This window comes from Galbibacter sp. L-19, from assembly GCF_056857615.1.
Window position 1 is genome coordinate 1 of sequence record NZ_JBSXNL010000028.1, and the last position, 57,671, is coordinate 57,671.

A 57,671-nucleotide genomic window follows, 5' to 3' on the forward strand; every position below is an offset into this window, starting at 1 on the left:
CACACAGAATAGATATTAAAGGAGAATCTATGCGTAAAAAAATGAAAAATAAAGACTAAATTTAACCACAAATGAATCGATTTTGAGCACTTACTTTGCTATGCTCACTTTCATCCGCTGTAGGTGGTTCACTTTGCCCGCCCTATCCACTTTGGCTAGCCTCCAAGAGTTCTTTAAAATTAGTTCGTAATTGATTTTCTCCTATAATAGAAATAAAATTATCAGAAGTGAATTCATATCCACCAACTACAACGTCATTATCAATATACAACCAAGTTCCTTGTATCCATTTTGGGGTGTTAAGAAAGTTACTGTTATTGTTGTTACTATCGTCTGATGAACTACAAGAGTATAATATTATTAGTAAAATAGATAATAGTATTTTTTTTTCATGTTAGGTTAGTTTTGTCTAGTAAAATCTGTGAACTCATATTTAATTGAACTGTCATGAGAGATATGGATTTTAATCCTCATTACTTCGTTGTTTTCTTTGAAAGTTATTATAGGTCGACTGTCGTTAAAAGAATCATATGGATCAATATCTTTCCAATAAAATGAGATTTGCCCATCTTCAAACTCTATCCAATTTCGGTCATTATTTGAATTATATAAAGTACATTGGTTGCTATCATTAGCTTTATAATAGTCTATAATAAGAGTGCCATCTTTGTTGATGTTCCAAATTTCAGTACAGTCAGGATTATAGTATTTTGTAATTTCTTCTTCTCCATCCGTATATATTTTTCCCTTTTTAGAAACTTTCCATGTCCCTGTCATTATATCTGATGTTTTAATAGAAGCTAGGTCTTCAGAATCTGATGAACATGAAAGTATAAATGTTAGAATAAAGAATAGTAATAGATGTTTTTTCATTGAATAGTATGGTTTTGTAGTTGGTAAAAGTATTGGGTCTGGATTGTACTTCCTTACGGATTTCCTCAATCTAAACACTTATATAAAGCAATAATAGTAAATTTCAATCAAATACCCCTTTAATGTGTCCGATTGTTTTTTTTGATTAACCTCACTTTTAACCTGTGTTTAATGAAGAAGAAATACAGGTTCTTAAAAAGGTTGGGGAAAATATAAGGCTTCTCCGAATAGAGAGAGATTTGTCTCAATTTGACCTAGCTAGCGAAGCGGGAATTCCAAAAAATCAAATAGGAAGGATCGAGAGAGCAGAAATCAACACAACTATACTAACACTTCATAAAATTGCTAATGCTTTAAAAGTAGATACAACATTATTATTAGGTATAAATTCGCTTAATAATGAAAGCTTATGAAGTCAAATGGAACATTCTTCTATTCAATAGTTTAATACTATAAAAATTAACAAATTTTATAATGTGTATTCTTATAAAGAATGACAAGGGCTAATTAGATAAAGCTATAGAGGTGTTTTACCTCACACCCCAATCCTCAAATACTGATTATTGATTTTAAATTTCACTCTCATATAAAATTATTCTTTACTTTATTGAAAATAAGCTACATACATACTTTCAATCTATAAAGAATACATATAATACGATATACTAATTTACGAAAGTTGTTAATAGTATGAACATAACAAAAATTAGTTAAAAAATATTTAATCATACTAAAATCGTACATATTTAAAAACAAAAAACTTATAATCACTTCATAGTAAAGCAATTACAGGTTTCGTTTGTGGAGCATATCGGAGTCGAACCGATGACCTCTACACTGCCAGTGTAGCGCTCTAGCCAGCTGAGCTAATGCCCCTATCTACAATAGGTTTTAAGAAAATTTATTTCTTAACACTTAATATTAAAAGTGGAATACTGCATCTAAATTCACGCTTCAAAATTATATTTTTTTCCCATAACTTGGTAAAAAATCCACGCTTTCTTCTAAATACAATTAAGATATCTGGATTATGCTCTTGAAAATGTTCCAACACGCCTTCAAAAGTAGTAGTGTTTTCTGAGGTTTGTACCTCTTCACTTAACGACTTTAACTTGTCGTCAATCTCTAAATCTTCAGTAACATAATTCGGTGTTTTTACTAAAAGAAGATTTAAATTCAGCTTAAATCGTTCTTTAAATGCAACTAAAGGATCTAAAATTGTGGGATGTTTTACAATTCCCGATTTAAAAGCTACCAAACCAGTATTATAATCTTTAAATGTATTACCCTCTGGAACTATTAAAGTAGGAATATTGGTTTGCTTAACAATTTTTCCGGTTGTTTTACCCAGAAAAACTTCTTCGCGTATATCCGTACTTCTGGGTTCCATAATAAGTAAATCAATTCCATACTGCTGGTCAACCGCCTTTATCCCATCTAATACCTCCCCATTATATGCAGTAATTGTAACAGAAACCCCTTTTTTATCTACTTTATTGAGCACTTCTTCTAATTGTTCTGTAGTATTTTTAGCAACAACATCCTCCACATTTGCAATAGAACCTGCTTTATTTATAAAAGTAAAGGCCTGCATTAAATATATTTTGCTGTCGAAAAATTTAGCAAAATCTATGGCATATTGTAATGTGTTTATTGTATTTGAAGATGTTCCAATTGGAACCAAAATGTTTTTCATAAGGTATCTTATTTAAGGTATGATTGATAAATGCTTTATTACTTTTGCACTTAAATTTACACAAAATTATTTTTCTGCTAGTTTTTCTTTTAAAAATTGGTAAATCATTTACCTCAGGAGCAAGCTCACAAGGTATTCAAAAGGAAAATAATTTAATCCATTTCGACGTAGAGCCCTTCGATAAACTCAGGACAGGCTCTAGGGAATAAAAACCTCAATGAGGGATTCGGTACAATGAAAGAAGCTAAAATTAACTTTAAAGAGATCAATCAATTGGCAATTCCTGCTATTATTGCGGGAATTGCAGAACCACTTATTTCTCTTACCGATATAGCAATTATTGGTAATGTAGATAAAAATCCTGTTGAAGCATTGGCTGCTGCTGGAATTGTAGGTTCTTTTCTTTCTGCTATTATTTGGATTGTAGCGCAAACAAAAACTGCTATTTCTGCAATTGTTTCACAACACTTTGGAGCAAACAGATTACACGCAGTAAAAACATTAGTTCCACAAGCCTTAGCCTTTAATTTCTTGTTTAGTTTACTAATTTACTTCGGAACCGCTTGGGTAGCAGAAAATATTTTTAGTTTGTATAATGCTGAAGGACTTATTTTACAATATACGGCCGATTATTATCAAATTAGAGCCATTGGCTATCCGCTTACGCTAGTTACTTTCGGAATTTTTGGGGTTTTTAGAGGGATGCAAAATACGCTTTGGGCAATGAAATGCAGTTTAACTGGTGCCGCCGTAAATATTGTTTTGGATTATATTTTAGTATATGGAATTGATGGAATTATTCCTGCCATGCATCTTAAAGGGGCGGGTTATGCAAGTGTTATTGCCCAGTTAGTAATGTTACTCATGGCAACTTATTTTTACGTTAAAAAAACACCTTTCAATTTTAAATTGAGCTTTAATATTAATCCGCAAATGAAAAAGCTCTTATTAATGAGCGCCAATTTATTTGTACGTACTGCCGCTTTAAACTTTGCCATTTACCTTGCAAATGCATATGCTACAGATTATGGAAAAAATTATATTGCTGCACAGAGTATTTTAATGAATATTTGGTTGTTTTTTTCCTTTTTTATTGATGGGTATGCCAATGCTGGAAATGCAATTTCAGGAAGGTTATTAGGAGCTAAAGACTACAACCGTTTGTGGTTTTTAAGTATTGATATCTGTAAATATGCTATCATCATTTCGTTTATTTTAATGGCTGTTTGTGGCTTATTTTATAATGAAATTGGAATTCTATTCAATAAAGAAGAAACTGTTCTAGCTCTTTTTTCATCCGTATTTTGGATTGTATTAATTATGCAACCAGTTAATGCGGTTGCTTTTATGTTTGATGGTATTTTTAAAGGTTTAGGAGAAGCAAGTTACCTTAGAAATGTATTATTAGCAGCTACTTTTTTAGGATTTGCTCCTACCTTATTTTTATTCAATTTCTTCGGATTTAAATTGTATGCTATTTGGATTGCATTCTTTGTTTGGATGTTAATACGCTCCCTCGCATTAGTTATTAAATTCAGACGGAAATACGTTAATGAAGTTTAGTTTCCTTAATTTTGAAGAACAACATTTTAAGATATTCACATGGGCACAGATAGAATCAACGGGAGTTTATTTACCAATATTGAAAATAAAATAGCAACTGTAGAGTTTGGCCATCCAGCTAGTAATTCATTTCCCTCTATATTGTTAAAACGACTTTCTTCTGAAATAAATGCACTTTCGATTAATAAAGAAGTTCAGCTTATTATATTGAAAAGTGAAGGTGAAAAAGCGTTTTGTGCTGGGGCTTCTTTTGATGAGCTCGTAGCAATTACAAATCAAGAAGAAGGAGAAGCTTTTTTTAGTGGCTTTGGAAATGTAATAAATGCGATGCGGAAATGTAATAAACTTATTATTGGTCGTGTACAAGGAAAAACTGTAGGAGGTGGAGTAGGACTTATTGCAGCCTGCGATTATGCTATTGCAACAGAAGCAGCAGCTATTAAATTATCTGAGTTAACAATTGGGATTGGTCCTTTTGTAATTGCCCCAGCTGTAGAGCGTAAAATGGGTGTAGCTGCCTTAGCAGAACTTACACTTGCTGCCACCGAATGGAAAAATGCGTATTGGGCAAAAGAAAAAGGGTTATATGCCAAAGTTTTTGAAACTATTACCGAAGTGGATAATGAAATCGAGACCCTAACGAACAAATTAGCAGCATATAACCCTGAAGCTTTAAGTACTTTGAAAAAAGCTTTATGGGAAAACACCAATCACTGGGATTTGCTACTTATAGATAGAGCAAAAACATCTGGTAAATTGGTGCTTTCCGATTTTACTAAAAAAGCTTTAGAAAAGTTTAAAAAGTAATTTCATTACTAGATAATGCTCTAGTTACATTAGCTTCTATTGTTGGGAAGCTACTAAAAAACTTACGTCCATCTTTTCTTTGTAGCACAGCTATTTGCTCTCCACTTTCATTAGCCTCTACTTTTTTAACAATAACTTCATTGTTAAAAACAGATTTATAATTTGGTACACCACCTCTTTTTATAATGATATTTTTTCTAGGAAGATCAATATGCTGATAGGTACTTTCAGAAGTACTGTTAATTGTTAAAACATCTCCAACTTTAACCTCTTTATCTTGCGCTTGTGATACAAAAGCAAAAAATGAGAATACTGCAATAAATAGCCTTTTTTTCATAGTCAAACAATTTAATTGTTAATATATACTCGTTATATTAACAAATATACAAAATATGACCATTATTTTTAATTCGGAAATTCTTAAATATTTACTAAATATTGGGCATTATTCAACCCTATTTAAAGGCTTGTTCTCCTGTGATATCCGCCCCTGTAATGAGAAGGTGAATATCATGGGTTCCCTCATAGGTAATAACGCTCTCTAAGTTCATCATATGGCGCATAATGCTATACTCTCCTGTAATCCCCATAGCTCCTAATACTTGTCGAGCTTCTCTAGCTATATTTAGTGCCATGGCTACATTATTACGTTTTGCCATAGAAATTTGTGCAGTACTTGCTTTTCCTTCATTTTTTAGCTGTCCTAAACGGAGCGCTAACAACTGAGCTTTGGTAATTTCGGTAACCATTTCTGCTAATTTTTTTTGCTGAAGTTGAGTTGCAGCAATAGGTTTTCCAAATTGAATACGCTCTTTTGCATAACGCAATGCGGTGTCATAACAATCCATTGCTGCTCCAATTGCACCCCATGCAATTCCGTAGCGAGCAGAATCTAAACACCCTAGAGGAGCGCCGAGTCCGCTTTTTTCTGGCAGAAGATTTTCTTTGGGGACTTTTACATTATCAAAAATTAATTCCCCAGTAGCCGATGCCCTTAAAGACCATTTATTATGGGTTTCTGGCGTAGAAAACCCTTCCATACCTCGTTCTACAATGAGACCGTGGATTCTCCCTTCTTCGTTCTTTGCCCATACCACAGCAAGATCTGCAAATGGAGCATTAGAAATCCAGAGTTTGGCACCATTTAAAAGATAATAATCTCCTGCATCTTTAAATTTGGTTTCCATTCCTCCCGGATTAGACCCATGGTTAGGCTCTGTAAGTCCAAAGCATCCTATAAACTCTCCTGAAGCTAATTTAGGGAGGTATTTTTTCCGTTGAGCTTCTGTTCCATACTTCCAAATAGGATACATTACTAAAGAGGATTGTACAGAGGCTGTGGAGCGTACACCACTATCTCCTCTTTCAATTTCTTGCATAATTAAACCGTAGCTAATTTGGTCGAGACCAGCGCCTCCATATTCTTCTGGAATATAAGGACCAAAAGCCCCTATTTCTGCCAAACCATTAATAATTTGTTTTGGAAACTCAGCTTTTTGTGCAAAGTCTTCAATAATAGGAGAAACTTCCTTTTTAACCCAACTTCGGGCAGCATCTCTAACTAATTTATGTTCTTCAGAAAGTAAATCGTCTAAATTATAATAATCGGGAGCTTCAAAAAGGTCTGGTTTCATGGTTTATTTTATAAGAATTGTTTCTCTCAAATATAACCAAAGAAATATAACATATGAACGATGTATTGTTATATTTTATAGTTCTTTACATATGGAGTTAAATTAATCTTTACTCGAAAATCGAGATTTATACGTCCTAGCGCTTGCTTAGTACTATTATAGTGATGCTTATAACATTGTTAATAGTTAGTTATATGCTCTATAGCGGGTTGCTTTCCTATTTTCTGAAGATAAAAAATAATGACTTAGGATAACATAGGTAGTTAGGAAAAAGAGACTTCTAGAAGTTTAATACGTTTGCCCATTTTAATATAAATATAACAAAAAGAGTTCCAGCAGTACTTGTTATTATTGAGCTTTGCCAAAAATATAGCCTACCTCCCCATGTTTTCCACATTTTTTTCCCGCCTACTTTCTTAGCATAACCATTAAGAACTATATAATGAACAAAATTAATTATTATAAAAATTAAAGTTGTAATAACTGCTATCCACATATTCTTTTATTTATAGTTTTAATGTAAAAACTAACCAATTTAGCTCTTGTTTAACTAAATATAATAAAAATTATTAATACTGAAGGAATGGCAACATTTCTACCTTTTAAAACTTTATATAAAGTTTACATACTAAAAAAGAGCATCTAAAATTAATTAAATGCTCTATTCATTATTTTAAAACTAATTTACTAGGTGTTATACTTCGTAATTATCCCAAGTAGCAATTTCGTTTCTTTCTTCAGGTTTGATACAAATATCTAAAGTACGCTGGTCGTATTTTAAGTTGTATTGCGCCAACACATCATCTGGAACACCATCCCAAACATTAGGCGTATTTCCTACGTATCCAAGATATTTTATTCCTTCTTCACTTGTAAAATACCCAGTAGAAACCAAGTCTCTTAAACGAGAGAAAAAGCGTTCTCCTTGAATAAATTGTGGTTTTACATCATCTGGATATGCAATATCTTCAACAATTTCTATTTGCTGCTCCTTAGAAGCATCTTTAAAGACTTTATTAAAGCGCTTATTACTTTCGTGGTCTATCCACATTAATCCACCGCGCAATGGCAATTGGTGGTGCGGCATATCAAAAACTATATATGCAATAAAATCTACAACCCCAACTTCACTAGCGGCACTATATTCTCCTTCAGCAGGAATAATAATATCTGCTAAAACAGTAAGGGTAGCCAATTCATGGTCATTAAAATAAACCCCTTTTGCACGTAATTCTTCTTCGTAAGCAAGTTCTTCTTTTGTACGAGTGGTATCGTAATTATTATCGCTATCGCTTGGTGCGTCGGTTTTTGCTATCGTTGGTTCTTCGGTGTCTGTTAAACACGACGAAAACATAAATCCGGAAGTTACCGTACCAGCCACCATGGCTTTTAAACTTTTTCTTCTATCCATGATTTTTATGTTTTAAATATTCATTTTTTTCATTTCCTGAGTCAGATAATCCGATGCTCTCCAAGCAAGGGCAAGAATTGTCCATGTTGGGTTTTTATCGGCTTGAGATACAAAAGCTCCTCCATCTACTACAAATAAGTTTGGCACATCGTGCGACTGACTATACTTGTTCAAAACAGAAGTTTTAGGATCGTTCCCCATACGAGTTGTTCCCACCTCATGAATTATTCTACCAGGTGCTTCCAAGCCGTAATTATCTTCTTTCCCTGGTTTATCGCCTAATGGAATAGCTCCCATATTATGATACAATTCTTCAAAAGTATCTTGCATATGTTTTGCCTGTTTAACCTCATCGTCTGTCCAATTATAGTTAAAACGCAATACAGGGATTCCAAATTTATCAACTACATTCGGATCGATTTCACAATAATTATCTTTTTGTGGAATACTTTCTCCTCTTCCTGCCATTCCTACGGTTGCACCATAAAATTTATGAACATCTTCTTTTAGACCTACACCATAACCTCCAGCTTTTTTCTTCTCTCCAAATCTTCCATTAAGATTTTCCATTCCCATTCCAGCTCCATAGGATGGCATTCCCATTCCACCCCAATATTCTATATGGTATCCTCTAGAAAATCCAAGATCTTTTTTATCGTTTAACCACCATGGTACATATAAATGCATTCCACCAACACCATCTTCGTTATAACGTTTACGCTCCATTAATTCTGGTATGATAGCCGAACGACCAGCACCAGTAGAATCGTGTAAGTATTTTCCAACTACGCCACTAGAATTTGCCAATCCGTTAGGGAATCTTTCCGATTTTGAATTTAATAGAATTCTAGCAGAACCACAAGCACTAGCCGCCAATATTACAACTTTTGCTTTTACGGTATATTCTTGATTATCATATTTATTTACGTAGGATACTCCTGTTGCTTTTCCGCTTTCGTCTGTTAAAACTTCTCTAACCATTGCATTTACATACAAGTCTACGTTATCATATTCTAATGCAGGTTTTACTAATACAGAAGAAGAAGAAAAATCTCCATAAATACTACAAGAACGAGAACACTGACTACAATAAAAACAAGCCCCACGGCGATCATCAACTCTTTTAGTAAGGATTGATAACCTTGAAGGAATTACAGGAATATTAGATTTTGCTCCTGCTTTTTTCAAATATAGTTCATGCAAACGAGGTTTTGGAGGTGGTAAGAAGAAGCCATCTGGCTCATTATGGATATTCTCTTTACTTCCAAACACTCCAATTAACTTATCAACTTTGTCATAATAAGGTTTTACATCATCATAACCAATAGGCCAATTATCTCCTTTACCATCAAAGTCTTTTCTTTTAAAATCTAAAGGACCAAAACGAAGGGAAATACGTCCCCAGTGATTTGTTCTACCTCCAACCATTCTTGAACGAAACCAATCAAATTTAGTTCCGTTTTTATGTGTGTAAGGTTCCCCATCTAGTTCCCATCCTCCATAGGCCATATCAAAATCTCCAAAAGGACGTTTTGTACCAGCACCACGACGCGGGGATTCATAAGGCCATTTAAATTGTGTTTGTTGCTCGGGGTTTGCAGGATCAAAATTTGGACCCGCTTCTAGCAATGCTATTTTAAAGCCAGCCTCAGATAGAATTTTGGTAGCCATTCCTCCTCCGGCTCCAGAGCCTACAACTAATATGTCGTATACTTTAGAAGCTTCTTTAATTTGAAAAGACATTTTGAGTTTGTGTTTAGTTAATATTAATTACGTTTCTTTTGAAAATCTCGTAGGCAAACTACAAGGTAGTTTATTTTAGTTATTTATAAAGAGTTTTGTTGGGGCTATTACTCATGTGAAAGTTTAGCTCTCCCCCTTTTTCAATATCACTATGTTTTATAAATGGTTGTTTTAACTCTTTTCCATTTAATAAAACTTTGTCTACAAAGACATTTTCTTCGGATTGATTTTCAACAATCACTTTAAATTTATTTCCGTTCTCAAGATTTAAGGTAGCACTTTTCATTGCAGGACTTCCTAATGCATATACATCTGAGCCTGGAGCAACAGGGTAAAACCCTAAAGTACTAAAAATATACCAAGCACTCATTTGTCCGAAGTCGTCATTCCCACCTAAACCATCTGCTTTTGGCTGGTACATTGCTTTTAAAATCATTCTAATTTTATCTTGAGATTTCCATGGAGTATCTGTCCAATTATATAGATACACTACATGATGAGAAGGTTCGTTTCCATGCACATAATTTCCAATTATTCCTTCACGAGAAATATCTTCAGTATTCTCAAAATATTTATCTGGTAAATCCATAGAAAATAGCGAATCTAAATGTTGGGAGAAGGTCTCTTTTCCACCCATCATTTCAATCATAGTTTTAGGTGCATGAGGCACATACAAACTATAGTTCCAAGAATTCCCTTCTATAAAACCTTGTCCGTGTGTATTTAAAGGATCAAAATCTTTTTTAAAGGTACCATCGTTTAATTTTGGACGCATGAAACCACTTTTGGCATCATAAACATTTTTATAATTTTCGGCACGTTTACTAAATTCATTATAAATAGCGTCCTTTCCAAGTTTTTTTGCTGCTTGAGCAATTGCCCAATCGTCATAAGCGTATTCTAAGGTTTTAGAAACAGAAGAACCATTTTTATCTTCTGGAACATATCCTTTTTCCATGTAATATTTTAATCCATCATAATATGGAACTTTTGCAGTATGAACGCTTGCCATAAGCGCAGCCTCCGCATCAAAACCTGTATTTCCTTTTACAATAGCATCGGCAATTACAGAAACACTATGGTACCCAATCATACACCAATTCTCGTTAGCATAATGAGACCAAACAGGTAGCATACCGTGTACACTTTGATTGTAATGCGCTACCATAGAATTAATCATATCCGAATTTCTCTTTGGCTGTAACACATTAAATAATGGGTGTAAAGCTCTGTAAGTATCCCACAATGAAAAACTAGTGTAGTTTGTAAAGTTTTCTGCTTGGTGAATATTCATATCCAAACCACGGTATTTTCCATCAACATCCATATATATTGTAGGCCCAAGAAAAGCATGATACATGGCTGTGTAGAAATTTATCATTTCATCATGATTGATTGGATCTAGTTGTACTTTATTAAGCTCTACATTCCAATTATTCTGAGTTTCTTGTTTTACCTTTTCAAAATCCCAATGAGGAATTTCTACTTTCATATTATTAATAGCACCTTCTGTACTTACAGGAGAAATGGCAAATTTAATCTTAACTTTTTCTCCTTCGGAAGTATTAAAATCGAAATATGTTTTGATATTTTCTCCAGCCATTTCAGGAAAGTTAGTACTTTGATCAAACTTTCTCCAAAAACCTTTATAAACATTATCATTATGGTTTTCCTGTCCATATTTTGCAATTGGTTTACTAAAAGCCATAGCAAAGTATACTTTACGAGTTCTAGCCCAACCATTAGTTTGTCTGTAACCAGTAACTAGCGTATCGTTTTCAACCCTAACAAAAGTCCAAACGTTTTTTTCTTTGTAATTATAGATTCCAGATGTTAGATCTAAAATAATATGAGACGCTTCCGATTTTGGAAATGTATATTGATGCATTCCCACGCGCGTAGTAGCAGTTAACTCTGCTTTAATATTATAATCTTCTAGCTGAACACTATAATAACCAGCTTCTGCATGTTCATTTTTATGTGAAAAACGAGAGCGATATCCACTATCAGGATTAGTTTCTGTTCCCGGATTTAATTGAAGGTTTCCAGTAGTAGGCATAATTAAAAAATCTCCTAAATCTGAATGTCCTGTCCCGCTGAAATGGGTATGGCTAAAACCTACAATAGTGGCATCATCATATTGATATCCTGCACAATATTTATAAACATCTGGGTTGTAATGCCCATCTATTTCATAGGGAATGGTGTCTGTATCTGGACTCAATTGTACGCTTCCAAAGGGAGCCGTTGCTCCAGGATATGTATGTCCCATTTTGGCAGTACCAATCATAGGATCTACATATTGAACCAAATTTTGGAGTTCATCAGTAGCTTTAGAAGTTACCTCCTGAGAGTTTTCCTTTTTTTGACTACATGCTGCTGCAAATACTGCTACCGATACATATATCGTTCCTCTTAAAATATTCCTGTTTATAAATCTAGGGGATTTAATCATCATTGCTCTTGTTTTCAATTTCTATTTTATTCGTTGGATAAAGAATAAGGAGCATCGTCTTTTGCTGTTCCTCTATTTTTATTAGGAGTATTGCTCATTTCAAAATCGATTTTGGCACCTTCTAATAGCGCTTCATGACTGATATAATTTTTGCTATAATTCTGACCATTAAAACTCATTTGTTGTACATATTTGTTGCTATGGTCATTGTTTGGAGCATTGATAATTACCTCATTACCGTTTTGCAATTCTAAAGTAAGCTTTTTAAATAATGGTGTCCCTATAACATATTCGTCGGTTGCTGGACACACAGGATAGAATCCCATAGCAGAAAATACATACCAAGCAGATGTTTGTCCGTTATCTTCATCTCCGCAATAACCATCTGGAGTAGGCATATACATTCTATCCATTGTTTCTCTAACCCAATATTGAGCTTTCCATGGTTGTGATGCATAATTATACAAATAAATCATATGCTGAATAGGTTGATTTCCATGTGCATACTGTCCCATATTTGCAATTTGCATTTCTCGAATTTCATGAATAACACCTCCATAATAGCTTTCATCAAAAACTGGAGGTAAAGAAAATACTTCGTCTAATTTGGCAGTAAAGTTATCTTTTCCACCCATTAAATCTATAAGTCCTTGTACATCATGAAAAACAGACCATGTATAATGCCAGCTATTACCTTCTGTAAAAGCATCACCCCATTTAAAAGGGTTAAATGGTTTCATAAATTTACCATCTTTATTTTTACCCCGCATTAAATTGGTTTCCTTGTCAAATAAATTTTTATAATTTAAGCTTCTTTTTTTGTATAAATTAATCTCTTTTTTTGGTCTGTCTAATGCTTTTGCTAGTTGATAAATTGCAAAATCATCATAGGCATATTCTAAGGTACGCGCTGCATTTTCATTAATATCAACATCATAAGGCACATACCCTAAATCTTTATAATACGCTGCACCAGCACGACCAACAGCGGTAAGTGGACCCGCATTATTTGCTCCATGAATAACAGCTTCGTAAAGCGTTTCTATATCATATTTAGCATTTTTATTTTTGAGATAAGCGTCTGCAACTACCGATGCTGAATTATTACCAACCATAACATTTCTAAGTCCTGGGCTTGCCCATTCTGGTAACCATCCGCTTTCTTTATATGCATTTGCTAAACCTTCTTGCATTTGAACACTTAATTCAGGATACATTAAATTTAATAAAGGAAATAAAGAACGGAACGTATCCCAAAATCCTGTGTCTGTAAACATATACCCAGGAAGTACTTTTCCGTTGTATGGGCTATAATGTACAACATTTCCATCTTTATCGTATTCAAAAAACTTTCTAGGGAATAGTAATGAACGGTATAAGCAAGAGTAAAATGTTTCAAATTGATCTATGGTTCCCCCTTCAACTTTAAGTCTGCTTAACTCTTTATTCCAAGTTTGTTTTCCAGCTTCTTTTAACGCATCAAAATCTTTATCTTTTATTTCTTTCAAGTTAATTTCAGCTTGTTCAAAACTGATAAAAGAAGAAGCTATTTTAGCATTTACTTGCTGTCCTTTTTTAGTTTTGAATCCGATTACAGCACCTACGTGGTCTGCTTTATTCTCTAAGGCATCTTGTAATTTATTATTACTGAAAGTATTTGTACTAGTAAATGGTGTATCAAATTCAATTACAAAGTAGTTTTTAAAATTTTCTGGAACTCCGCCACTATTTTTTGTAGTATACCCAATAAGCTTATTTTCTTCTGGGAGTAGTTTTATATAAGAACCTTTATCTAGTGCATCTATTACTACGTATGCGCTATCGGTTTCGGGGAAAGTAAATCTAAAACGCGCAGCTCTTTCTGTGGGAGTAATTTCTGTAGTTACATTATGATCTGCTAGGTAAACACTATAATAATGCGGTTTAACAATTTCAGATTTATGAGAAAACCAACTTGCACGTTCATCTTCATTGAAAACTAATTTTCCAGTTATTGGCATAATGGCAAACTGTCCATAATCGTTCATCCAAGGAGATGGTTGATGCGTTTGTTTAAACGCTCGAAGCTTATCTGCATCATATTCATAAGCCCAACCGCTTCCCATTTTACCTGTTTGTGGGGTCCAGAAATTCATACCCCAAGGCATTGCAATTGCTGGATAAACGTTTCCGTTAGACAAACTCGGATTTGAGTCGGTTCCCATTAAAGGTTTGACATAATCTATTGGGTTTTCAATGGATGTTATTTGTTTTGTTTGTCCAATAGAAAGTGTACAAACAAATAATAGTGAGGTAAGGAGTAAAGTTCTCATAAAGTATAACTTAAGTTGTCTCCACATTGTGTGGTTTATTATATTCTTTTATAATTTAATTAACCGATTTAGTCACTAAAATATAAAAGTATTCTTTTTGAATGTGTAATGTAAACCAATCTTCTTTAAAATGATTCTCCCACTCATAAAAAAACAGAGCGGGAGTAATCAAACTAACTAATTGATTATAAAGAATTATTTTTTACCATCCTGGGTTTTGCGTTAACTGTTTATTATTATTAATTTCTCTTTGTGGGATTGGAAATAATAAATATTTATCTGTTAACGTAGGGCCATATGAAAATTGGTGACCTACAAAGTTTTCAAAACTTCCAGTGCTAAGGTTTAGAGCTTTTCTTCTTCTTGCCATATCAAACCAATATTTGTTCTCAAATGAAAGTTCGTAGAAACGTTCTTTCCAAATATCTTCTTCTGTAATACTTGCATCATAAAGAGGTAAATTAGCTCTGTCTCTAATTTCGTTTATTGCTGCAAGCACCTCTGTAGTAGGTCCATAAGCTTCAAACCCTGCTTCAGCATATGTTAATAATACTTCAGCATATCTAAAAAACTTCCAACCAAGACTACTTTGCGCAGTTCTTAAAACTGCATCTTCATCAAAATATTTGTAAATATAAGTAGCACTAAAGTCTACCGTTTCATCTGGATTTTCAATAGAAGGATATTCAGTAAAATAAAACTCTTGTTCTTCTAATCGTTTATCTCCAGTTTCATGAGCATCAATAAACTGTTGAGTTGGATATAATGCTCCATATTCATCTGAAAATTGAGAAATCCCTCTTGATCTAGGCAACATCCACGCAGTTAATCCACTAGTTGCAAACCCAATTAAATATTGGTTTTGAAAGATTATCTCTCCAGTATTATTAATACTTGGATCATGTAAATTATCGTAATCTGTAAAAAGGCTATACTTTTTACTATCTATAACTTCTTTAGCTTTATCTGCAGCCAATTTATAGTAATTATCTCCAGCCTGTAGTGGATAACCAGCCATAGTTAGGTATACGCTTGATAATAATGTTTTTGCAGCACCTAAACCAACTCTTCCAGATTCATCAGTAAATGGTAGTCCAGAATTTTCAACATCTTTAAGGTCGGTAACAATTGCATTATATACTTCTTGTTGTGGACTTCTTGCTGGATAAAGTAATTCTGAAGATGCGTCAACAGGTTCTAAAATTAGTGGAACATCTCCAAATAGTCTTACTAAATGAAAATAGTAAAAAGCTCTAATAAATTTAGCTTGCCCAACAAGGTTATCCTTATCGGTTTGTGCCATATCTATTTCAGGAATACGCGCAATTGCCAAGTTTGCATTGGCTATAGCTCTATATGAGTTCTGCCACCAATTTAACGCATATGCATCTTCTGAGTTTGCAGTTAAATTTCGGTATGCGTTGTTAAACTGACTTTGCCCAACTTCTGTATTACATAAACCTGTTGCGAACTCAAGCATCATAAATGGACTCTCTCCATAAGTACCAGAACCGTCACTTACAAATCTTAAAGAAGCATAAAGGGTGTTAATTGCTGATTCTGCTTGTTCTCTAGTTTGAAAATAATTGTCTTGCGTATATTCAGATTCATTTTCTTCAGTTAAAAAATCTGAACAACTACTCACGCCTAATAAAACTAGGCATAAGAGTGCGTTGATATATATTTTTTTTGAAATTTTCATTGCTATCATTTTTTAAGTTTAAAAAGTAAGGTTTACTCCTAAAGTGAATGTTCGAGGTTTAGGATAATCAAAAAATGTGATTCCTTGCGCGAAAGCATCACCATATGTGCTTACTTCAGGATCGTATCCTGTGTAGTCTGTAGCTAAAAAGAAATTTTGTACAGAAGCGTATAGTCTTAATCTTTTTAATTTAAATTTATCTAAAACATCTTGCGAAAAATTATAGCCTAGAATTAGATTTCTACCTCTTATAAAAGATGCATCTTCTACCATTCTAGAATCTATGGTAGATCTATAATATGCGCTTGAAGGTCTGTTTTGTGCAATCATTGTGTTTTGATTGTCTGGTGTCCATCCATCTAAAACAGTTGCATAACTATTTGCTTGTCCTGTTCTGTCTTCTCCAGAGTGTCTAGATAAATTCAACACATCATTTCCATATGAGAATTGAAGATCTACTGTTAGGTCTATATTTTTATATGTAAAGGTGTTAAATAAAGCACCAAATCCTTCAGGATAACCACTTCCTATTATTTTTCTGTCAGCAGCATTTATTTGCCCATCGTCATTTAAGTCTGCATGTTTAATATCTCCAGGTAGAAGGCCATATACTGCTGCTTCTGCAGCTTCGTCGCTCCCCCAAGTTCCTTCTCTTACTAATCCGTAAAATGATCCTACAGACTCTCCAACTCTTAGAATATTTGTGTCAGATAAAAATCCTGGTCCAGGAAAAATATCGTCGTCTTGTTCTCCTAGAGCCAATATTTCATTTTTATTGAAGGAAATATTGAAGGTGGTAGTCCATGAAAAATCTTCCGAACGAATATTAACAGTGTTTAAAGTAAGTTCTAAACCTTTATTTTCCATACTACCAATGTTAGAGTAGATGTTAGAATATCCACTAGATGTTGGCACAGGTGCATTTAATAGCATGTCTGTAGTTTTTTTGTAATAAACATCCGTCTCTAATTCTATTCTGTTATTAAACATACCCAATTCTATACCAGCATCAAATTGTGCTGTTTTTTCCCATTTTAAATCTGGATTTGCTAAAGTTCCGATACCAACACCAGGAAATCTCTCACCTCCAAGAATTGCAGTACTAGATCCTAAACTAGCAAGAGATTGGTAAACCCCAATTTCTGAGTTTCCTGTTTCTCCATAACTTGTTCTAAATTTTAGGTTGGAAATAGTCTCACTGTCTTTTAAGAAATCTTCTTCTGAAACTTTCCAAGCAAATGCAGCCGAAGGAAAGAATGCTCTTTTGTTATCTTCTCCAAACTTAGAAGACCCATCTAAACGACCCGTAATGGTGAATAAATATTTATTCATTAGGCTATAATTAACTCTTCCGAAGAAAGAATTTAGAGTCCATTGATAAACATCTGAATCTGGTGTTAGCGGATTTGCTCCTACTTCTAAATTATTATATTGATAAAAATCGTCTGTAAAACCTCTACTTCCTGCAAAACTATAGAAGTAATCATATTGTTGCCAGCTTAAACCTCCCATGGCATTAATCCTATGGTTCTCATTGATTTCATAATCATAAGTAAGAAAGTTCTCAAACTGCCAGTAATTAGTTCTAGTATTTCTTATAGTAGCTTCCCCTTGAAAGTTAGCACTTAAGTTGTTTAGTTCTCTACCAGAATAGAAATTATCTTGCGTATTATTAATATTCGCTCCAATACTAGTTCTTAACTGTAGATTTTTTGCAATATCTATATTAGCATAAACGTCTCCTAAGAAAGTTTGAGTCTTTAAGATGTTTGTTCTGTTTAAAAGAATATTGACTGGGTTTTCTCCACCTTCCATGTTTGGATAATCTGCATTTGTACCATAATCTCCACTAGGATATTTTACTGGCACAATAGGAAGCGTTTCCACCATCATTCTTAAAGCTGTTAAACCACCAACACCGCCATCAACTCTGTTTTCTTCTATATGGTTGAATGTAAAACTACCTCCAACTTTTAGCCAATCTTTAACCTGACCGTCTAATACTAATCTTCCAGAATATCTTTTTAAATATGATTCTAAAAGAACACCTTCTTGATCCGAATGATTTAAATATAAACCATATGATGTTTTTTCATCTCCTCCTGTAAACGATAGGTTATGGTTTTGAGTTATAGCAGTTCTAGTAGCTTCTTCTTGCCAATCTGTATCGTATAAAGGGTTTCCGTTAGCATCAAATAATGTACGGTCGTTTCTATAGTTCATTGGGTTTTCATATTTCCCATTTGCCCAACCTACTGGATCATATTTTTGAGCATTGTTGTAAGAATTCATTTCTACTTGTAAAAACTCTTCAGAGTTTAATACATCTAGCTTTCTTACCATTTCTCCAATACTAATAAAAGAATCAAAACTTACCTGACCTCCAGTTTTAGAACCTCTTTTAGTAGTTACAATAATAACTCCATTAGCACCTCGTGCACCATAAATAGCAGTAGCAGAAGCATCTTTTAAAACCTCCATCGACTTAATGTCGTTCGGATTTAAATAGTTAATCGGTCCAGCGCCAATTACTCCATCTACAACATATAAAGGAGAGTTGTTAGCGTTAATTGAGTTGTTACCTCGAATTCTAACGTTAGTATTTCCACCTGGTCTCCCTGAATTTGAAGAAACATTAACACCCGCTGCCTTACCAGCTAATGCTTGTTCAGGATTTGTAGTAGGCATTTCTTGTATTGATTCACTACTAATTGTAGAAACCGACCCTGTTAAATCCGATTTTCTTTGCGTACCATAACCAATCACAACCACTTCATCTAAAGCTTGTGTGTCACTTTGAAGTATTGCATTAATGGTAGATTGTCCCCCAACAGGAACTTCTTTTGTTTTAAAACTGATAAAACTAAAAACTAATACGGCGTCGTTAGGCACATCGCTTAGTTCATAATTTCCATCAAAATCTGTTTGTGTTCCGTTTGTTGTTCCTTTTACCAAAACATTGGCCCCAGGCAATGGACCGTTTTCATCAGAAACAGTTCCAGAAACTGTTTGTGCTTGTGTGTATCCAAAGCATATAAATGCTATTGGCAACACTAACCTTTTAAATAAATTAGTTTTCATAAATACAGTTAGTTTATAATTAATTTTATACTAAAACGATTTATTAATTAAAGAAAAAACAATGCTAAAACTTAGCTAAGACAAATAGCTAAAACGTTTTAGCAATACGTTTAAAAAAATAGAAATGATTTTATCTCTATAAGTTTCAATTAATAAATTGCATAATATACCCGCTATATTACAAAAAATATGACATTCCTACAAAATAAAACATATTATTTTAAGAAATAAGTAATTTAATATGTGGGTAATTCTGATTAATAATAGAAGGCTAGACCTACATTTTTAAATAGAAATCTTTTGTAAGTGCTATGTATTCTGGGGTGTATACATGCCTTTCGGTTTCTATAATTAATTCAGAATAAGTAGATGAAACGTTTTTAAATGAAAGCTCTAAAAGTGTTCTTTTTATTTCTGAAGTAGGGTTTCCTTTTACACGGGTAATACTTAAAGGGAAGAGGCTGTTAGCTTTGGCAATTTCAAGAAAATAACTTTCTTCTTTATAAGGTAAAATAACATTGAATGTTCCATTTGGACTTAATAATTTAGCAGCTCCAGAAATTAATTCTTCAAAAGGGAGTGAAAAATTAAATCTAGCTTTGTCTCTCTGCTCATTTTCTGTTGTATAATTTTCAGTATAAAATGGCGGATTGGAAAGTATCAAATCGTATGTGTCGTCTATTTCTGCAACAAACTCATCAAAACCTGCATGGTAGCAAAATAAACGATCTCCCCATGGAGAAGCTTCTAAATTATCAACACATTGCTCGTAAGTAGCATCGTCAATTTCAAGAGCATCTATTAATTCCGCAGTGCTTCTCTGAGCCATCATTAATGTTAATAAACCTGTTCCTGCTCCAATATCGAGAATAGAATTTGGTTCTTGAGCTAATGAAACCCAAGCACCTAGCAACACTCCATCGGTGCCAACTTTCATTGCACACCTGTCTTGTTGGATTGTAAATTCTTTAAATTGAAATGGTTTATTTGACATATAAAACGAACATTGAGACTCGCAAAATTAGTAGCAACTTATAAATATAAATCTATAAGTCCTTCTGGAGTATTTACAATTATTTGTTTATTCTCGCGATCTACTTTTTCGATAAACTCATCGTTCATCGGAATTAAAATTTGTTTGCCATTGTTCTCTACTTCAAATAGTGCTTGAGCAGTATTATCGTTTACAGAAACAATAGTTCCAACTACTCCATAATTGTTATCCTTCATAGAGAAACCAATAATTTCATGGAAATAAAATTGATTTCCAGATAATTTTGGTAAAAACGCTAAAGGTAAATAGAGTTCACTCTTTAAAATAGCATCAGCTTCGGCTTCTGTGTCTACATCTTCTAATCGCATTCTTAATAATTGCGACTTATGAAGGGAAGATTTTTCTATAAAAAAAGGAACCAGATTATTGCCATGGGCAATAAATACTGATTCCAAATTTTCGTAGAGTTTAGGTTCGTCGGTATCAAGCTTTGCTAATACCTCGCCCTTAAAGCCGTACTTTTTAACTATTTTGCCGAGATAGAAGCATTCTTCTTTTCTCATGAAAATAATATATTAAGCGTCTGCTTTGTTTTCTTCTTCTGCTTCTGCTGCAGGCTCTTCAGCTTGTGCCTCTGCTTCTGGAGCAGCTTCTTCAGCTACTTCTTCTTCAGCTGGAGCTTCTGCTGCTGCTGCAATACGCTTCTCATTAATTTCTTTTTCTGCTTCAAAAGCTTTAGCTTTAGCTTCTTCTTTAGCTTTTTCTAAATCTCCTTTTTTAGCATCAACTTTTCCAGTTTTCTCTTCAACCCAAGCTTCAAATTTCTTTTGAGCTTCTTCTTCAGTTAAAGCTCCTTTTGCTACACCTCCTAATAAGTGGTGTTTCAATAAAACTCCTTTGTAAGATAAAATTCTTTTTGCAGTATCAGTAGGTTGTGCACCATTCTGAAGCCACTTTACAGAACCATCAACATCTAAGTCTATTTGAGCTGGATTTGTGTTTGGATTGTAAGTTCCTAATTTTTCAAGAAATTTACCGTCTCTTTTTGCGCGAGCATCTGCCGCTACTACCCAATAAAAAGGTTTTCCTTTTTTACCGTGTCTTTGTAATCTAATTTTTACTGGCATAATCCATTAATTAGCGGGGTTCTCGACCCCTATTATTAATAATAATTTGCTTGCCTTATGGCTTAAGCGGGTGCAAATATAAGCTATTTCTTTAATACAAATAATAAATAATTTAATTTTTTACAACTTTAAAGAGATGCTAACTTATTGTGTATAAAACTTTAAAAGGTGATGGAATAGTGAAATTGCTTTAAACAATAGTATTTGTGACTATTAAGAACAATTAATGTAACGTATAACTTCAACTTTTATATTCTTTGATTGATAATATAATTGTTACTAAGATGCAGTACAAAGGATAAAATAGACGATTCATCGTAATTATATGATATTAGTAGAAAATAATGATTCTTATTGAAATTATTTTCGTAGATTTTCTTGAGTTTAAAAAATAGATAACTCTGCTTTCACCCCATTTTAAAATATTAAAGAATTAATAGTATAAGAAAGCGTAAAGTATTTACACCCATTAAAAAAGTAAGAACATGGAAACTTCAAAGTTAAAAGATTTAATTCTAACATTTTTTGTTGCAGTATTAATAATTACATCTGCTAGCGCACAAATAGAGAATACCCCATTAGGTGTTACTTCTGAAGTTCTTAAAACCCTAAAAGTGTCAGATATTGTTATCCCTGAAGGCAATAAACCCATAGAATGTAGAGGTTTACGATTGAGACGTTTAGATGTTGTTCCAGGAGGTAAAATACCCGTACATAGTCATGAAAATCGTCCAGCAATTTTAAGTATTGTAAGTGGTGAAGGAATGGATGTAAGTAGTTATAGTATGGAGGATGAGGATGAGGAAAAGCTTGTAACGGTTCCTTATGCTACATCTTATGCAGAATTTAATGGAATTGTTCATTATGCGGTAAATTTATCTAGTAGTGATACTCTTAAGTTAATTACTTTCGATTTTTTAGATAATGGCTCGCTTTGTAACGGAAATATATATGCTGAAAAATTAGAGCTTTTTGATAAATTAAAAACTGAAGAAAATCCGTTTTATATAAACAACTCAACTCATGTAGAAGGCGCAGAAGTAAGTACATCTATATTTTATGTTCCACTTTCAGATATTAATTTTCCAGAAGGTTCTACTACTTTAAACGAGCGAACATTACGCACTAGAAAAATTAAAATTAAATCTGGAGACTCTCTTCCTGAGCAAAACTATCTCAACAGACCTACTTATATATATGTATTGGAAGGAGCCTTAGAAATTCAAAAAAATAAATTCGTAAAAGAAATAATACAATCGGGTGGTGCTTCCAAATTAATTAACCATGGTAATGCAACCATTCATAATACTTCTACTACCCAAAAAGTAATATATATTACAATGGAACTTTGGGATCCAACAGAGGAAGATGTTCTGTAGGAAACTCCCTCGGAACAAGATCACGAGGTATTCAAAGGAAACAAATTAAACCCATTTCGATGCAGAGTACTTCGGCAAACTCAGCACAGGCTCTGAGGAATTAAACCCTAAATGAGGGATTAAAAGGAAAAGCTAAAAAATATTTCGTATCAATCCCTTCGGAAAACTCAGGACAGGTTTTGGAGCATTCAAATCTCGATTATCAAGTAACAACAGGAACTCATAAGTTATATGAAGACAAATTATTGTGAAAAAATAGGATATACAATTGCGGTACTAGGTACAGCAACAATTTTAATTTGGATAGGCTTATTTAAGTTTACGGAAACAGAAGCAAAAGCCATCGAAAATTTAGTGGCTAATCACCCGATGATGAATATTTTTTATTCATTTTTTTCCATCCAAGAAACCTCTATTATTATAGGTATAATGGAAATTATTACAGCTCTGGGATTAATTCTCTCTTTTTGGAGTAAAAAAGCAGGAGTTATAGCTGGAACATTAACAACGCTAACTTTTTTAACTACACTTAGCTTTTTATATACTACTCCTAATACTTGGAAATTTGTGGATGATTTTTTTGTTACAAATTTCTTTATACTAAAAGACCTTCCAATATTTGGGATAGGACTCATAGTATTGGGGAAAAGTTTAAATAAATCCAAGAATAGTAATCGTAGAGGCGTGTATTAAATACAGCCATTTTTAGGTATTTGAATTGTATTTAACTAAAACCTTTCAATTTTATATAATTTATTGATTGTAAAAAAATAGTTTAATAATAATGTAAAAAATACTTCATAATGTGAAATATTTTATCTATATTAGTACGTATATATACCTCACGTCTTTATAATTTAATTTTTATATAATATTTGGTGGTAAAGAAACCATCCCCCCATGCTACTAACGTTGCAAGCTAAATATTGTAACTATTTTGATTAATTCCAAAGTCCAGATGTTTCTGGACTTTTTTTGTATTTTATTTCATTAATGTCAGAAAAAAAATGCAAGACCGCTTCGCTATATGAACAAAGACTAAATATTAACTATCATAAAATAAGTAGTTTAAAGAAATAACATCTCTAAAATCTTCTTTTTATTCATTTTTATTAATAGCAAGGGCTCTTTTTTTAAAGCCTCATATAAGACTTGATATAACAGAAGTTTAATAAATTCTATATATTTTAAAAGGATAGCAATGATTACCTTTATACAATCCACAGGAATTTTATGAAATAGATAAAATGACAAAAAGAAAGTATCGAGATATTAGTACGGAGGGGAATATTAAGTTTTCTGGAATTACACTTAAAGAACCCGAAACATATGCGGCAGGATTTAAAGCTGTGAAAGTAGCTTTGAAACATGCTTTTAAAGAAATGGGCATTACTCGTCCGTTAGGAGCACTTTCCCATATGAATCAAAAGGGAGGTTTTGATTGCCCAAGTTGCGCCTGGCCTGACCCAGAGCATCGTTCAAAATTAGGGGAGTATTGTGAAAACGGTGCGAAAGCGCTAGCAGAAGAAGCTACTACCAAGCGTGTAAATACTGATTTTTTTAAAAAATATGCTGTTGAAGAACTCTCCACATGGACAGATTATGAAATTGGAAAAAGTGGCCGTATTGAAACACCTATGTTTTTAGATACTGAAAGTTCTAATTATACACCTATTTCATGGCAGGATGCTTTTAATATTGTAGCTGAAGAGTTACAGCTACTTAATTCTCCAGATGAAGCTATTTTTTATACCTCTGGAAGGTCTAGTAATGAAGCTGCCTTTTTATACGGACTTTTTGCACGTGCTTTTGGAACTAACAATATGCCCGATTGTTCCAATATGTGTCATGAGTCAAGCGGCGTAGCATTAGGTGAAACACTAGGTATCGGAAAGGGTTCTGTAAAACTTGAAGATTTATATAAAGCTGAGGTTATTATGGTGATTGGGCAAAATCCAGGTACAAATCATCCTCGAATGTTATCTGCATTAGAAAAATGTAAAAATAATGGCGGCCATATAATAAGTGTAAATCCTTTGGAAGAAGCTGGTCTAACACGGTTTAAAAATCCGCAGGAAGTAAACGGATTTTTTTCAGGAACTGCTATAAGCAATATCCATCTTCCTGTAAAAATTAATGGAGATGTAGCATTATTAAAGCTAATCATGAAAAAATTAGCCATTCTGGATGAAGGTAATAAGGAGGTTTTTGATCATCATTTTATTGAAAAATATACTGCAGGATATCAATCTTTTATAAATCATTTAAATCAATTTTCAGAAGAAGAACTTTTAAATCAATGTGGAGTTAACGAGGGTTTAATAAATCAAACTGTTGCGTTATTAGCAAAAAATAAGAAAATTATTATATGCTGGGCAATGGGACTTACACAACATAAAAATGGAGTTGAAAATATCCAAGAATGTGTAAATTTATTATTGCTGAAGGGGAGTTTAGGGAAACCTGGTGCAGGCACATGCCCTGTTCGGGGGCATAGCAATGTACAAGGAGATCGAACGGTTGGGATTATGCATTTTGTGAATGAAAAATTAAATGAAAATATTAAAAAAACATTTTTATTTGACGCACCAACCAAAGAAGGTTTTGATACCGTAAAAGCTATTAAAGCAATGCATGAAGAACGTGCAAAAGTGTTTGTAGCCTTGGGAGGAAATTTTTTATCTGCAGCCTCAGATACTAATTATACAGCCACGGCATTACAAAACTGTAATCTTACGGTGCATATAAGCACAAAATTAAATCGGTCGCATCTGGTTCCAGGAAAGAAAGCATTGATTTTACCAACGCTAGGTCGGTCTGAACAAGATAAAAAAAATGGAACTTCTCGTTTTTTAACAGTTGAAAATAGTATGGGTAAAGTTCATCAAACTAAAGGAATTTTAAAGCCTGCCTCGAGTAATTTAAAGAGCGAGCCTGAAATAATTGGAGGGATTGCAAATGCTTATTTTAAAGGAGAACATCCTGTAAATTGGCTAGAATTAAGCGCAAATTACCATTTGATTAGAGAAAAAATGGGAGCTGTACTTTCTGGTTTTAAAAAGGTCTCAGAAAAAAGTGAAGCAGGGGGTTACTATCTTCCAAATAATGTTAGAGAATTAGATTTTAGTATGCTTCCACAGGGAAAAGCGCAATTTACCAATTGCAATTTACCGTTGCATAATTTAAATGAAAATGAATTTCTATTGATGACTATTCGTTCACACGACCAATTTAATACTACAATTTATGGGCTTAACGACCGTTATCGAGGGATTTACAATGAGAGACGTGTTGTTTTGATGAATGAAGAGGACATGAAAAAGCATCAATTAAAGAAACTTGATATTGTAGATTTAATTAGTAATTATGATGGTATTGAACGTATTGCAAAACAATTCTTAGTAGTTCCGTATAAAATTCCGAAGCAAAATTTAGCAGCTTATTTTCCTGAAACAAATGTGTTGATTCCTATTAATCAATATGCCGATAAAAGTTATACCCCCATTAGCAAGTCTATAAAAGTAAGTATTAAAAAAGCGAAGTAATTTTTTCTGAAACAATACCTTTGCATTATGGCTGGAATTTATATTCATATCCCGTTTTGCAAGCAAGCTTGCCATTATTGCGATTTTCATTTTTCAACTTCTATGAAAAAGAAAACAGCTATGGTAGAAGCTTTAGAGAAGGAATTAATACTCCGAAAGAATGAAATTAATGAGCCAATAGAAACCATTTATTTTGGTGGGGGAACGCCAAGTGTACTTTCGGTAGCAGAAATTAATTTATTGATAGCCGCTGTTTATCATCATTTTGACGTGGCCGAAAATCCAGAAATTACCTTAGAAGCCAATCCAGACGACCTGGATAAAGAAAAAATTATTGCCCTTGCTCAAACACTTGTTAACCGACTCAGTATCGGGATTCAGTCTTTTTTTGAAGAAGATTTGAAGTTGATGAACAGAGCGCATAATGCGCAAGAGGCAATAAATTGTTTAGAAACTGCCACACAATATTTTAGTAACATCTCAATAGATTTAATTTACGGCATTCAGCATATGTCGCCTGAACATTGGAAGGAAAATATTGCAACCGCATTGTCGTTTAATATTCCGCACATTTCTAGTTATGCTCTTACTGTTGAACCCAAAACTGCATTGGCAAAATTTATTGAAAAAGGGATTATAGAGGATGTTGATGACGCCTTAGCGCAACAACACTTCAACATCCTTACCGAGACACTTGAAAAAAACAATTTTGTGCATTATGAACTGTCCAATTTTGGAAAGGAAGGTTTTTTTAGTAAAAATAATACCGCTTATTGGCTCGGTAAAAAATACCTTGGTATTGGTCCCTCAGCACATAGTTTTGACGGCAATAATAGAAGTTGGAATATAAATAATAACAGTAAATACATACAAATAATTACGGAGAATAAATTGCCTAGCGAAGTAGAAAATCTTTCGGTAACAGATAGATATAATGAAGCGGTTATGACTGGACTAAGAACGGTTTGGGGTGTTTCTTTAAAAAAAATAACCGAGGATTTTGGTGAAAATTATGTAGCTTACCTTTTAAAACAAGCCAAAAAATATCTTGAAAAAGAACTTTTAATAATTACAGACGAGGCTTCTGGTAAGACATTAAAAGCCACTCAAAAAGGAAAATTTCTTACCGATGGAATTGCTTCAGATTTATTTATAATTGATGAAATTTAATGAAGAGCATTATTCAATATAAAAACAAAAATTACACAATAGATTTTTCTGCACCTATTGATATTTCTATTCCGTTAAAAGGCGATGATAGCAATCCTAATGCATGGTATGTACCTGCTCCTGAAATAAAACCTGTAACTACCAAAGATTTTATAGGAAGTGTAAAAAGTGGGGCTTCTACTAATTTTAACAACATCTTTTTTAATCCGCATGCACATGGAACACATACCGAATGTGTTGGGCATATTACCAAAGATTTTTATAGTGTAAACGACGTTTTAAAACAGTTTTTTTTCTTAGCTGAAGTTATTTCCATAACTCCCGAAAAAGTAGGAGACGATTTTGTGATTCAAAAGCATCAGTTAGGAACGGTTTTAAAAGACACCACCGCAGAAGCCCTTGTTATTAGAACATTTCCTAATTCTGAAGAAAAATTATCAAAACATTATTCGCATACCAATCCGCCATATCTTTCTGAAGAAACCGCTATATTTATTCGAGAATCTGGCATTAAGCATTTGCTAATAGATTTACCATCGGTTGATAAAGAAAAAGACGATGGAAAATTATTGGCTCATAAAGCTTTTTGGAGTTATGATGAGGAATTAAGGCTAGATGCTACCATTACTGAGTTTATTTTTATACCCAATTTGGTAGTTGACGGCTTGTATTTTTTAAACCTACAAATAGTTTCGTTTGTTAACGATGCTTCTCCCAGTAAACCTATTTTATATAAAATTTTAGATACACAGTAAAATGATTGTTTGGATATTCCATCTCCCCCTTGAAAAACAATAAAAATATACTGATGAAATCCTCACAGAGAGATTTAATATAGACAAGGCAAATGCCTCCACAAAAGGGGAAATAAATCAAAAGATTTTAATAGGTAATGATTTTTTACTTAATTATATAAAATCATATAAATAAATTGTTTAACTTAAGTTTATTTATGTGTTAGCAACAAGCTGAAAACAAAAAAAGGAACTCAATTAAGAATTCCTTTTTTAAATCTTCTACTTGATTACGTTCCAGTAAAGGAAGAGGCTTTATCAAGTCTATATGATGCAAATATACAAATAAATTTTCGATATTGCGCAATATATGAGAAATGAATTAAGAAATAAATATTTATCGAGACCAAGACATAATAGATACCTCAATGCGACTGGTAATGACAAGAATCGAGCAAAAAGATTATATAATGCTAACATAAAATTAGCACAAGCTACACATCCCACCTTAACTCAATTTGAAGTTGTCTTAAGAAATAGTTTAAATCTTCAACTTTCGAGCCATTTTGTTGATACCGATTGGATTATTAATCAAAAAAATGGTTTTATGAGAAACAATTCATTACGTCATTCGAACTTTTTCTTAAAACGTTCGGTTCAAAAGACCGAGGATAAATTGACAAGAAGAGGAATTCCAATTACAAGTGGAAAGATAATATCTGACCAAACTTTTGGTTTCTGGATAGCATTATTTCTTGGACACCACTACTCTCTTATTGCGGGCGAACCAATTCATATATTTGTGAATAAACCAGCCACAGAAGATAGGGCAAGTATTTATTCGAAATTGGACGACATACGAAATTTTAGAAATAGAGTTAACCATTGTGAGCCACTATGTTTTGTTGGGAATAATATTGATTGCGTTGAAGTTCTGAACATAAGAACAAAACTTTATCAACTTATAGAATGGATAGAACCCGAATTAATTCCATTTTTTGAGAGTATTGATAATATCCAAAGTAAGGTAGATAACATAATGAGAATATAAAAGCCAGTTGCTAACAAAGATGGTAACCGTTGCACAACTCTAAATTTAGAAGAAAAGAGGATTATCCTAATTTTCAGTAATAGATAAGTTGTTGTTTTCTAAGCATATGTAATTTTCAAGAACTGCTTTTAATTAGAAATTTGATTAAAAAAGAGCTTGTGCAACAGTCACAATGTATAACCGCAATTACGGCGGATTAGACTACGTCCGAATCCACTCGGAATTGCTAAAGTCTGTGCCAAACCGAAAATAAACGCTACGAGCCATATACAAGACCGTTGGCATTAATTATGAAAAAAAAATCAATGAGAAAAGTAACCTTCTATTTATTTCTATTCGTTTCATTTGTTTCTTGCAGAGATAATAAAACAAAAATTATCGAAAAAGTAGCACCAACGACGGAATTGAAATCAATCGAATATGAGATAAATAGAAATATAATCACTTTTAGAATTGCCTATAATCTTATAAAAAAAATCGGAAATGGGTAACAAGACCAAACCCAGTAAGAGACGATTTACTAAGTTCCTTTGAACAATTCGAAAATCATGAAGTCCTAGATTTGATAAAACAATGTGGTGGAGACGATGCTATTTCATTATATCTTCTACATAAAAAGGAGTTTCCTGAATTTGGGGACAAGTACACAATATCCAAAAAAAATAAAGAATACGAACTAAATGATTCAACACAGACTGGACTAGACCCCAAATGGAACTTATTATATCAATCTCTCCACGACTTCTATATTATTGCCAATGTTGATGCATTTATTGAAAAACATCTTTATTATTATGAAGGTGCCATTCAAGAAATATCCAAAATCGCAAAGGACATTGATTTAGTGGGTAAAATGGAAGAATATACTAACCAGATAAATGACCGTTATGTAATTTCACCTGAGCCTCTATTTATTACCGGAGACTGGCGAGGTATCGGGCCGAGTGTAAACGCAGATGAAATTTCAATGGCTTATCAATTTATTAGCCCTTCTGATAATATTGATTTAACAAATTTTTCTACTGATTCAATAAAACAATTTGGTTATGACGACAAAGATTTCATAACAAATTTGTGTGTACATGAATTTGGTCATTCTTTCGTTAATTCTTCATTCTACAATCAAGAAATATCTGACTATATTCAGAATCATGAATCCTTACTAACCGAAGAGATAAAAGAAACTATGCAACGAGAAGGCATAGGAAGTTTAACAGGTTATTTGGTAGAACATGTAGTAAGATTATTAGAGATTCGAATTGCATCAATTTATTTCGGCAATGAAAATGCAAAAAAAATAAGGGACGAAAACAAGGGTTTTATTTATCTCGAAAAAATGGAAAATGAATTAATTGAGCGATTTGAAAATAATAGAGATAAATATCCAACTTATGCTGATTTTATTCCCGAATTAATAAAGATTGCGGGAAAATAACTAATGCCAACAATACCTAAAAAATAGGACATAAAGTGCTATATTTAAAGGCTTGGGCTTCTTTATTAAGTCCGCCAAATCCAAAAGATTTGGCGGACTTAATAAAGAAAAGATAATCACAAAACAAAAAGCTCTGGCTAGCAGACCAGACGGAAACGAAAAGTTTCCTTACCTGCCCTACTTGCCATAGCCGAGACGTTGTGGCTAATGCTAGAAAAATCGCAAGTAAAATTAAACATACAAGAATTTTGGCTATTTTTGAGATATGAAAATAAACGACAAAAATATTAATCGGATTAAAAAACTTTGTGAACAATACAAAGTTCGGACTTTTTCTGCTTTTGGTTCAGTAACTAGAGATGATTTTAGCGATGAATCTGATATCGATTTTGTTGTGGACTTTGATGAAAATGACCCATTTGAATACACAAATTTATACTTTCAACTAAAAGATAAATTGGAAAAATTATTAAAACGTCAAATTGACCTAATTGAACACCGAGCAATTAAAAACAAATATTTCAGAAAAGAACTTGATGAAACCAAAGTGTTGATTTATGGACAATAGAATTAACTCTTGGCTTGAAGACGTTGAAAGGTCAATTGATGAAATTTTTGACTTCTTACCTGAAAAATGTGATTTTTTCGTGTATCAAAAAGATTTAAAAACCAAAAAAGCGGTAGAACGAAATATTGAAATAATTGGAGAAGCCATCAACAGGATTTTAAAATATAAAAATTCCGATATTAAAATTAAAAATGCTCAAAAAATAATCGGAACTAGAAATCGAATCGCTCACGAATATGACAGCATTTCGGATGAAGTAATTTGGACAATCATTATAAAAGAACTTCCCGACCTAAAGAAGGAAATTAACGAATTGAAAAAATAAGCACTAGCCACAACAACGGTGGCTGTTGCTCAATCTCTTTTTTTAATCAAATTTCTAATTAAAAGCAGTTCTTGAAAATTACATATGCCTAGAAAACAACAACTTATCTAATACTAAAAATTAGGACAATCCTCTTTTCTTATAAATTTAGAGTTGTGCAACGGTTACAACGTATATAATTAATGGCTAGTTCAAGCTTACTTAGTTTTTCTTTTTACATTTTAATTTCTTAGCACTTATTTATTTTGGTTTTGTGCCGATTTTTGGTTTATCATTAAATTTGGGCAAATAATGTCCTTTTACGTGTTTGACAATATTACTGGAATCATGATGAGGAATCAAGACTAGATACTACCATTACGGAGTTTATTTTCGTGCCCAATTTAGTAGCTAAGACTGGTATTTTTTAATTGTGGCTATGCAGCATTAAAAACACTTTATATAAACGTATTTGTATGAAATCAAGCTTAAAAATAGAAGAACTTATCATGTTCCTTTTAGGGATTTTTATGGTTACGAATTTATCTATAAGTTGGTGGTGGTTTATTGGTTTGTTTTTCGCTCCCGATATCGGAATGTTGGGTTATCTTTTCAATTCAAAAATTGGAGCTTTTGCCTATAATTTGTTTCACCATAAAGGGGTAGCATTGATTTTTTATTTTATTGGTGTATTTTTATCCTCTGAAGTGTTACAATTTATCGGAATTTTACTGTTCTCCCATGCTTCTTTTGACAGAATTTTTGGCTACGGATTAAAATACAACGATGATTTTCAAAATACACATTTAGGAAAAATAGGAAAAACACATGAGTGATATTCTTCAAATACTTTTAGGATTATTATTCGGAATTTTAGGAACCTATTGGTTGGTTTCTATTTTTTGGAAACGACGTTCTTCTGAAAACACTCAGGAGCAATCAATAATTATTCTTGAAAAAATTAGAAATGTTTATAAACTGATTACTGTAGAAGGTGAATTTGCTGAAATTTATCAGTATGAAAACGTAAGAGAACATTTCTTAAAACTAATCAGCAGTAAGAAAAAAGCATTATTAGTAATTAATGCAAAAGTAAATGTAGGTTTCGATTTAAAAAAAATTGAAATGCATGCAGATCCAAGTTCTAAGAAGATAATTCTTACTTCCTTTCCAGAGCCTGAAGTGTTAAGCATAGAACCAGATGTAAAATATTACGATATTAAAGAAGGCCTTTTTAATTGGTTTAAAACCGATGACCTTTCTACTTTACACAGTGAGGCTAAAGAACATATTTTAAAGAAAATTCCAGAAAGCGGTCTTCTAGAATCTGCAAAAAAAGAAGCGCTAGATGCAGTACTTATGATTGAAAATATGGTACAAGCTATAGGCTGGAAACTAGATTACAAGGCACTAGAAATAGATTTAATTCCTGAAAAACCTAAGGCCAAACCAAAGCTTAAAAAGAATCAAGTTTGAGTTTAAAATATAACCGAGAGATTAGCGTATCTATTTATTAGGGATTACTTTTCATCACTATTTAACTTGACATTAAATATTCTAATCAACTACCTCGAGGCAAACCTACGAGGTATTCAAAGGAAACAAATTAAAACCATTTCGATGCAGAGCACTTCGGTAAACTCAGTACAGGCTTTGGGGAATTAAACCCTCAATGAGGGATTAAATCAAAGTGTGTACTTTACCTATGCGCTGTATTCTTGTATAAAACAATTCCTCAAATAAATCTATTGTTCTATCTTTGCGGCTGTCTAAAAAACAAAAGAAATGGCTACAAATTTAGTAGAAGAATTACGCTGGAGAGGCATGGTACACGACATGATGCCGGGAACGGAGGAACAACTTACAAAAGAAATGACGACGGCTTATATTGGTTTTGATCCAACGTCAGATTCATTACATATTGGAAGTTTAGTGCCTATTATACTTTTAGTTCACCTTTATAAAGCAGGGCATAGACCAATTGCTCTTGTAGGGGGTGCTACAGGAATGATTGGAGATCCGTCAGGAAAATCTGATGAGCGTAATTTATTAGACGAAGCTACCCTTGCGAAAAATGTTGCAGGTATTAGAGGCGTACTTTCTAGATATTTAGACTTTAATGCATCTACTGAAAATGCACCTATGCTTGTAAATAATTATGATTGGATGAAGGACTTTTCCTTTATCGAATTTGCTAGAGACGTAGGAAAACGCATTACCGTAAATTATATGATGTCTAAAGATTCTGTAAAGAAACGTTTGAGCGCAGATTCTGGGGTTGGAATGTCTTTTACTGAATTTACATATCAATTAATTCAAGGATACGATTTTTACCACTTGCATAAAGAATACGGATGTATGTTGCAAATGGGAGGAAGCGACCAATGGGGGAATATTACTACAGGAACCGAATTGGTTCGAAGAATGAATGTTGATAGTGAAGGAGAAGAGCCTGCGAAAGCTTTTGCCCTTACTTGTCCGCTTATTACTAAAGCCGATGGTTCTAAATTTGGAAAATCTGAAGGAGGAAATGTATGGTTAGATGCCGATAAAACCTCTCCTTATAAATTTTACCAGTTTTGGTTAAACACTTCGGATGAAGATGCTGAAAAATATATTAAAATCTTTACTTTTTTAGATAAAGCAGCTATAGATAATTTAATTGCTGAGCACAAAGAAGCGCCACATATGCGTTTATTGCAAAAACGATTAGCAGAAGAAGTTACTACATTTGTACATTCAAAAGAAGAATACGAGAATGCCGTAAAAGCTTCTCAAATTTTGTTTGGAGGTGGTGCAGACGATTTAAAGCAACTTAATGAGAAAACTTTTTTAGATGTTTTTGAAGGAGTGCCGCAAGCGGAAGTTAGTAAAAGCGAGATTGAAGCAGGATTAGATATTATTGGAGCCTTGGCGGTTAATACAGGGTTTTTAAAATCTAATGGAGAAGCTAGACGTGCGCTTAAAGAAAACTCTATTTCTGTAAACAAAGAAAAGGTAAAAGAAGATTACCAAATAACCGTAAACGACCTTATAAATAATAAGTTTGTATTGCTACAACGCGGAAAGAAAAATTACTTTTTAATAAGAGTAGTTTAAGCACACTAAAGAAGTTATAAGAAAAGAATGTCAGTTTGAGTAGAGTCGAGAAAAGTTCTAAAACGTAACTCGACTCTACTTAATAAGACAGTTTCTTTTTCCAGTATTTGGTTAACTCATCACTTCGCCAACTTACCAACTCAACGCCTTATCAGCTTAACATCATCATACAATTCCCATATTCTCTAGTAGGAAAGAAGCGTTCATGTTTTCACAAACACCCTTTTTAAATGTATAATCAAAGGTGAGTTCTTTTCCGTTGATAAAAGCCTCAAAAAAGTAATTTTCTACTTTGTTATTCTCTTTAGCTACCTCACATAAACTTAAGTCGTGCGTAGCAATAATTCCTGTAGAATGGGAAGCTGAGAGTTTCTCCACAAATTTACGGGAACCAATGGCTTTGTCTTTACTGTTTGTTCCTTTTAAAATTTCGTCTAAAACTACAAAATAGGTGTCGGTTTTAATTTTATCAACAATCAGTTTTAAGCGTTTTAACTCTGCGTAAAAGTATGAAGCATCATCGGTAAGAGAATCGGCAGTCCGCATGCTTGTAATAAGCTTAATCGGGCTATATTCACTTGTAGTAGCACAAACAGGTAGGCCACAATTTGCCATAACAATATGTAAGGATACCGTTCTTAAAAAAGTACTTTTTCCAGCCATATTTGCCCCTGTAATAACAAAAAAGTGCTCTCTATCAATTCTTAAATCGTTATACACCAATTTATCTTCAGCAATTAAAGGATGTCCTAATTGGTTCGCCTTTACGGTAGTTTGGTTATTATTTATCTTCGGAAAAGTATAATTAGGATGGTTAAAAGCAAAATTTCCGAGCGAATTATATGCATCAAAAAAAGCAATCACTTCAAACCAACTTCCCACTTCATTTTTATTAGTTTTTATCCATTTTTCAATTCGATTTGTATTGTATCGGTCCATTTGAAAAAAAGCATTTCCTGGCACAGAAATCAAAAGGTTGGCACGTTGTTCTAGTGCATCCAACATTTTAGAAAATTGCTTAATTGTTTTAGAAGTAGAAGTGTTATTTCTTAAAACAATTTGTTGTTTTTCTTTAAGTAAATCACTGCTAAAATTAGCTTCTTCAATTTTTGAAATTAATTGATGGTATTGCTGAAATGTATCTTGAGTTTTAGAAGCATATTCCGACAGCTTATTTACTTCTTTTACTTTTTTTCCGGCTACAATAATTCCGAAGATAAACCAATATAATACAACAGAACTAGGAATAACATCTAAAAAAGCAAGCGTACATATTACTAGAGAACAAATTGAAAAAACATATGGCAACCATGTCCAATTTTTACTAATTATAGACGTATGGTTTTGGAGCCATTGTATAATTGTTTCTGCAGAAGCTTCCGTTTTTACTTGCGCTGCTGTAGCACTAAAATCTTGTCGCCAATTGGACATCTCGGCTAATTCTTCAATAGCTTTTTGTTTCTTCGGAATCTCCTCTGTATTATTTTCAGTATAAATTTTTACAAGGAATTTTTGTCCTGCATTTGTGGCTGTTCGATTGCTGTATTGAAAGAAACTTCCTTTTCCAAAAAGGTCTATATCGTGACTAAAATCGTGCTCGTAATTTGAGTATTGTTTACCATCTTCTAAAAAATGAAACTCTTTTTTAAGGACTTTTAATTCAGTTTCATTGGTATGAATTCGTACTTGAAGTTTATTTTTTTCATATTTATAATCGCTATGTTTTGAAACCAAAGCAATGAATAAAATAATCCCAATAAGGATGCTTGGCAATAAAACCAATGTATTTCCCCAAAAAAAGTAGATAATTGCTACAAGAGCCAAAAAAACAAGCAGCCTAAAAACACTAAGTGTGGCTAGTGTTTTTTGAACTGCTTTTAATTGTTTTTGAAAAAGCGATAGCCTTTCTATATAATGTTGCTGCGGATTTTTCATTTAGAATATTTCTGAACCAAAGTTTGCGGTGTCATTTAAAAATAAGCACATAACAAACTTGGAATATTTAGTCTCTATTGTTGAGTAAAACTAAATAAATATTCTAAATCTAAAAGCCAAAAAAAGGTTATTCTTCCAACCCTCTCAAATATTGCTCTTTATAAGCCGCTTTTTGTTTTGTCTGACGTTTTGCTTCTGAAGGTTTTGTGTATTGTTTTCTCTCTCGAAGTTGTTGAAGCACTTTGGTATTTCTAAATTTACGTTTATAACGCTTAAGCGCTCTTTCAATACTCTCTCCTTCTTTTACTACAGTTTTTAACATATGTTGATTTTAATATTTATACTACCTATAGTATAATAAAATTTCTGACAAATGTTGTTAAAGAAGCGATAAAATTTGTACTTAAACTACTTCGTAAGCCTTCCAAACAAAACCGATAGGAAGAGGCCACGAGGTTTGTAAGTAAATTCCTTTATATAAATGTCTCTAAGAGTTCGATTCTCCATAAGGGATTAAAACTTTCTATCTGGATGGAAGGCAGCCAAATCCATAGATGGTTTTGTGTTATTTATAATTTCGGTAACTAATTTTCCTGTAGCAGGTCCTAAACTCCACCCCATCATTGCATGACCTGTAGCAAAAATTACATTTTTACAATAATTAGTTCGTCCAATATATGGCATTCCATCTGGAGAAACTGGTCGCAATCCGCTTTGTGCTAGGTCTTTTTCTTCAGAAGTAATTTCTATTTCTGGATAATAATTTTTAGCAGCATTCGCTATGGCCTCTACTCGTTGTTTTCGGATGGTTTTATTAATTCCAGAAAATTCCATTGTTCCTGCAAAACGTGTAAATCCATTCATGGGAGTCATAGCCACTTTTGCTTCCATTAAAATTGCTGGAAGTGTAATATTGGTAGATTTATGCAAATCTATTCGGTAACCTTTTCCTGCTTGAAGAGGGATTTTGGCTCCAATTTTTTTAGCTATTTCATTACTCCAAGAGCCAGAGGCTACTACAACCTCATCGGGTGTGTAGGTGTTTTTATCTGTAATTACTTTTGTTACCTTCTCATTAGAAACCTCTATATTCTCAACGGTTTCATCCGTTTTAACAACTACCCCATTTGCCTTTAAATAGGCTAGCATTTTGGGCATTATTTCGGTAGGAGTGCTATGTGCATCACATTCATAAAAAATAGCTCCTTTGGCATCTATTTGAACATTTGGTTCTAATTTGTCTAACTCATCTTTGTCTAAATGACGAGCCTCAAGCCCTTCAAATTGAGCTTTTTTAGCTACTTCAAATTCGTCAGCACCCGCTTGCTCTGTTTTATAGAGCATCAATAAGCCCTCATGCTTAAAATGAAAACTTCCAAAATCATCAGAAGCTAAAATATCTTTATATAATTCTCTACTGAGGACATTTATTTCTTTTATCACAGGAATCGCTTTCGCTACTTTTTCATGTGTAGACGATTTATGAAAATACCAAGACCACTTAAAAAAATCGGTATCCCAGCGAGGCTTCATGTAAAAAGGACTGGAAGAATTAAACATCCATTTTACTCCTTTGGCTATCATTCCAGGCGTTGCCAATGGGATAATATGACTAGGAGTAATATACCCTGCGTTTACAAAGGAAGCGCCTTCAGAAACACTGCCTTTATCAATAACAGTAACCTGATGCCCAGATTTTTGTAAATAGTATGCCGTAGAGAGCCCTATAATTCCTCCTCCAATAATAACAACGTCTTTTTGCATGCCTTCTAATAAATAAATTAAACCTTAGTTGTTTTAAATCACCTGAAATCCGTGTGCGTATGGGTCGTCATCGTCAATAATAATATTATTATAACCATATACTTTTGCCCATCCTTGAATACTTGGAATAATTGCTTTTTTTCCTACAAGAGTAGTTTCTTCTTCAATTCTTCCAATAAATTGAGACCCTATAAAACTTTCATGTATAAACTCATCGCCTGGTTTTAAAAGTCCTTTAGCGTGCCATTGAGCCATTCTTGCAGATGTTCCTGTTCCACATGGGGAACGATCAATAGCCTTATCGCCATAAAATACCGCATTTCTAGCAGTCGATTTTGGATTGATAGGGTTTCCTGTCCAAAGCATATGACTTACACCATTGATAGTTTTATCTTCTGGATGTACAAATATATCCTTGTATTTTGCATTTATCTTTTGACGTACTTCCTGACTATAATTAATAAGCTTACTTGCTGAAAAGTTATGTATTCCAGAAAAGTTTTTCTGTGGATCTACAATAGCATAAAAATTACCACCATAAGAAACATCAAAAACCAACTCGCCTAATTCGTCACAATCAATAGTAAGTTCGGTGGCTGCCAAATAAGATTTTACATTGGTTAGCTTTACCCAATCTACTTTATTTCCTGTTTGCTGGTATTCAATTTCAATTAATCCAGCGGGGGCTTCCATTCTAATTTTCCCAGGAATTTTAGGAGTAATTAGTCCTTCCTCTATGGCAATTGTAATGGTTCCGATAGTTCCATGTCCGCACATAGGAAGACATCCACTAGTTTCTACAAAAATAATCCCGAAATCATTTTCCGGATTTATTGGAGGATATAATAAGCTTCCGCTCATCATATCATGACCACGAGGTTCAAACATTAATCCTTTTCGAATCCAATCGTATTCTTTTATAAAATGTTGTCTTTTTTCACTCATGTCCTTCCCTTCAAGGTTAGGACCGCCGCCAGCAATTACTCTAACGGGATTGCCACATGTATGGGCATCAACACAAAAAAAAGTTTTTCTTGCCATTTAAAGTCAATCTATATTTTAGTAGCTTCTTCAATGTATTTGTTTACCATTTTCTCTAAAATTGGGAGGGTAACGGTTCCTTGTTCTAATATCACTTCATGAAAATCTCTGATATTAAAATCTGCTCCCAACTCTTTTTCTGCTTTTGTGCGTAATTCCCTAATTTTTAATTCGCCCATTTTATAAGAAATAGCTTGCGCAGGCCATCCTATATATCTATCTGTTTCTGTATTAATTTCATGCTCAGAAAGTGCGGTATTACTTTTCATATATTCAACCACTTTTTCTCGCGACCATCCTTTTGCATGAATTCCAGTATCTACAACCAATCTACATGCACGCCACATTTCATAGGTAAGTTTACCAAATTGTTCATAAGGAGTGGTATAAATTCCCATTTCTTCAGCTAAAAACTCAGTATACAAAGCCCATCCTTCGCCGTAAGCCGACAAATAAAAACCTTTTCTAAACTCAGGAATACTGTCTCCTAACTCTTGGTTAAGAGAGATTTGTAAATGATGACCAGGAACTGCCTCATGAGCTGTTAACGCAGGTAAATTATATAAAGAACGACTCTCTAGTTTATAAGTGTTTACCAGATAATAACCAGGCTCTGTGCTACTTTGACTTCCAGAATAGCGCCCCCCAGTATATTTAGGAGCTATGGCATCGGGAACTTTTATTACACCATAAGGTTTTCTAGGTAATGTATTAAAAAACTTTGGGAGCTCTGCATCTATTCTCTTAGCAATATCTCTAGCTTCTTTAAGTAAATCTTTTCCAGTGGTTGCGTAAAATTGCTCGTCGGTTCTCAAAAAGTTTAAGAACTCTGGAAAACTTCCATCAAAACCAACCTCAGCAATAATTTTATCCATTTCGGTTCTAATTCTTGCTACTTCACTCAATCCTATTTTATGAATATCATCTGCAGTATACCCTGTTGTTGTAGTGTAAAAGTTAATTCTATTCTGATAAAATTCTTTTCCTCCAGGGGTTTCCGAAACTCCAATGGCATCTCGTGTGTTTGGAATATAATCTTCTTCAAAAAAAGTTTTTATTTTTTTAAATGAAGGGATTACATTTTTGGTAATCGCAGTTTGCGCTTCTTGTAAAATAGAATCTTTTTGATGCTGTGTAAAAGTAGTAGGGAGTTTCTCAAAAGGAGAATAGAAATAACTTTCGGTATAACTATCTACAATATGCTTATTGTAAGAGGACTCATATCCTTTAAAAATAATTTTAGGTTGAGAAACTCCTTTTTCAAGGCCTTCTTTAATCAAAGCTATATTTTGGTCTACAAAATGAGGAATATCATTTAAGACATTTAAATATGCTTTTGCATCCTCATAATCAAGTATCGGTTTTACCCGATAATTTAGGTTTAGATGAAATCCTTGATCTGCTTGAATAGGATTCAGATACATTTCAAACTTATTAAAATCAACTATATCTTTAAGCTTGAATTGTAATAACTCAGAAGAGATTCTTTCTGTTTCTGTAAGCGATTCAGGATTTAAGCTTTCTAATTTTTGCAATTGCTGTTGCGCAAAATCAGCTTCTTTTTTATACAATTCCTTTTCATAATTTCCTAAAGGATGCTTTTCTGTACCTTCAACTTTGAAATTGTCTACCTCTTGAATGATATTTAACAACTGCATTGAAGCATCTTCCTCTTCACTTTTACAGGAAACAAGAAAGACGCTTAAAATAAGTAACTGATAAAAAAAGCCACTGATAATTTTTGACATATTTTAAATAGATTTATTAGAATGTTCGCTATTAATTAAACGCATAATCTGTAACGGATTTTCATTTTTTAAAGCATTTGGTAATAATTCCAATGGCCAGTTTTGATATGCTACTGGACGCACCCAACGCTTAATTGCACTCACTCCTACCGATGTGTATTTAGCATCTGTGGTTGATGGAAATGGCCCTCCATGATGCATAGACGGACAAACCTCCACTCCAGTTGGAACACTGTTTAAGATAAGTCTTCCTACTCGCTCTTTTAAAGCTTCAACAATTTCAGATTTATGAGCTAATTCGTTACTATTTCCTAAAATTGTTCCTGTAAGTTGCCCTTCTATAGCGTCTAAAACAGTTTTTAATTCTGCATCATTTTCACATTGAACAATAATGGAATAAGGACCAAAAACTTCTTGATGTAAAACAGGGTTTTTTAGAAATTCTCTACCTGCTACAGTTAGTACTTTTTGCTTTCCAAAATTTGGCGAAGCTTCAGTATCATAACTAGCAACTACAGAAGTGTTACTTTGTTCTGAGGCAGTTTTAACCCCTTTTTGATATGTTTTACATATATTAGGATGCAACATTGGTGTAGGGGCAATCTCGCTAATTTCTTTTCCTAATTCAGTAATAAAGCTTTCTAAAGCATTGCTTTTTACCGCTAACAATAAGCCTGGATTGGTACAAAATTGTCCAGCTCCTACTGTAATAGAACCTGCATATTGTTTAGCCCAAAAACTTCCTTTTTCTTCTAAAGCTGAAGGTAAAATAACAACAGGATTAATACTTCCCATCTCCGCATAAACAGGAATCGGTTCTTTACGATTATTAGCCAATTTATAAAGAGCTGTTCCTCCTTTTATACTTCCTGTAAAACCAACTGCTTTTACTTTAGGATGTTTTACCAATTGCTGTCCAACCTCAATACCACTGCTATTTACATTTGAAAAAACTCCATTTGGCATTCCTGTTTTTTCTGCCGCTTTAATAATAGCAGATGCAACTAGTTCTCCAGTTCCTGCATGCATTGGGTGACTCTTAACAATTACTGGGCATCCAGATGCTAATGCACTAGCTGTATCTCCTCCAGCCGTTGAAAAGGCTAATGGAAAATTACTTGCTCCAAAAACTACTACTGGCCCTATTGGAAATAGCATTTTTCGGATGTCTGGTTTTGGCAACGGTTCTCTATCTGGTTGAGCAGTATCAATAGATGCTTCTACCCAAGAACCTTCTTCTAATAAGGTTGCAAAAGCACGCAGTTGTCCCATAGTTCTTCCGCGTTCACCACGAGCTCTTCCTTCTGGTAAACCTGATTCTGCGGTGTAAGTTTCAATAAGAATATCTCCTAAAGCTTCAATTTCATCTGCAATAGTATTTAAAAAACTTGCTTTTTCTGCTCCAGAAAAGTTTTTATAGGTTTGAAAGGCTTCCGAAGCTAATGTAACAGCTTCATCAATTTCACTTTCTATAGCTTCATAAAAAGTCCAATCGGTTTCTTTATTTTCCTTAGGATTGAATGTTTTGTAGGTTTTAGTACCATTTGCAGTTAATTTACTGCCGATATAATTTTTTCCTGTAATCATTTTAAAACCTTTTTTTGTTTGTATTTCTCAAGGGGTTTTCCCAAGAGTGCTGTATGTTTAAAATATCAAGAGTCATTACCCTAAAAGCACTTAAAAATAAGTTTTTTTAGCATAATGACTTTCAATAAATAGGATATTATTTTTTTAAACCGTTGCGGTTCTTAACGCCTTATAATCTGGTAATTGTGGACGGTTTTTCATTCCATCTTCAATCACTTTTAAAACACGCTCACGTTCTTTCCCTTGTAATGGTAATCTTGGTGCTCTTACAGTTTCTGTACCAATACCAGTTGCTACCTCAGCAAGTTTTATATTTTGTACCAATTGCGGATTAATATCTAATTCTAACAATGGTAAAAACCAACGGTAAATAGCCAATGCTTCTTGGTTTTTGCCAGCTTTTGCAAGCTCGTAAATTGCTACTGTTTCTGCAGGATAAGCACATACCAATCCGGCAACCCAACCATCGGCACCCATAAAAATACTCTCCAATCCAAGTGTATCTACCCCAGTAAGTACTTTTAAACGGTCTCCAAATCTGTTTTTTATGCGAGTAACATTAGAAATATCACGAGTAGATTCTTTTACAGCCTGAATATTTTCACACGCTAAAAGCTCTTCAAACATATCTAAGGTTACTTCAATACCATAATCTACAGGATTGTTATAAACCATAATTGGTAAATCGGTACTATTGGCTACTTCTTTAAAATAAGTTACCGTTTCAAAATCGTTTGCTTTGTAACGCATTGGAGGCAACATCATTAATCCGCTTGCACCATTTTCTTTTGCAATAGCAGCTGCTTTGATAGCGCCTTTGGTAGTTTGTTCTGCAACATTAATAATAACAGGAATTTTATTATCAACTATTCTTACAGTTTCTCTTATTAAAGTCACTTTTTCATCATCTGTAAGTGTACTCGCTTCTCCTAGAGTACCTCCAAGAATAATTCCGTTTACACCCGCTTCGAGTTGTGCTTTTATATTTACTTCAAACATTTTCAAATCTAAAGCGTCATTTTCGTCGAATTTGGTTGTAACCGCTGGCATTACGCCTTCCCATTTTACTTGCATAACTATATAATTTATGTTAATCCCTTATTGAGGGGCTAATTCCCCGATACTTATATCGAAAAGAATTATGTTATTTTCTTTGAATACCTTGAGAAACTGTCTCGAGGTAATTAATTACAAAGCTATGGCAATAAGTAAAAGTAAGTTTGAAGGATGTTAACCAGAATTATGCATATATTATCCCATTTTAGAGATTGTAGGAGTATTAAAGTGAATTTATGCTGAATTATGAGTTATGACAATTCATTTCTTACTTTTTTTGGTAGGTTTTTTACTACCATATCGTAAGAATGATCTATTAATTCTTTTAAGAATGAAGAAGATATTTCAGAAGAATTTAGAGAAACCGTATTCCAGTGTTTTTTGCTCATATGATACCCTGGCTTAATACTTTCATATGAAGCTCTAAGTTCTAAAGCCCATTCAGGATCACATTTTAAATTGATGCTTTTATCGCCACCTTCCCACTTTTCAAGTCCGCAAAGAGCGAACATTTTTTCGCAGACCTTAAAAACTAGTGTTTGTTTATCAAAAGGAAAATCTTCTGTAACTCCTTTTTTAGAAAGACAATAATTATAAAGTTCCTCTATGTTCATAAATTCTCTTTTTTAATAGTATACAATTATAGGCAGTAGGCAGTTTTTTCTTTGTAACATCGTAACTCCATAACAACATAACTTTTTAACTCACAGGGGCAAAGGGGCAAAGTTATAAATTTGTTAATGAGGAAATGAAATGAAGACGGAAGTCCGAAGACGGGAGTGTTCAGTTGACAGTTACAGTATACAGTTTTTTTCTTTGTAACAGCGTATCTCCATAACAGCGTAACTTTTTAACTCAAAGGGGCAAAGGTTCAAAGATGCAAAGATGCAAAGTTATAAATTTGCTAATTTGGAAAATGAGGAAATGAAAACCGAAGTCTGAAGTTGGGAATCGTTGTATTCAGTAAGATGTAGAACAAGTTTTTTTTCTTTGTAACAGCGTATCTCCATAACAGCGTAACTTTTTAACTCACAGGGGCAAAGGTGCAAAGTTATAAATTTGCTAATTTGGAAATGAGGAAATGTGAAAAAAAAGTCCGAAGTCCGAAGACGGGAGTGTTCAGTTGACAGTTACAATTTGCAGTTTTTTTCTTTGTAACAGCGTATCTCCATAACAGCGTAACTTTTAACTTCGGGCTTCGGACTTCCGTCTTCTGACTCTTCTAACTTCCAACCTCTTCCCTATTCTTCTTTCCTTTCAACTTTTTACTTTGCCACTTTGAACCTTTGAACCTTTACAAACTTTCAACTATCCTCTTCTCAAACAAACTTTAATCTCTTCCTCCAAAAACTTGTAGGGCAAAATAAAGTAATGTTGCTAGGGAACCTATTGCAGCTACTACATACGTTCTAGCAGCCCATTTTAAGGAATCCTCTGCTCCATTATATTCTTCTGGAGTTACTATATTTCTATTTTTTAACCAAGCCAAAGCTCTATTACTAGCATCGTACTCTACAGGTAATGTTACAAAACTGAATAATGTACCCATTCCAAACATTATTAATCCAATTACAGCTACCGTATAACCAAGTCCAGAAGCAGCCCCTAAAACTAAACCTCCAAAAATAACCCAAGTAGACATTCCAGAAGCTACACTTACCACAGGCACTAGTTTAGAACGTAATTGCAACCATTCGTACCCTTTAGCGTGTTGTACTGCGTGCCCACATTCATGAGCAGCAACAGCAGCAGCGGCAGCGTTACGCTGGTTATACACCCCTTCACTTAAATTAACTGTCTTTTTAGCAGGATTGTAATGGTCTGTTAACATTCCTGGGGTAGAAATTACCTCAACATCTGTAATTCCATTATCGTGAAGCATTTTACGAGCTATCTCTGCACCACTCATTCCATTTCTAAGATGTACTTTTGAGTAATGCTTAAATTTACTTTTCAACTTAGAACTTACCAACATACTAATAAGTCCAAGACCTCCAATTATAATCCAATATCCTATTCCCATATCAATTATTTTTAAAACTAAATTACAATTTAAAAAGCAAAAACCCCGCCAAATTTAGCGAGGTTTAACATTCTGCCGTAAAGACAGTTCCTTGATTATGAATAACTGACTTCCCATCCGAAAGCCTCTGCTATACCTTCGTATACTATAGTACCTTTTACAATATTTAATCCTTTTTGTAATGATTTATCTGCATTACAGGCTTTTTCCCAACCTAAATTTGCTAATTTTAATACAAACGGAAGCGTTACATTTGTTAAAGCAACCGTAGAAGTATAAGGTACAGCGCCGGGCATATTGGCAACACAATAATGTACCACATCATCAATTATATAAGTTGGGTCTTCATGCGTAGTTGCTTTTGTAGTTTCTATGCACCCCCCTTGATCTACCGCCACATCTACAATTACGGTACCTGGATGCATTTCTTTAAGCATATCTCTAGTAATTAAACTTGGTGCTTTTGCTCCTGGAATCAATACTCCACCTATAATTAGGTCGTGGGTTTTTATATGTTTTCTGATGTTGTATTCATTAGAAAACTCGGTAACAACATGACTTGGCATAATATCATTCACATGGCGTAAACGTTTCATATTAATATCTAAAATAGTAACATGAGCCCCTAATCCCGCTGCCATTTTTGCTGCTTGAATTCCTACTGTCCCAGCTCCCAAAATAAGTACTTTCCCTGGAGGTACTCCAGGAACACCGCCTAATAATACGCCTCGTCCTTTAATAGGTTTCTCCAAATACTTAGCCCCTTGCTGGATTGCCATTCTTCCAGCAACTTCAGACATTGGGGTTAGCAAAGGCAAAGTACCATCTACATCCTCAACGGTTTCATAAGCTATACACACCGCTTTACTTTTTATCATTGCTTTGGTAAGTGCTTCACTAGAAGCAAAATGAAAATAGGTAAAAACAAGCTGATTTTCTTTGATAAGATTATATTCTGGAGCTATTGGTTCTTTAACCTTAACAATCATATCGCTTTGAGCGTATACTTCTTCAATAGTATCAACAAGTATAGCACCCACATTTAAATAATCATCATCAAAAAAACCACTCCCATCTCCTGCTGTAGATTGCACATACACTGTATGTTTGTTTTTTACTAACTCAAAAACACCGGCTGGAGTCATTCCAACCCTGTTTTCGTTATTTTTAATTTCTTTTGGAATCCCTATTTTCACAACTCATGTTTTTAATGTTGAGTGCAATTTCAGATTTACTTTTTAAGTATTCAAATAAAATTGATAAAAACAGGGGGTATTCTCAATAAAAAATGATTTTTTTAATATACTACCCCTAAAAAATAAGGGGTGTATATTAAAATATATTGTTTTTTTAATGAATTATATTTTTTAATAGGGGTATGTTGAATAAATAAAAAAATATCTAAAAAGTATTCAAACTCTAAATGTCATCCTCAACTTGTTGAAGGATCTTTTTAGTGTTAGTTATGAAACTTCGACAAGCTCAGTTCGACAAGCTCCTTTGACAGGCTCAGTTTAACAACTATAAATTACTTTTTAGACAGTCTTTTTTATACTTTTAGTAGCACATAAATTAGCCAACTATATTTACTATTTTTCCAGGAACAATAATAATCTTCTTAGGTGTTCTTCCCTCTAATTGTGCTTGTGTTTTTTCGTGTGCCATCACCTCTTTCTCGATGTCTTCTTTACTCATATCCATCGGTAAATCGAGGGTAAAACGCATTTTTCCGTTAAAAGAAATAGGATAGGTTTTACTACTTTCTACTAAATGCTTTTCATCAAAAACAGGGAAATCTGCCGTTGAAATTGAATTTGAATTTCCTAACTGACTCCAAAGCTCTTCAGCAATATGTGGTGCATAAGGCGAAATTAAAACCGCTAATGGCTCTAAAATATCTTTGCTGGTACATTTTTGGGCAGTAAGTTCATTCGCACATATCATAAAAGTAGAAACCGACGTATTAAAAGAGAAATTCTCAATATCCTCTTCTACTTTTTTAATGGTTTTATGAAGTGTTTTCAAGCTCTCTTTAGAAGGCTCGCTGTTGGTAACTTTAAGTCCGTTATCGTTGAAATACAATTTCCAAAGTTTCTTTAAAAATCCGTGTACTCCTGTAATACCTGCTGTATTCCAAGGTTTTGCTTGCTCCAAAGGTCCTAAAAACATTTCGTACATACGCAGCGTATCGGCTCCATAATTCTCGCAAATCTCATCTGGATTTACCACATTGTACTTGGATTTGGACATTTTTTCGACTTCGCGAGAAACAATAAAAGCCCTATTATCCTCCCCCTTGCCCCCTCCAGAGGAGGGGGTATTCTCGTTACAAACTTTACCATTTTCAAGAATGAAAGTAGCATCTTTAAATTCGGGACGCCAATTTTTAAAGGCTTCAATATCTAATTCATTAGAAGCGTTTACGAAAGAAACGTCTATGTGGATTGGCGTTACATTTTTATCACCTATTAAGTTTTTAGAAATAAATGTATTACTGTCTTGTAAACGATACACAAAAGCGCTAGTTCCCAAAATCATTCCTTGATTGATAAGTTTTTTAGCAAATTCATCTACAGGAAGCAAGTTTTGGTCAAACAAAAACTTTTGCCAAAAACGAGCGTATAATAAATGGCCTGTTGCATGTTCGCTTCCGCCAATATATAAATCTACATCCTGCCAATAATTCAACGCCTCTTTAGAAGCAAACTCTTCGGTATTATGGGCATCCATATAACGGTTAAAATACCATGAGCTTCCAGCCCAACCTGGCATAGTGTTGAGCTCAAGAGCCCCTCCCTTCCTCCCCAAAGGGGAGGTGTTTTCAAACGTTTGTTGAGAAACTACGTTGCCTACTCCATCTTTTTCTAACCAATACCACTCCTTAGCATTCCCTAAAGGTGGTTCTCCGGTTTCGGTAGGTAAATACTTTTCTACCTCGGGAAGTTCTATAGGTAAATGCTTTGCATCAATCATTTGTGGCAATCCGTTTACATAATATACTGGAAATGGTTCTCCCCAATAACGTTGACGTGAAAAAACAGCATCGCGCAAGCGGTAATTAGTTTTTCCTTTTCCTTGCCCTATTTCTTCTAAAGCTTCAATTGCCTTTTTAGTAGCTTCTTTATAACCTAGTCCGTTTAAGAAGTCGCTATTACCAATTACCGTTTTTTCTTTATCTGCAAAAGCCTCTTCACTAATATCTACTCCGTCAAAAATATTTGGAATTTCAATGTCAAAATGCTTAGCAAAATCATAGTCCCGCTGGTCTCCACATGGCACCGCCATTACAGCTCCTGTTCCATAGCCTGCCAATACGTAATCTCCTATCCAAATTGGCACAGGTTTTTTGGTAAACGGATGCTCGGCATAAGCGCCTGTAAACACACCACTTATGGTTTTTACATCTGCCATACGCTCACGCTCACTACGTTTTGCAGTAGCTTCTACATAGGCTTCTACCGCTTCTTTTTGCTCGGGAGTAGTAATTTTACTTACCAATTCGTGCTCTGGTGCTAACGTCATAAACGATACTCCAAAAATAGTATCGGGACGTGTCGTAAAAACGTCAATTCTAAATTCTGAATTTTGAATTTTGAATTGAACTTCTGCACCAACAGATTTTCCAATCCAATTACGCTGAATTTCCTTTAACGGTTCTGGCCAATCTAATTTATTTAATCCTTGAAGTAAGCGCTCTGCATAAGCAGAAATACGCATACTCCATTGCTTCATTTTTTTACGAACTACTGGATGCCCCCCACGCTCTGAAACTCCGTTTACAATCTCATCGTTTGCAAGTACAGTTCCTAAAGCAGGACACCAATTTACTTCGGTTTCCGCTAAATAGGTAAGTCGGTATTGAAGTAGTATTTTTTGTTGTTCTTCTAAAGAATATGCATTCCATTCCGAAGCAGAAAAAGTATCTACGTTATCATCAGAAACAGCATTTACAGTTGTATTTCCTTCAGCAGAAAATTTATTAATTAAGGTTGAAATGTTTTCAGCCTTATCTGTATCCTTATTATACCACGAGTTGAATAATTGAATAAAAATCCACTGTGTCCACTTATAATAATCAGAATTTGAAGTACGTACCTCCCTGCTCCAATCGAATGAAAAACCTATTTTATCTAGCTGTTCACGGTAACGAGCAATATTTTCTTTGGTGGTTTTATCTGGATGTTGCCCTGTTTGAATAGCGTACTGCTCTGCTGGCAACCCAAAACTATCATACCCCATTGGATGAAGCACATTAAACCCTTTATGACGTTTGTAACGTGCATAAATATCACTAGCAATATACCCCAACGGATGCCCCACATGCAACCCCGCTCCAGAAGGATAAGGAAACATATCTAACACATAATATTTTGGTTTGTCGGAATTATTGCTTGCTTTAAACGTTTGGTTATCTGCCCAATGTTTTTGCCATTTGGCTTCAATTTCATTGAAATTGTACTTCATTGCTATCTTTTTTATGCTGAATCTTATAAGAATTGCAAAAATACAGTTATTCAATGAATATGGAAAGTTATTTAATTGAAAGTGGCAAAGGGGAATAAGAGGCAGAGGTTCAGAGATGCAAAGGGGCAAAGTTCTAAATATGCCAATTTGAAGATTTGGAGATGCGGGAATGTGGGAATGTGGGAATGTGGGAATGTAAAATAAAATCTTCACGCTCCCGGCTTCGAACTTCCGACTTCTTTTAACTTTTTTACTTTACAACATTTCAACAAACTATACAGAAATCTGCCTATCTATTTGTTGATTTAGGGAAATAAAAGTTTCGGTTCTAGAAACGCCTTCAATGGACTGCACTTTATGATTTAAAACATTCATTAAATGTTCGTTGTCTTTACAAAGAATTTTAATCAGAATGGACCAATTCCCTGTAGTATAATGACATTCTAGCACTTCTGGAATTTCTTTTAATTGCTTTACAGCTTCTGGATTTCTCATAGCTTTATCCAAATAAATTCCGATAAATGCCATTGTGTGATATCCCAACATTCGAGGATTAATAACAAATTTAGATCCAGAAATAAGTCCAGAATTTTCTAATTTTCTTAAACGTTGATGGATTGCAGCCCCAGAAATACCAATCTTTCTAGCTATTTCCAAAATGGGCTTCCGAGCGTCTTCCATTAGACTTCTTAGAATCTCTTTGTCGATTCCATCTATTTCTACGGTTTCATTAGTGAATTTCATCTAAAACATTTTAAATATCAACAAAGATACCTAAAACCAGTTCTAGATTGTAAGTAAAAAAGTTAAATGAGGATGTCTCATTTATAATTTTACATCCAACTATTTTTCAGACTCCATTCAAAAAAACTGGGTAGATAGACCCATGGGGAATTATAATTTCTAGCTATTTATGTTTATTGTTTAACGATTTCGAACAATAAAAACTGATTTATTTGCGGACTCATAGTGTTGAAATTATTATCGGAAATTAGAATTAGCGTTTTATTTCCATTAGCAAGTGTTGGTCCGTAGCAAATACCTTCAATATTATCGATTGTATTTTTTTGCAATCCTTTTCTAATAGACTCTAAATTGAATGCTAATTTTTTTGAAACAGGCTTAATCTTACTTTCAGATAGATGCTGAGTTTCCAACGTATTCTCGCTATTAGAAGCATCTACCTCATAAATTTTTAATCCGTTTGCTTTCTTTCCCCAACCCGAAGAATATGAGCGCTCTAACATCAAAAATTTCTTATTACCAATGGTGAATAAATCTGACAATCCGTTTACAGCAAAGTCGCCTTTTGGAGCTTTTTCAATTTTATCTAACGGATAAATAAACTGAAATTTAGGTGTTTCGCTATTCCAATCGTAATAGGTAATTCTCACTGGAGAATACGCTTCTTTGGTTGTTGGTTCTGGGCCATCGGTTTCTAAAGGTAATTCTGTTCCCATCCAAAAACCTGTGTTGTCGTAATTTCTTGCCAAACCTTCAAATAATCCGTTATGTCTAGGTTTATAAGGACTTTCAGCATAAAAATAAGAAGGAATCTCATAGCTATTAACAAACGCTCCTGTTGTAGAAACATTAAAAATAGACGGGTCTCTTTGGTTTTTAATACTGCCCTCACTAGAAAGTAAAATATGCTGTGTTTCTGGATTATATAAAATAGACTCTAAATCTAAAAACGTATTTTCCATGAACGGATCTTCATAAGAAAAAAACGTGGTATTTGTAAAAATTACAGTATCTATTTTATCATTTTCAATTTTAATTTTTGCAGTATAAATACGAGGATTTTTAGAGTCGTCGCATACTATAAGGTAATCATCTTTAAAATTATCAATCCCTGAAAGTCCGCCAATTTCTGTATCGTCCAATATTACTTTTGCAGGAAAAATATATTCGTCTAAAAATTTCAATTTTGTATCTGCTGTAGGTTTGTTTTTAACTGAAGAACAACTAGCTAATAAAACAACAAAACAGGTAAATAAGATATTTCTTACTTTCATTATCAAATCTATTTATTGATATTAGGTTGCAAGATAACTGAATTTGATTTATTTTTAAAGGTATATACTGTGAAGTGACCGATAAAAATAAAGATACTCCGAATAAAAAAACAGGTAACAATCTATTCCTTACCGCTAAAGAATATTTTGAATCTCAACCTGAAGAAACAAGGCAAGCGTTGTTAGAACTAAAAGAGTGCATCTTAAAAGTAGCACCAAACGCAACCGAATTAATAAATTATAATATTCTAGCATATTCACTTATAAAAGGAGGAAAAAGAGAACAACAAATTATGATTGCTGGTTATAAAAAGCATGTAGGATTTTACCCTCATCCAACAACAATGGAAAAATTTGAATCCGAATTAAATGGGTTTAAAAAAGGAAAAGGTTCGGTCCAATTTCCTTTAGACAGACCATTGCCAAAAGACCTTATTGAAAAAATGGTTACCTACCGAATGAAGCTTATTAAAGAAAAATAAGGAAGTAGCTAAAACTGTGTTTTTATGCTAATTTATCCTGCTACATTATTTGGATTATAGCCCATATAAGGAACTTCTTTTTCAATAAAAGTAATTCCATAATTTTCTAAAGCCGACAAAACAGGCTCATAAATATCTTTTGAAATAGGGATTACAACCCCAGTAGCAGTAATTTCCTTATTTAAAATTTTTAACGCAGCAATTCCTAAAGGCAAACCAACAGTTTTAGACATTGCTGTGTAAGTTTTATCTTTCCCAAGAGCAACCATACTAGAATCTATTTGATGTTTCTTTCCGTTTAAAGTATAACCAAATTTATGGTACATTACAATCATATCTTTATCGTCGTCATTAAGTAACCAATGGTCTTCTAATATTTTCTGAAGCGCTTGAGCTGGTGTTGCATTTTCAATTCCTATTTTTTTAGAAGCGTCGAATAAATCAAGTTCTTGGAGCTTCTCCCACATAATATCATCTTGATCGATTTTTAAATAATGTCGAAGTTTTAATTCCACTGCATCCGTAGGTGAATACGGAAGAAAGGAATTTACAAATTCTCTATAGGACATGTTTTCAGAATCTTCCAAAACAAAAGTATCGTCGGTCATTCCTAATTGAACAAACATATTCCATGCTTTCGAAAAACCAACACGACGGATGGTTCCTCTATACAAGGTTAAAATATCATTTAAACCATAAGCACTTCTATATTTTAGAGAATCCCGATTGGCATAGCCTTCAAATTTTCCGTAGCCTTCTATCTCAAAAAATTCTGTTCTTCGGAAAAGTTTATGATATGGAATGTATTTATAATTCCCTTCTTGAATAAACATTGCAGTTCCCCCCTGCCCTGCCACGACTACATTTCTAGGATTCCAAGTAAATTTATAGTTCCATAAATTGGTATCGCTTTCTGGAGCCACCAATCCGCCAGTAAACGATTCAAATAATATCATTTTCCCTCCTTTGCCTCGGATTTTATCTATTACCTTCATGGCGCTCATATGGTCAATTCCAGGGTCTACTCCAATTTCATTTAAAAAAATAAGTCCTTTTGCCTTAACTTCTTCATCCAAAGCTTCCATTTCTTTACTTACATAGGAAGCCGTGACCATATTTTTTTCATACAAAAGACAATCTTTTGCAACTTCAATATGAAATCTAGCAGGAAGCATTGAGATTACTAAATCTGCTTTTTTAATTGCATTTTTGCGTTCTTCTTCCTTAAAAATATCTAATTTTATAGCGGTGCAATTGGGTTTATCTTTTAAAAGGTTTTTAGCGTTTTCTATATTGATATCTCCAACAACAATATGTAATTGCTCTGATGCTGCTTTTTCCAATAAATATTTAAGTAAATAAGAAGTAGATTTTCCAGCACCAATTAATAAAATAGTACGCATGTGAATTTGTTTATTAATTTCACACTAATGTATTAAAATGTTATAAACATAACAATTAAAAATAGATGAATTATGCATAAAGGAATATTAATAGCAGGAGGAGTATTAGGATTTTTAGCAATAATATTAGGTGCTTTCGGGGCGCATGCGTTAAAAAGTGCTTTAGATGCAGAGGCTTTAAAAACATTTGAAACTGGTGTAAAATACCAAATGTATCATGCCCTATTATTATTATTTGTAGGAAGCTTGCCTATACTTACTTCAGGGACTAAAAATACCATTTTATATCTCGTAGTTATTGGGGTTATTCTATTTTCTGGTTCTATTTATGGTTTAGCAACCAATGCACTTACTTCTTTCGACTTTAAAAAAATAGGTTTTGTAACCCCTATAGGTGGAACTTTACTAATTATTTCCTGGGGAATTTTGATATATAACTTTATAAGGTTAAAAATAAATTAATTCTAAGGAAGAATCCATAAATAGATTCAGATTATTTGTTAATAGTAGTAAAATCTTGAATTTTTATTAAAAATACACAACTCAAACGTTGTAGTAGAATATTTTTAATACATTTGTCTTAGCTACTAACATCAACAATTTAAAAAATGACGGTGGACAAAACACTTGTTACGCAAACGATTTCGTTGAAAAATTACGGAATTATAAATGCGACAATTAATTACCAATTAAGTCCTGAAGAATTGCACCGTATCACCTTAGAAAAAGGAATGGGAAAAGAAGCTTCCTCAGGAGCTTTAGCCATAAATACTGGTGAATTTACAGGACGCTCTCCAAAAGACAGATTTATTGTAAAAGATAAAATTACTGCGGATAAAGTATGGTGGGGATCTATAAACCTCCCTTTTGATGCTGATAAATTTGATGCTTTACAAAAAAAGGTAACCGACTATTTGTCGGAAAAAGAATTGTATGTACGCGACTGTTATGCCTGTGCAGATAAGGATTACCAATTAAATATTAGGGTTATAAACGAGTATCCTTGGAGTAATTTATTTGCCTATAATATGTTTCTGCGTCCAAAGGAAGAGGAGTTAAAAGACTTTAATGCAGAATGGACCGTTATTAATGCTCCAGGTTTCAAAGCAAACCCAGAAACTGATGGAACACGCCAAGAGAATTTTGCTATTTTAAACTTTACTAAAAAAGTAGTCCTTATTGGGGGTACAGGATATACCGGAGAAATTAAGAAAGGTATTTTTTCAGCACTAAATTTTTTGTTGCCTGTATACCAAAATACACTTCCAATGCATTGTAGTGCAAATGTAGGAACAAATGGAGATACTTCTATATTTTTTGGATTATCTGGAACAGGAAAAACAACACTTTCTGCCGACCCAAAACGTAAATTAATTGGAGATGACGAACACGGATGGACAAAAGACAATAGCGTTTTTAATTTTGAAGGAGGATGCTATGCTAAAGTTATAAATCTTTCCGAAGAAAATGAACCCGATATTTTTAGAGCCATCCAAAAAGGGGCTTTACTAGAAAATGTTAGTTTAGATTCCGAAGGGAATGTTGATTTTAAAGACACTTCCATCACTCAAAACACACGAGTAAGTTATCCTATTTATCATATTAAAAACATTCAAAAACCTTCTATAGGCTTTTCTCCAAAGAATATATTTTTCTTAACGGCAGATGCTTTTGGGGTTTTACCTCCTATTTCCAAATTAACACCAGGACAAGCAGCATATCATTTTATTTCTGGATATACTGCTAAAGTTGCAGGTACCGAAGCAGGAGTAGACGAACCTGTACCCTCCTTCTCTGCGTGTTTTGGAGCTCCATTTATGCCGTTACACCCAACAGCCTATGCAGAAATGCTTAGTGAGAAAATGAAGGAAGCTAACGTAAATGTATGGCTTATAAATACTGGATGGACTGGTGGTCCTTACGGAATTGGGAAGCGTATGGCTTTAAAATACACTAGAGCCATGATTACCGCTGCAATGAATAATGAATTAGGAGAAGAAATTACTCCAGAAAAATATCATATCCACTCTGTTTTTGGTTTAGCACAACCTAGAAGTTGTCCTAATGTACCAGATGAAATATTGAGTTCTAGAAAAACTTGGAATAATGATGAAGGCTATTACAAAAAAGCCCATCAGCTAGCGGCTGCTTTTAAAGAAAATTTTGAAAAGTTTGCATCCTATGCTAGTGAAGAAACAAAGGACGGCGGTCCTTTGGTCTGATTTTAATTTTAGAAGGGTAACCTTCGAAGCTTGCCAAATAGTTAGTAGGAAAGCCTCTGGAAACCCCAGAGGCTTTTTAATATTTATTATCATTAATGTACGAGTAAAAATACAAGACCGCTTCGCTGTAAGAGAAAAGAACAAAAACTAAATCTTAACTATTTTAAATGAGTAGTTTAAAAGAAATAACATTAGTAAACTCCTCTTTTTATTCATTTTTATTAATAGCAAGGGGGCTACTATTTTAAAAACCTTATTTAAACCTTTATCGGACAACAATAATTTATTATTTAAGCTCCCAAAAATCGTTTTGAAAATGTACCGTTATTAGTAGTAGAAACTAAAATATTAATATAAAAAAGAAAGCCATCCCTGTTAGGATGGCTTCATTTTATATGTATGTATTTTTATTTTTTATTGACTTGAGCAATATATTTCTCTAAAGCCATTGTCATAGAAGGTGTTTCTGGCGTTGGAGCCTCTATATCGATACGAAGACCAGCTTCGGTAGCTGCTTTAACGGTTGTATTACCAAAAACAGCTATTCTAGTATTATTTTGTTCGAAATCTGGGAAGTTTTTCAATAAAGACTCAATTCCAGATGGACTAAAAAATACCAAAATATCGTAATATACATCTCTTAAATCAGAAAGATCGCTAATTACTGTTTTGTACAGAATTGCTCTTTTCCAATCTACTTTTAATTCGTTTAATGTTTCTGGAACCAAAGGTTTTAAAACATCAGAAGAAGGTAATAAGAATTTTTCATCCTTATACTTCTTAACTAAAGGTGCTAATTCCTGAAAAGTACGTTTACCAACATAAATTTTACGTTTTCTGTAAACTACATATTTCTGTAAATAATAAGCTACTGCTTCCGATTGACAGAAGTATTTCATAGAATCAGGAACTTTAAATCGCATTTCTTCTGCAATTCTAAAGAAATGATCCACAGCATTTCGACTCGTTAGAATAATTGCTGTAAACTGGGTTAAGTCAATTTTTTGCTGTCTTACATCTCTCGCATTAACTCCCTCCACATGAATAAAAGGTCTAAAATCTACCTTTATTTTTTGTTTTTCAACCAGCCTTAAATAAGGAGAATTCTCCACTTTTGGCTCAGGTTGTGAAACCAAGATTGTCTTAACTTTCATAAATATCCGTTAGTTTGAAGCCTTATCAATAAAATAAAATTTTATTAGTATCAAATAAGGGGCTATTTCTAGCGCGCAAAGATACAAAATA

Annotated in this window: 49 protein-coding genes and 1 tRNA gene (1 of these 50 running past the window's edge); 18 read left to right on the top strand and 32 right to left on the bottom strand. The window is 33.5% G+C overall.

The features are described 5' to 3' along the window. Positions 1 to 142 precede the first annotated feature (142 nt). Both AC13CQ_RS01800 and AC13CQ_RS01805 read right to left on the bottom strand, forming a co-directional pair. Positions 143 to 271: a hypothetical protein gene (locus AC13CQ_RS01800; protein ID WP_482882689.1), complete on the bottom strand. Its 129-nt coding sequence runs from the start codon at positions 269 to 271 to the stop codon at positions 143 to 145. Between the two features lie 128 nt (positions 272 to 399). Then, complete coding sequence (locus AC13CQ_RS01805; RefSeq protein ID WP_474507822.1) at positions 400 to 873, bottom strand: hypothetical protein; 474 nt, start codon at positions 871 to 873, stop codon at positions 400 to 402. Between the two features lie 164 nt (positions 874 to 1,037). On the opposite strand from AC13CQ_RS01805, the gene AC13CQ_RS01810 reads away from it, so the two are divergent. Next, entirely contained in the window at positions 1,038 to 1,286 is a 249-nt protein-coding gene (locus AC13CQ_RS01810; RefSeq protein WP_335965235.1) for a helix-turn-helix domain-containing protein, read from the top strand. A gap of 389 nt (positions 1,287 to 1,675) precedes the next feature. Here AC13CQ_RS01810 and AC13CQ_RS01815 read toward each other — a convergent pair. Continuing rightward, positions 1,676 to 1,749: transfer RNA gene (locus AC13CQ_RS01815), tRNA-Ala, on the bottom strand. A gap of 25 nt (positions 1,750 to 1,774) precedes the next feature. After that, positions 1,775 to 2,569, bottom strand: coding sequence for a universal stress protein (locus AC13CQ_RS01820; protein WP_008611419.1), 795 nt, complete (start codon positions 2,567 to 2,569; stop codon positions 1,775 to 1,777). Between the two features lie 234 nt (positions 2,570 to 2,803). Here AC13CQ_RS01820 and AC13CQ_RS01825 point away from each other — a divergent pair, with 234 nt between their 5' ends. Further along, positions 2,804 to 4,132: an MATE family efflux transporter gene (locus AC13CQ_RS01825; protein WP_008611421.1), complete on the top strand. Its 1,329-nt coding sequence runs from the start codon at positions 2,804 to 2,806 to the stop codon at positions 4,130 to 4,132. 39 nt (positions 4,133 to 4,171) lie between these two features. Then, the gene (locus tag AC13CQ_RS01830) at positions 4,172 to 4,939 is read left to right on the top strand and encodes an enoyl-CoA hydratase/isomerase family protein (RefSeq protein ID WP_008611422.1); all 768 of its coding nucleotides are present in this window, start codon (positions 4,172 to 4,174) and stop codon (positions 4,937 to 4,939) included. Here the strand turns inward: AC13CQ_RS01830 and AC13CQ_RS01835 are convergent. The 12 genes from AC13CQ_RS01835 to AC13CQ_RS01890 form a co-directional block, all read right to left on the bottom strand. Beyond that, positions 4,929 to 5,276: a hypothetical protein gene (locus tag AC13CQ_RS01835; protein WP_008611423.1), complete on the bottom strand. Its 348-nt coding sequence runs from the start codon at positions 5,274 to 5,276 to the stop codon at positions 4,929 to 4,931. The genes AC13CQ_RS01830 and AC13CQ_RS01835 overlap by 11 nt on opposite strands. A gap of 118 nt (positions 5,277 to 5,394) precedes the next feature. Beyond that, a complete protein-coding gene (locus AC13CQ_RS01840; protein WP_008611425.1) occupies positions 5,395 to 6,573 on the bottom strand; it encodes an acyl-CoA dehydrogenase family protein in 1,179 nt (392 codons plus the stop codon). Positions 6,574 to 6,853: 280 nt separating this feature from the next. Further along, a complete protein-coding gene (locus AC13CQ_RS01845) occupies positions 6,854 to 7,069 on the bottom strand; it encodes a hypothetical protein (protein ID WP_008611426.1) in 216 nt (71 codons plus the stop codon). Between the two features lie 198 nt (positions 7,070 to 7,267). Further along, positions 7,268 to 7,984, bottom strand: a complete 717-nt coding sequence (locus AC13CQ_RS01850; protein ID WP_008611427.1) for a gluconate 2-dehydrogenase subunit 3 family protein — start codon at positions 7,982 to 7,984, stop codon at positions 7,268 to 7,270. A gap of 12 nt (positions 7,985 to 7,996) precedes the next feature. Further along, on the bottom strand, positions 7,997 to 9,727 hold the full coding sequence (locus AC13CQ_RS01855) for a GMC family oxidoreductase (protein ID WP_008611428.1): 1,731 nt from the start codon (positions 9,725 to 9,727) through the stop codon (positions 7,997 to 7,999). Positions 9,728 to 9,806: 79 nt separating this feature from the next. Then, positions 9,807 to 12,185, bottom strand: coding sequence for a GH92 family glycosyl hydrolase (locus tag AC13CQ_RS01860; protein WP_008611429.1), 2,379 nt, complete (start codon positions 12,183 to 12,185; stop codon positions 9,807 to 9,809). 23 nt (positions 12,186 to 12,208) lie between these two features. Further along, the gene (locus AC13CQ_RS01865) at positions 12,209 to 14,494 is read right to left on the bottom strand and encodes a GH92 family glycosyl hydrolase (RefSeq protein ID WP_040879909.1); all 2,286 of its coding nucleotides are present in this window, start codon (positions 14,492 to 14,494) and stop codon (positions 12,209 to 12,211) included. Positions 14,495 to 14,696: 202 nt separating this feature from the next. After that, the gene (locus AC13CQ_RS01870; RefSeq protein ID WP_008611431.1) at positions 14,697 to 16,196 is read right to left on the bottom strand and encodes a RagB/SusD family nutrient uptake outer membrane protein; all 1,500 of its coding nucleotides are present in this window, start codon (positions 16,194 to 16,196) and stop codon (positions 14,697 to 14,699) included. Positions 16,197 to 16,214: 18 nt separating this feature from the next. Next, positions 16,215 to 19,277 carry a SusC/RagA family TonB-linked outer membrane protein gene (locus AC13CQ_RS01875; protein WP_008611432.1) on the bottom strand — a complete coding sequence of 1,021 codons (3,063 nt, stop codon included), beginning with the start codon at positions 19,275 to 19,277 and terminating at the stop codon, positions 16,215 to 16,217. Positions 19,278 to 19,554: 277 nt separating this feature from the next. Next, a complete protein-coding gene (locus AC13CQ_RS01880) occupies positions 19,555 to 20,271 on the bottom strand; it encodes a tRNA1(Val) (adenine(37)-N6)-methyltransferase (protein ID WP_474507187.1) in 717 nt (238 codons plus the stop codon). A gap of 38 nt (positions 20,272 to 20,309) precedes the next feature. After that, positions 20,310 to 20,834, bottom strand: coding sequence for a ribosome maturation factor RimM (gene rimM / locus AC13CQ_RS01885; protein WP_456868044.1), 525 nt, complete (start codon positions 20,832 to 20,834; stop codon positions 20,310 to 20,312). A gap of 12 nt (positions 20,835 to 20,846) precedes the next feature. Continuing rightward, positions 20,847 to 21,398: a 30S ribosomal protein S16 gene (locus AC13CQ_RS01890; protein ID WP_474507188.1), complete on the bottom strand. Its 552-nt coding sequence runs from the start codon at positions 21,396 to 21,398 to the stop codon at positions 20,847 to 20,849. 485 nt (positions 21,399 to 21,883) lie between these two features. On the opposite strand from AC13CQ_RS01890, the gene AC13CQ_RS01895 reads away from it, so the two are divergent. From AC13CQ_RS01895 to tyrS, 12 genes are all read left to right on the top strand, one after another. Then, on the top strand, positions 21,884 to 22,777 hold the full coding sequence (locus tag AC13CQ_RS01895) for a cupin domain-containing protein (RefSeq protein WP_482882690.1): 894 nt from the start codon (positions 21,884 to 21,886) through the stop codon (positions 22,775 to 22,777). Between the two features lie 231 nt (positions 22,778 to 23,008). Next, positions 23,009 to 23,470 carry a DUF417 family protein gene (locus tag AC13CQ_RS01900; RefSeq protein ID WP_008611438.1) on the top strand — a complete coding sequence of 154 codons (462 nt, stop codon included), beginning with the start codon at positions 23,009 to 23,011 and terminating at the stop codon, positions 23,468 to 23,470. A gap of 554 nt (positions 23,471 to 24,024) precedes the next feature. Continuing rightward, positions 24,025 to 26,322 (top strand): FdhF/YdeP family oxidoreductase, encoded by a 2,298-nt coding sequence (locus AC13CQ_RS01905; protein ID WP_474507190.1) that lies wholly within the window; start codon positions 24,025 to 24,027, stop codon positions 26,320 to 26,322. A 27-nt stretch (positions 26,323 to 26,349) separates the two neighbouring features. Continuing rightward, positions 26,350 to 27,492 (top strand): radical SAM family heme chaperone HemW, encoded by a 1,143-nt coding sequence (gene hemW, locus AC13CQ_RS01910; protein WP_008611441.1) that lies wholly within the window; start codon positions 26,350 to 26,352, stop codon positions 27,490 to 27,492. Then, entirely contained in the window at positions 27,492 to 28,247 is a 756-nt protein-coding gene (locus AC13CQ_RS01915) for a cyclase family protein (RefSeq protein ID WP_474507191.1), read from the top strand. The genes hemW and AC13CQ_RS01915 overlap by 1 nt, the downstream gene beginning before the upstream one ends. A 586-nt stretch (positions 28,248 to 28,833) precedes the next feature. Then, the gene (locus AC13CQ_RS01920) at positions 28,834 to 29,277 is read left to right on the top strand and encodes a hypothetical protein (RefSeq protein ID WP_456868052.1); all 444 of its coding nucleotides are present in this window, start codon (positions 28,834 to 28,836) and stop codon (positions 29,275 to 29,277) included. A 562-nt stretch (positions 29,278 to 29,839) separates the two neighbouring features. After that, on the top strand, positions 29,840 to 30,712 hold the full coding sequence (locus AC13CQ_RS01925; RefSeq protein WP_474507193.1) for a DUF4932 domain-containing protein: 873 nt from the start codon (positions 29,840 to 29,842) through the stop codon (positions 30,710 to 30,712). A 265-nt stretch (positions 30,713 to 30,977) separates the two neighbouring features. Further along, on the top strand, positions 30,978 to 31,280 hold the full coding sequence (locus tag AC13CQ_RS01930; protein ID WP_474507763.1) for a nucleotidyltransferase family protein: 303 nt from the start codon (positions 30,978 to 30,980) through the stop codon (positions 31,278 to 31,280). Further along, entirely contained in the window at positions 31,270 to 31,605 is a 336-nt protein-coding gene (locus AC13CQ_RS01935; protein ID WP_474507195.1) for a HepT-like ribonuclease domain-containing protein, read from the top strand. Before AC13CQ_RS01930 ends, AC13CQ_RS01935 begins: the two co-directional genes overlap by 11 nt. 455 nt (positions 31,606 to 32,060) lie before the next feature. Beyond that, positions 32,061 to 32,420 carry a DUF4260 domain-containing protein gene (locus AC13CQ_RS01940; protein WP_474507196.1) on the top strand — a complete coding sequence of 120 codons (360 nt, stop codon included), beginning with the start codon at positions 32,061 to 32,063 and terminating at the stop codon, positions 32,418 to 32,420. Then, a complete protein-coding gene (locus AC13CQ_RS01945) occupies positions 32,413 to 33,060 on the top strand; it encodes a DUF4230 domain-containing protein (RefSeq protein ID WP_474507197.1) in 648 nt (215 codons plus the stop codon). Before AC13CQ_RS01940 ends, AC13CQ_RS01945 begins: the two co-directional genes overlap by 8 nt. A gap of 309 nt (positions 33,061 to 33,369) precedes the next feature. Next, complete coding sequence (gene tyrS, locus AC13CQ_RS01950) at positions 33,370 to 34,683, top strand: tyrosine--tRNA ligase (protein WP_008611445.1); 1,314 nt, start codon at positions 33,370 to 33,372, stop codon at positions 34,681 to 34,683. A gap of 165 nt (positions 34,684 to 34,848) precedes the next feature. Here tyrS and AC13CQ_RS01955 read toward each other — a convergent pair whose 3' ends face one another. The 13 genes from AC13CQ_RS01955 to AC13CQ_RS02015 form a co-directional block, all read right to left on the bottom strand. Beyond that, positions 34,849 to 36,618 (bottom strand): MutS-related protein, encoded by a 1,770-nt coding sequence (locus tag AC13CQ_RS01955; protein WP_008611446.1) that lies wholly within the window; start codon positions 36,616 to 36,618, stop codon positions 34,849 to 34,851. Positions 36,619 to 36,745: 127 nt separating this feature from the next. After that, positions 36,746 to 36,940: a 30S ribosomal protein S21 gene (rpsU, locus tag AC13CQ_RS01960; protein WP_008611447.1), complete on the bottom strand. Its 195-nt coding sequence runs from the start codon at positions 36,938 to 36,940 to the stop codon at positions 36,746 to 36,748. Positions 36,941 to 37,131: 191 nt separating this feature from the next. Next, positions 37,132 to 38,382: an NAD(P)/FAD-dependent oxidoreductase gene (locus AC13CQ_RS01965; protein ID WP_008611453.1), complete on the bottom strand. Its 1,251-nt coding sequence runs from the start codon at positions 38,380 to 38,382 to the stop codon at positions 37,132 to 37,134. Positions 38,383 to 38,415: 33 nt separating this feature from the next. Next, complete coding sequence (locus AC13CQ_RS01970; RefSeq protein ID WP_008611454.1) at positions 38,416 to 39,423, bottom strand: 4-hydroxyproline epimerase; 1,008 nt, start codon at positions 39,421 to 39,423, stop codon at positions 38,416 to 38,418. Between the two features lie 11 nt (positions 39,424 to 39,434). Further along, positions 39,435 to 41,171, bottom strand: coding sequence for a DUF885 domain-containing protein (locus AC13CQ_RS01975; RefSeq protein WP_008611455.1), 1,737 nt, complete (start codon positions 41,169 to 41,171; stop codon positions 39,435 to 39,437). A 3-nt stretch (positions 41,172 to 41,174) separates the two neighbouring features. After that, positions 41,175 to 42,758 carry an aldehyde dehydrogenase (NADP(+)) gene (locus AC13CQ_RS01980; protein ID WP_008611456.1) on the bottom strand — a complete coding sequence of 528 codons (1,584 nt, stop codon included), beginning with the start codon at positions 42,756 to 42,758 and terminating at the stop codon, positions 41,175 to 41,177. 144 nt (positions 42,759 to 42,902) lie between these two features. After that, positions 42,903 to 43,832 carry a dihydrodipicolinate synthase family protein gene (locus AC13CQ_RS01985; protein WP_008611457.1) on the bottom strand — a complete coding sequence of 310 codons (930 nt, stop codon included), beginning with the start codon at positions 43,830 to 43,832 and terminating at the stop codon, positions 42,903 to 42,905. Positions 43,833 to 44,065: 233 nt separating this feature from the next. Then, complete coding sequence (locus AC13CQ_RS01990) at positions 44,066 to 44,428, bottom strand: MmcQ/YjbR family DNA-binding protein (protein ID WP_008611458.1); 363 nt, start codon at positions 44,426 to 44,428, stop codon at positions 44,066 to 44,068. A 716-nt stretch (positions 44,429 to 45,144) separates the two neighbouring features. Further along, positions 45,145 to 45,837, bottom strand: coding sequence for a zinc metallopeptidase (locus tag AC13CQ_RS01995; protein ID WP_008611459.1), 693 nt, complete (start codon positions 45,835 to 45,837; stop codon positions 45,145 to 45,147). Positions 45,838 to 45,932: 95 nt separating this feature from the next. Further along, the gene (gene ald / locus AC13CQ_RS02000) at positions 45,933 to 47,033 is read right to left on the bottom strand and encodes an alanine dehydrogenase (RefSeq protein WP_008611460.1); all 1,101 of its coding nucleotides are present in this window, start codon (positions 47,031 to 47,033) and stop codon (positions 45,933 to 45,935) included. Positions 47,034 to 47,409: 376 nt separating this feature from the next. Beyond that, entirely contained in the window at positions 47,410 to 50,301 is a 2,892-nt protein-coding gene (locus AC13CQ_RS02005; protein ID WP_474507323.1) for a leucine--tRNA ligase, read from the bottom strand. 273 nt (positions 50,302 to 50,574) lie between these two features. Further along, a complete protein-coding gene (locus tag AC13CQ_RS02010) occupies positions 50,575 to 51,045 on the bottom strand; it encodes an Lrp/AsnC ligand binding domain-containing protein (protein ID WP_008611462.1) in 471 nt (156 codons plus the stop codon). A 173-nt stretch (positions 51,046 to 51,218) separates the two neighbouring features. Beyond that, a complete protein-coding gene (locus AC13CQ_RS02015) occupies positions 51,219 to 52,319 on the bottom strand; it encodes an esterase-like activity of phytase family protein (protein ID WP_008611463.1) in 1,101 nt (366 codons plus the stop codon). Positions 52,320 to 52,393: 74 nt separating this feature from the next. On the opposite strand from AC13CQ_RS02015, the gene AC13CQ_RS02020 reads away from it, so the two are divergent. Further along, positions 52,394 to 52,801: an iron chaperone gene (locus AC13CQ_RS02020; RefSeq protein ID WP_008611464.1), complete on the top strand. Its 408-nt coding sequence runs from the start codon at positions 52,394 to 52,396 to the stop codon at positions 52,799 to 52,801. A gap of 32 nt (positions 52,802 to 52,833) precedes the next feature. Here AC13CQ_RS02020 and AC13CQ_RS02025 read toward each other — a convergent pair whose 3' ends face one another. Then, positions 52,834 to 54,204, bottom strand: a complete 1,371-nt coding sequence (locus AC13CQ_RS02025) for a saccharopine dehydrogenase family protein (protein ID WP_008611465.1) — start codon at positions 54,202 to 54,204, stop codon at positions 52,834 to 52,836. A gap of 72 nt (positions 54,205 to 54,276) precedes the next feature. Between AC13CQ_RS02025 and AC13CQ_RS02030 the strand changes: the two genes are divergently transcribed. Both AC13CQ_RS02030 and pckA read left to right on the top strand, forming a co-directional pair. Next, entirely contained in the window at positions 54,277 to 54,666 is a 390-nt protein-coding gene (locus AC13CQ_RS02030) for a DUF423 domain-containing protein (protein ID WP_008611466.1), read from the top strand. A 146-nt stretch (positions 54,667 to 54,812) separates the two neighbouring features. Continuing rightward, on the top strand, positions 54,813 to 56,426 hold the full coding sequence (gene pckA, locus AC13CQ_RS02035) for a phosphoenolpyruvate carboxykinase (ATP) (RefSeq protein WP_008611467.1): 1,614 nt from the start codon (positions 54,813 to 54,815) through the stop codon (positions 56,424 to 56,426). A gap of 407 nt (positions 56,427 to 56,833) precedes the next feature. Here the strand turns inward: pckA and AC13CQ_RS02040 are convergent, their stop codons facing one another. Continuing rightward, complete coding sequence (locus AC13CQ_RS02040; RefSeq protein ID WP_008611468.1) at positions 56,834 to 57,580, bottom strand: uroporphyrinogen-III synthase; 747 nt, start codon at positions 57,578 to 57,580, stop codon at positions 56,834 to 56,836. A 9-nt stretch (positions 57,581 to 57,589) separates the two neighbouring features. Next, a protein-coding gene (locus AC13CQ_RS02045; RefSeq protein ID WP_008611469.1) for a DUF4271 domain-containing protein crosses the window boundary here: on the bottom strand, positions 57,590 to 57,671 show its end. Its footprint extends 581 nt past the window's final position; the window shows 82 of its 663 coding nt (coding positions 582-663); its start codon lies off the right edge, out of view — the gene reads right to left on this strand; it ends in the stop codon at positions 57,590 to 57,592.

Bases quoted from the DNA above. Each gene is read 5' to 3' on its own strand.
- AC13CQ_RS01805 (WP_474507822.1), bottom strand. From the start codon at position 873: ATGAAAAAACATCTATTACTATTCTTTATTCTAACATTTATACTTTCA.
- AC13CQ_RS01820 (WP_008611419.1), bottom strand. From the start codon at position 2,569: ATGAAAAACATTTTGGTTCCAATTGGAACATCTTCAAATACAATAAAC.
- AC13CQ_RS01825 (WP_008611421.1), top strand. From the start codon at position 2,804: ATGAAAGAAGCTAAAATTAACTTTAAAGAGATCAATCAATTGGCAATT.
- AC13CQ_RS01830 (WP_008611422.1), top strand. From the start codon at position 4,172: ATGGGCACAGATAGAATCAACGGGAGTTTATTTACCAATATTGAAAAT.
- AC13CQ_RS01835 (WP_008611423.1), bottom strand. From the start codon at position 5,276: ATGAAAAAAAGGCTATTTATTGCAGTATTCTCATTTTTTGCTTTTGTA.
- AC13CQ_RS01840 (WP_008611425.1), bottom strand. From the start codon at position 6,573: ATGAAACCAGACCTTTTTGAAGCTCCCGATTATTATAATTTAGACGAT.
- AC13CQ_RS01845 (WP_008611426.1), bottom strand. From the start codon at position 7,069: ATGTGGATAGCAGTTATTACAACTTTAATTTTTATAATAATTAATTTT.
- AC13CQ_RS01850 (WP_008611427.1), bottom strand. From the start codon at position 7,984: ATGGATAGAAGAAAAAGTTTAAAAGCCATGGTGGCTGGTACGGTAACT.
- AC13CQ_RS01855 (WP_008611428.1), bottom strand. From the start codon at position 9,727: ATGTCTTTTCAAATTAAAGAAGCTTCTAAAGTATACGACATATTAGTT.
- AC13CQ_RS01860 (WP_008611429.1), bottom strand. From the start codon at position 12,185: ATGATGATTAAATCCCCTAGATTTATAAACAGGAATATTTTAAGAGGA.
- AC13CQ_RS01865 (WP_040879909.1), bottom strand. From the start codon at position 14,494: ATGAGAACTTTACTCCTTACCTCACTATTATTTGTTTGTACACTTTCT.
- AC13CQ_RS01870 (WP_008611431.1), bottom strand. From the start codon at position 16,196: ATGAAAATTTCAAAAAAAATATATATCAACGCACTCTTATGCCTAGTT.
- AC13CQ_RS01875 (WP_008611432.1), bottom strand. From the start codon at position 19,277: ATGAAAACTAATTTATTTAAAAGGTTAGTGTTGCCAATAGCATTTATA.
- AC13CQ_RS01880 (WP_474507187.1), bottom strand. From the start codon at position 20,271: ATGTCAAATAAACCATTTCAATTTAAAGAATTTACAATCCAACAAGAC.
- rimM (WP_456868044.1), bottom strand. From the start codon at position 20,834: ATGAGAAAAGAAGAATGCTTCTATCTCGGCAAAATAGTTAAAAAGTAC.
- AC13CQ_RS01890 (WP_474507188.1), bottom strand. From the start codon at position 21,398: ATGCCAGTAAAAATTAGATTACAAAGACACGGTAAAAAAGGAAAACCT.
- AC13CQ_RS01895 (WP_482882690.1), top strand. From the start codon at position 21,884: ATGGAAACTTCAAAGTTAAAAGATTTAATTCTAACATTTTTTGTTGCA.
- AC13CQ_RS01900 (WP_008611438.1), top strand. From the start codon at position 23,009: ATGAAGACAAATTATTGTGAAAAAATAGGATATACAATTGCGGTACTA.
- AC13CQ_RS01905 (WP_474507190.1), top strand. From the start codon at position 24,025: ATGACAAAAAGAAAGTATCGAGATATTAGTACGGAGGGGAATATTAAG.
- hemW (WP_008611441.1), top strand. From the start codon at position 26,350: ATGGCTGGAATTTATATTCATATCCCGTTTTGCAAGCAAGCTTGCCAT.
- AC13CQ_RS01915 (WP_474507191.1), top strand. From the start codon at position 27,492: ATGAAGAGCATTATTCAATATAAAAACAAAAATTACACAATAGATTTT.
- AC13CQ_RS01920 (WP_456868052.1), top strand. From the start codon at position 28,834: ATGAGAAACAATTCATTACGTCATTCGAACTTTTTCTTAAAACGTTCG.
- AC13CQ_RS01930 (WP_474507763.1), top strand. From the start codon at position 30,978: ATGAAAATAAACGACAAAAATATTAATCGGATTAAAAAACTTTGTGAA.
- AC13CQ_RS01935 (WP_474507195.1), top strand. From the start codon at position 31,270: ATGGACAATAGAATTAACTCTTGGCTTGAAGACGTTGAAAGGTCAATT.
- AC13CQ_RS01940 (WP_474507196.1), top strand. From the start codon at position 32,061: ATGAAATCAAGCTTAAAAATAGAAGAACTTATCATGTTCCTTTTAGGG.
- AC13CQ_RS01945 (WP_474507197.1), top strand. From the start codon at position 32,413: ATGAGTGATATTCTTCAAATACTTTTAGGATTATTATTCGGAATTTTA.
- tyrS (WP_008611445.1), top strand. From the start codon at position 33,370: ATGGCTACAAATTTAGTAGAAGAATTACGCTGGAGAGGCATGGTACAC.
- AC13CQ_RS01955 (WP_008611446.1), bottom strand. From the start codon at position 36,618: ATGAAAAATCCGCAGCAACATTATATAGAAAGGCTATCGCTTTTTCAA.
- rpsU (WP_008611447.1), bottom strand. From the start codon at position 36,940: ATGTTAAAAACTGTAGTAAAAGAAGGAGAGAGTATTGAAAGAGCGCTT.
- AC13CQ_RS01965 (WP_008611453.1), bottom strand. From the start codon at position 38,382: ATGCAAAAAGACGTTGTTATTATTGGAGGAGGAATTATAGGGCTCTCT.
- AC13CQ_RS01970 (WP_008611454.1), bottom strand. From the start codon at position 39,423: ATGGCAAGAAAAACTTTTTTTTGTGTTGATGCCCATACATGTGGCAAT.
- AC13CQ_RS01975 (WP_008611455.1), bottom strand. From the start codon at position 41,171: ATGTCAAAAATTATCAGTGGCTTTTTTTATCAGTTACTTATTTTAAGC.
- AC13CQ_RS01980 (WP_008611456.1), bottom strand. From the start codon at position 42,758: ATGATTACAGGAAAAAATTATATCGGCAGTAAATTAACTGCAAATGGT.
- AC13CQ_RS01985 (WP_008611457.1), bottom strand. From the start codon at position 43,832: ATGCAAGTAAAATGGGAAGGCGTAATGCCAGCGGTTACAACCAAATTC.
- AC13CQ_RS01990 (WP_008611458.1), bottom strand. From the start codon at position 44,428: ATGAACATAGAGGAACTTTATAATTATTGTCTTTCTAAAAAAGGAGTT.
- AC13CQ_RS01995 (WP_008611459.1), bottom strand. From the start codon at position 45,837: ATGGGAATAGGATATTGGATTATAATTGGAGGTCTTGGACTTATTAGT.
- AC13CQ_RS02005 (WP_474507323.1), bottom strand. From the start codon at position 50,301: ATGAAGTACAATTTCAATGAAATTGAAGCCAAATGGCAAAAACATTGG.
- AC13CQ_RS02010 (WP_008611462.1), bottom strand. From the start codon at position 51,045: ATGAAATTCACTAATGAAACCGTAGAAATAGATGGAATCGACAAAGAG.
- AC13CQ_RS02015 (WP_008611463.1), bottom strand. From the start codon at position 52,319: ATGAAAGTAAGAAATATCTTATTTACCTGTTTTGTTGTTTTATTAGCT.
- AC13CQ_RS02025 (WP_008611465.1), bottom strand. From the start codon at position 54,204: ATGCGTACTATTTTATTAATTGGTGCTGGAAAATCTACTTCTTATTTA.
- AC13CQ_RS02030 (WP_008611466.1), top strand. From the start codon at position 54,277: ATGCATAAAGGAATATTAATAGCAGGAGGAGTATTAGGATTTTTAGCA.
- pckA (WP_008611467.1), top strand. From the start codon at position 54,813: ATGACGGTGGACAAAACACTTGTTACGCAAACGATTTCGTTGAAAAAT.
- AC13CQ_RS02040 (WP_008611468.1), bottom strand. From the start codon at position 57,580: ATGAAAGTTAAGACAATCTTGGTTTCACAACCTGAGCCAAAAGTGGAG.